Annotated in this window: 44 protein-coding genes, 1 tRNA gene and 1 pseudogene; 21 read left to right on the forward strand and 25 right to left on the reverse strand. The window is 41.1% G+C overall.

All coding sequences use genetic code 11. From position 1 onward, the window contains the following. Positions 1-127: 127 nt before the first annotated feature. Positions 128-469, forward strand: coding sequence for a hypothetical protein (locus FTV31_RS10210; protein WP_180014653.1), 342 nt, complete (start codon positions 128-130; stop codon positions 467-469). Between the two features lie 134 nt (positions 470-603). Here the strand turns inward: FTV31_RS10210 and FTV31_RS10215 are convergent, their stop codons facing one another. The 9 genes from FTV31_RS10215 to FTV31_RS10255 all read right to left on the reverse strand — a co-directional run bounded on the left by FTV31_RS10215 (position 604) and on the right by FTV31_RS10255 (position 11,292). Next, a complete protein-coding gene (locus FTV31_RS10215) occupies positions 604-1,344 on the reverse strand; it encodes a M48 family metallopeptidase (protein ID WP_180014655.1) in 741 nt (246 codons plus the stop codon). Between the two features lies 1 nt (position 1,345). Further along, positions 1,346-4,627, reverse strand: a complete 3,282-nt coding sequence (locus FTV31_RS10220) for a type I restriction endonuclease subunit R (protein WP_180014657.1) — start codon at positions 4,625-4,627, stop codon at positions 1,346-1,348. A 15-nt stretch (positions 4,628-4,642) separates the two neighbouring features. Further along, positions 4,643-5,251 (reverse strand): SLATT domain-containing protein, encoded by a 609-nt coding sequence (locus FTV31_RS10225; RefSeq protein ID WP_180014659.1) that lies wholly within the window; start codon positions 5,249-5,251, stop codon positions 4,643-4,645. Positions 5,252-5,253: 2 nt separating this feature from the next. After that, a complete protein-coding gene (locus FTV31_RS10230; RefSeq protein WP_180014661.1) occupies positions 5,254-6,561 on the reverse strand; it encodes a nucleotidyltransferase in 1,308 nt (435 codons plus the stop codon). Between the two features lie 117 nt (positions 6,562-6,678). Continuing rightward, the gene (locus tag FTV31_RS10235; protein ID WP_180014663.1) at positions 6,679-7,617 is read right to left on the reverse strand and encodes an endonuclease NucS domain-containing protein; all 939 of its coding nucleotides are present in this window, start codon (positions 7,615-7,617) and stop codon (positions 6,679-6,681) included. Beyond that, the gene (locus FTV31_RS10240; RefSeq protein WP_180014665.1) at positions 7,617-8,822 is read right to left on the reverse strand and encodes a restriction endonuclease subunit S; all 1,206 of its coding nucleotides are present in this window, start codon (positions 8,820-8,822) and stop codon (positions 7,617-7,619) included. The genes FTV31_RS10235 and FTV31_RS10240 overlap by 1 nt, the downstream gene beginning before the upstream one ends. Next, complete coding sequence (locus FTV31_RS10245; protein WP_180014667.1) at positions 8,812-10,335, reverse strand: type I restriction-modification system subunit M; 1,524 nt, start codon at positions 10,333-10,335, stop codon at positions 8,812-8,814. The genes FTV31_RS10240 and FTV31_RS10245 overlap by 11 nt, the downstream gene beginning before the upstream one ends. Continuing rightward, positions 10,335-10,955, reverse strand: coding sequence for a restriction endonuclease subunit S (locus FTV31_RS10250; RefSeq protein ID WP_180014669.1), 621 nt, complete (start codon positions 10,953-10,955; stop codon positions 10,335-10,337). The genes FTV31_RS10245 and FTV31_RS10250 overlap by 1 nt, the downstream gene beginning before the upstream one ends. A 46-nt stretch (positions 10,956-11,001) precedes the next feature. Next, entirely contained in the window at positions 11,002-11,292 is a 291-nt protein-coding gene (locus FTV31_RS10255; RefSeq protein ID WP_180014671.1) for a hypothetical protein, read from the reverse strand. A gap of 468 nt (positions 11,293-11,760) precedes the next feature. Between FTV31_RS10255 and FTV31_RS10260 the strand changes: the two are divergent. Together FTV31_RS10260 and FTV31_RS10265 are read left to right on the forward strand one after the other, a co-directional pair. Next, positions 11,761-11,997 (forward strand): annotated as a pseudogene (locus FTV31_RS10260) (hypothetical protein); the annotation flags it as partial. A gap of 373 nt (positions 11,998-12,370) precedes the next feature. Continuing rightward, positions 12,371-13,996 (forward strand): NAD+ synthase, encoded by a 1,626-nt coding sequence (locus FTV31_RS10265; RefSeq protein WP_180014673.1) that lies wholly within the window; start codon positions 12,371-12,373, stop codon positions 13,994-13,996. 205 nt (positions 13,997-14,201) lie between these two features. On the opposite strand, the gene FTV31_RS10270 is transcribed toward FTV31_RS10265, so the two are convergent. Beyond that, a tRNA-Met gene (locus tag FTV31_RS10270) sits at positions 14,202-14,278 on the reverse strand. A 431-nt stretch (positions 14,279-14,709) separates the two neighbouring features. Here FTV31_RS10270 and FTV31_RS10275 point away from each other — a divergent pair. Both FTV31_RS10275 and FTV31_RS10280 read left to right on the forward strand, forming a co-directional pair. Beyond that, positions 14,710-15,018 (forward strand): hypothetical protein, encoded by a 309-nt coding sequence (locus FTV31_RS10275; RefSeq protein WP_180014674.1) that lies wholly within the window; start codon positions 14,710-14,712, stop codon positions 15,016-15,018. A gap of 417 nt (positions 15,019-15,435) precedes the next feature. Then, positions 15,436-15,876, forward strand: a complete 441-nt coding sequence (locus FTV31_RS10280) for a universal stress protein (protein WP_180014676.1) — start codon at positions 15,436-15,438, stop codon at positions 15,874-15,876. A gap of 39 nt (positions 15,877-15,915) precedes the next feature. Here FTV31_RS10280 and FTV31_RS10285 read toward each other — a convergent pair whose 3' ends face one another. Together FTV31_RS10285 and FTV31_RS10290 are read right to left on the reverse strand one after the other, a co-directional pair. Continuing rightward, the gene (locus FTV31_RS10285; RefSeq protein ID WP_180014717.1) at positions 15,916-16,212 is read right to left on the reverse strand and encodes an MGMT family protein; all 297 of its coding nucleotides are present in this window, start codon (positions 16,210-16,212) and stop codon (positions 15,916-15,918) included. A 65-nt stretch (positions 16,213-16,277) separates the two neighbouring features. Further along, a complete protein-coding gene (locus FTV31_RS10290) occupies positions 16,278-17,777 on the reverse strand; it encodes a sodium:proton antiporter (protein WP_180014678.1) in 1,500 nt (499 codons plus the stop codon). A gap of 216 nt (positions 17,778-17,993) precedes the next feature. On the opposite strand from FTV31_RS10290, the gene FTV31_RS10295 reads away from it, so the two are divergent. Then, the gene (locus tag FTV31_RS10295; RefSeq protein ID WP_180014680.1) at positions 17,994-18,548 is read left to right on the forward strand and encodes a hypothetical protein; all 555 of its coding nucleotides are present in this window, start codon (positions 17,994-17,996) and stop codon (positions 18,546-18,548) included. 48 nt (positions 18,549-18,596) lie between these two features. Here FTV31_RS10295 and FTV31_RS10300 read toward each other — a convergent pair whose 3' ends face one another. Beyond that, complete coding sequence (locus FTV31_RS10300) at positions 18,597-19,499, reverse strand: neutral zinc metallopeptidase (protein ID WP_180014682.1); 903 nt, start codon at positions 19,497-19,499, stop codon at positions 18,597-18,599. A 48-nt stretch (positions 19,500-19,547) separates the two neighbouring features. Then, complete coding sequence (locus FTV31_RS10305; protein WP_180014685.1) at positions 19,548-20,474, reverse strand: DUF808 domain-containing protein; 927 nt, start codon at positions 20,472-20,474, stop codon at positions 19,548-19,550. Positions 20,475-20,665: 191 nt separating this feature from the next. On the opposite strand from FTV31_RS10305, the gene trpS reads away from it, so the two are divergent. After that, positions 20,666-21,679, forward strand: a complete 1,014-nt coding sequence (gene trpS / locus FTV31_RS10310; RefSeq protein ID WP_005234596.1) for a tryptophan--tRNA ligase — start codon at positions 20,666-20,668, stop codon at positions 21,677-21,679. Between the two features lie 348 nt (positions 21,680-22,027). Here trpS and FTV31_RS10315 read toward each other — a convergent pair whose 3' ends face one another. Further along, entirely contained in the window at positions 22,028-23,479 is a 1,452-nt protein-coding gene (locus tag FTV31_RS10315) for a capsule assembly Wzi family protein (RefSeq protein WP_180014687.1), read from the reverse strand. A gap of 271 nt (positions 23,480-23,750) precedes the next feature. Further along, the gene (gene lysS, locus FTV31_RS10320; protein WP_034704199.1) at positions 23,751-25,277 is read right to left on the reverse strand and encodes a lysine--tRNA ligase; all 1,527 of its coding nucleotides are present in this window, start codon (positions 25,275-25,277) and stop codon (positions 23,751-23,753) included. 386 nt (positions 25,278-25,663) lie between these two features. On the opposite strand from lysS, the gene FTV31_RS10325 reads away from it, so the two are divergent. Beyond that, entirely contained in the window at positions 25,664-26,158 is a 495-nt protein-coding gene (locus FTV31_RS10325) for a YqiA/YcfP family alpha/beta fold hydrolase (RefSeq protein ID WP_004783008.1), read from the forward strand. 39 nt (positions 26,159-26,197) lie between these two features. Here the strand turns inward: FTV31_RS10325 and FTV31_RS10330 are convergent, their stop codons facing one another. Further along, positions 26,198-26,740, reverse strand: a complete 543-nt coding sequence (locus FTV31_RS10330; RefSeq protein ID WP_180014689.1) for an adenine phosphoribosyltransferase — start codon at positions 26,738-26,740, stop codon at positions 26,198-26,200. A 478-nt stretch (positions 26,741-27,218) separates the two neighbouring features. Here FTV31_RS10330 and rubA point away from each other — a divergent pair, with 478 nt between their 5' ends. The 5 genes from rubA (at position 27,219) to FTV31_RS10355 (ending at position 31,399) form a co-directional block, all read left to right on the forward strand. Continuing rightward, complete coding sequence (gene rubA, locus FTV31_RS10335; RefSeq protein ID WP_004783011.1) at positions 27,219-27,383, forward strand: rubredoxin RubA; 165 nt, start codon at positions 27,219-27,221, stop codon at positions 27,381-27,383. Between the two features lie 88 nt (positions 27,384-27,471). After that, positions 27,472-28,650 (forward strand): rubredoxin reductase RubB, encoded by a 1,179-nt coding sequence (gene rubB, locus FTV31_RS10340; protein WP_180014690.1) that lies wholly within the window; start codon positions 27,472-27,474, stop codon positions 28,648-28,650. Between the two features lie 57 nt (positions 28,651-28,707). After that, the gene (gene estB, locus FTV31_RS10345; RefSeq protein ID WP_218948714.1) at positions 28,708-29,646 is read left to right on the forward strand and encodes an esterase EstB; all 939 of its coding nucleotides are present in this window, start codon (positions 28,708-28,710) and stop codon (positions 29,644-29,646) included. Between the two features lie 13 nt (positions 29,647-29,659). Continuing rightward, positions 29,660-30,559, forward strand: coding sequence for a LysR family transcriptional regulator OxyR (gene oxyR / locus FTV31_RS10350; RefSeq protein WP_180014692.1), 900 nt, complete (start codon positions 29,660-29,662; stop codon positions 30,557-30,559). A gap of 243 nt (positions 30,560-30,802) precedes the next feature. After that, positions 30,803-31,399, forward strand: a complete 597-nt coding sequence (locus tag FTV31_RS10355; protein WP_180014694.1) for a response regulator transcription factor — start codon at positions 30,803-30,805, stop codon at positions 31,397-31,399. A 48-nt stretch (positions 31,400-31,447) separates the two neighbouring features. Here FTV31_RS10355 and ppk1 read toward each other — a convergent pair whose 3' ends face one another. Next, complete coding sequence (gene ppk1 / locus FTV31_RS10360; RefSeq protein WP_034704182.1) at positions 31,448-33,529, reverse strand: polyphosphate kinase 1; 2,082 nt, start codon at positions 33,527-33,529, stop codon at positions 31,448-31,450. Between the two features lie 111 nt (positions 33,530-33,640). Continuing rightward, on the reverse strand, positions 33,641-34,315 hold the full coding sequence (mtgA, locus tag FTV31_RS10365) for a monofunctional biosynthetic peptidoglycan transglycosylase (RefSeq protein ID WP_175967054.1): 675 nt from the start codon (positions 34,313-34,315) through the stop codon (positions 33,641-33,643). Between the two features lie 77 nt (positions 34,316-34,392). Between mtgA and FTV31_RS10370 the strand changes: the two genes are divergently transcribed. Next, entirely contained in the window at positions 34,393-35,223 is an 831-nt protein-coding gene (locus tag FTV31_RS10370; RefSeq protein WP_180014696.1) for a rhomboid family intramembrane serine protease, read from the forward strand. A 3-nt stretch (positions 35,224-35,226) separates the two neighbouring features. On the opposite strand, the gene FTV31_RS10375 is transcribed toward FTV31_RS10370, so the two are convergent. Together FTV31_RS10375 and FTV31_RS10380 are read right to left on the reverse strand one after the other, a co-directional pair. Next, positions 35,227-37,722 carry an ABC transporter permease gene (locus FTV31_RS10375; RefSeq protein WP_180014698.1) on the reverse strand — a complete coding sequence of 832 codons (2,496 nt, stop codon included), beginning with the start codon at positions 37,720-37,722 and terminating at the stop codon, positions 35,227-35,229. A gap of 1 nt (position 37,723) precedes the next feature. Then, complete coding sequence (locus FTV31_RS10380) at positions 37,724-38,449, reverse strand: ABC transporter ATP-binding protein (protein ID WP_180014700.1); 726 nt, start codon at positions 38,447-38,449, stop codon at positions 37,724-37,726. Between the two features lie 11 nt (positions 38,450-38,460). Between FTV31_RS10380 and FTV31_RS10385 the strand changes: the two genes are divergently transcribed. After that, entirely contained in the window at positions 38,461-39,090 is a 630-nt protein-coding gene (locus FTV31_RS10385; protein WP_180014702.1) for an arylesterase, read from the forward strand. Positions 39,091-39,124: 34 nt separating this feature from the next. On the opposite strand, the gene FTV31_RS10390 is transcribed toward FTV31_RS10385, so the two are convergent. Beyond that, positions 39,125-39,739 carry a carbonic anhydrase gene (locus tag FTV31_RS10390; protein WP_004783034.1) on the reverse strand — a complete coding sequence of 205 codons (615 nt, stop codon included), beginning with the start codon at positions 39,737-39,739 and terminating at the stop codon, positions 39,125-39,127. Positions 39,740-40,048: 309 nt separating this feature from the next. Here FTV31_RS10390 and FTV31_RS10395 point away from each other — a divergent pair, with 309 nt between their 5' ends. Next, positions 40,049-41,086 (forward strand): alpha/beta fold hydrolase, encoded by a 1,038-nt coding sequence (locus FTV31_RS10395; protein ID WP_180014704.1) that lies wholly within the window; start codon positions 40,049-40,051, stop codon positions 41,084-41,086. A 14-nt stretch (positions 41,087-41,100) separates the two neighbouring features. Continuing rightward, positions 41,101-42,108 carry a hypothetical protein gene (locus FTV31_RS10400; RefSeq protein ID WP_180014706.1) on the forward strand — a complete coding sequence of 336 codons (1,008 nt, stop codon included), beginning with the start codon at positions 41,101-41,103 and terminating at the stop codon, positions 42,106-42,108. 38 nt (positions 42,109-42,146) lie between these two features. Here the strand turns inward: FTV31_RS10400 and FTV31_RS10405 are convergent, their stop codons facing one another. Then, positions 42,147-44,333 (reverse strand): TonB-dependent receptor domain-containing protein, encoded by a 2,187-nt coding sequence (locus FTV31_RS10405; RefSeq protein ID WP_180014708.1) that lies wholly within the window; start codon positions 44,331-44,333, stop codon positions 42,147-42,149. Positions 44,334-44,512: 179 nt separating this feature from the next. Next, positions 44,513-45,151: a Fe-S biogenesis protein NfuA gene (nfuA, locus tag FTV31_RS10410; RefSeq protein ID WP_004783039.1), complete on the reverse strand. Its 639-nt coding sequence runs from the start codon at positions 45,149-45,151 to the stop codon at positions 44,513-44,515. Between the two features lie 158 nt (positions 45,152-45,309). On the opposite strand from nfuA, the gene FTV31_RS10415 reads away from it, so the two are divergent. The 3 genes from FTV31_RS10415 (at position 45,310) to FTV31_RS10425 (ending at position 48,694) form a co-directional block, all read left to right on the forward strand. After that, on the forward strand, positions 45,310-45,927 hold the full coding sequence (locus FTV31_RS10415; RefSeq protein WP_004783040.1) for a rhomboid family intramembrane serine protease: 618 nt from the start codon (positions 45,310-45,312) through the stop codon (positions 45,925-45,927). Between the two features lie 113 nt (positions 45,928-46,040). After that, on the forward strand, positions 46,041-46,985 hold the full coding sequence (locus FTV31_RS10420) for an ABC transporter substrate-binding protein (protein WP_180014710.1): 945 nt from the start codon (positions 46,041-46,043) through the stop codon (positions 46,983-46,985). A gap of 167 nt (positions 46,986-47,152) precedes the next feature. Next, positions 47,153-48,694 (forward strand): hypothetical protein, encoded by a 1,542-nt coding sequence (locus tag FTV31_RS10425; protein WP_180014712.1) that lies wholly within the window; start codon positions 47,153-47,155, stop codon positions 48,692-48,694. A 419-nt stretch (positions 48,695-49,113) separates the two neighbouring features. Here the strand turns inward: FTV31_RS10425 and FTV31_RS10430 are convergent, their stop codons facing one another. Further along, positions 49,114-50,733 (reverse strand): inorganic phosphate transporter, encoded by a 1,620-nt coding sequence (locus FTV31_RS10430; RefSeq protein WP_180014714.1) that lies wholly within the window; start codon positions 50,731-50,733, stop codon positions 49,114-49,116. Positions 50,734-51,249: 516 nt separating this feature from the next. Between FTV31_RS10430 and metH the strand changes: the two genes are divergently transcribed. Further along, a complete protein-coding gene (metH, locus tag FTV31_RS10435) occupies positions 51,250-54,936 on the forward strand; it encodes a methionine synthase (protein ID WP_180014715.1) in 3,687 nt (1,228 codons plus the stop codon). Positions 54,937-55,371: the final 435 nt, after the last annotated feature.

The following is a 55,371-nucleotide window of genomic DNA, read 5'->3' on the forward strand; positions in this document are numbered from 1 at the left end:
TGAGGATCAGAAAGCTTGTTTGAATCGATGTATTTCATCCGCAGATTATGCACGAATGCTAAGAAGTCCGGAGTGCAAATATTAACCAAAAAGAAGATCGGTTTTTGATTTATGAAAGAGATCTAATGTGCTGGTTGATTGTGGATATTTAAAAAAATTTATAAACCCTCGAAAAAAGAATACATTCCTTTATTCAGAAGCAGAAAGACTGAATGATTATCGAAGTGCAAAAAAACAAGAAAATATAGCGAAAGCTTTAAGTGAAAAAATGGATTCTGTACAAGAAAGTATCGTGAAAAAAAACTTTGAGGTAGATTTTATAAATGGGCTAAAAGACGAGTATCCCAAAATAGCGAGCCAACTAGATATTATTGAGCAAGAACATATCCATAGCTTGAACAACTTAACAATACAACAAAATGTTATTAAAAGCCTCATGAGCCGTTTTAGTATCAATGAAGAAGTTTAGTAACAGGGCGAAGGATTTAACAAACGAGCCTGTAAATACCCCCCCATATGACAAAACTAAAACTAGCAAATTACTGTCTATGTCTCATTAGTAGATGCGTATTTCCTAACTATTTGATCGTTTCATTATATAAATTAACTAAATAGCCTAGCTGCCATGTTATCTAATCTTTCTTTCACCACCTCCCAATCAGGCATTATTTGAGTCAAAAGTTGGTAGAAACGATCACTATGGTTATGCTCAACTAAATGACATAACTCATGAAGAATCACATAATCAATGCAAATTGCGGGCGCTTTAACTAGATGCGGGTTCAGTGTAAGAAGACCTGATGGTGAACAGTTCCCCCACTGTGTGCGCATTGTCATGAGTCGAATATCAGGCTTAGCTTCAACCCATAAGGCTTTTTCAAGAATCTGCCTCAATCGTACTTCAAATATGACTTTTGCTCGAGATCTGTACCATTCATTTAAATGAGATTTAATACTTTCAATATCCGTATCTAAGGTGTTTACCTCCAATCGTCCCCTCAGAAGTTTTACACCTTTTGGCTTGGTATCATCATGAATCACTTTTAATTGATACTGTTTACCCAAATAAAAGTGGCTTTCACCACTTTTATATTGGCGAGGCGTGATAAATTTGCTTTGTTCACGGAACTCTCGTAATTGCTTATAGATCCAACGACTGCGTTGCTTTACCGCTTCAATGATTGTTTTATCATCTGTATTTAACGGTGTTGATACAACTACCCGACAATCAACATAGACTTTAATCAGTATTTTTTGAGAACGACTAGAACTTTCAAGCACCTCAAAATCGATAACTTCATCACCATATACAATGCTTAACTTTTTCTCTGGCAGCGTATTCATCCTAGAGCCCATTCAAACCGACCCTAGTAATTTGTACGATCATTTCCACAATTTTTTTGGCTTGATCCATACCACTCCCAATGGATTTACATTCACGGAACATCTGAGGTAATAGTTTTTTACGGATATCCGCTTCAATATTTTGTGGATTAATTGAGTTTTCAGCTACAGAGCTCATGACAGAACGATCAACCTCGAAAGCAAGCTCAATCCACTTATCTTGATTCTGTTGATCTATTATCGAGAATGCTTCAGGTAATAGCTTCTTAAAGACCCCGTAATAAGCTTGAGCATGCTTATTACCACTGAATACATCAGGAATTTCATCTAAACGACGAGCTTCTACTTGCTCTTCAAACTCCCTAAACAGCATGTGTTGCTTCAATGGGTGATCAAACTCTTTCTCTGCTTCTTCAATGACTTGACGTAACAGCTTAGAGAAAGCCTCCTGAGCATAGGGATCATCACGCAATTGCTGTTCAATCATCTTCGTTACACGAGTTTTGATGATATCCGTTTCATTACGTGTTTTCTCTTCACTCCAATCTTCAGGTTGCGCCACTTTGCCCATCTTGCCGACTTCATAGACTCCATCAGGGTCTTTTACCTCAATACCCACAACATGCTTATCAAGAAGTTTTTTGACTTGCTCAACATACTGATCATAGTCAATAGTCTCTCCAGCATCTCGTTTCACAATCTGACGCAAGCTTGTAAATAGTTTGACTGTTTCTTTGTAGTGCTGACGATCTGCATCAGAAAAGCTTTTATCTTCAAAAAAGGTTGCTGACTGCAATGCAACTTTTAAACAACTGGCAAATTCTGTAAGTGCTTCATAAAAATCATCACGAACTTTTAAGTGAATATCGACTAACTCACCCTCACGTTCTTCAATGCGTGGGACTAAAACTTGGCGCAACTGCTCTGGATCATTTTTATTTTTTACACCATCAAAAATCGCCCATAGCGCTTTATACAAACGAGGTAAACGTTTGTATTCAGAGCTCATTTGCGTATACAAGCCTGTAAGATCATTGATATCATAGCCACCTTGGGTACGAGCAGCGAGATCTTGATAATCAAGAATCGTAGCGTCCAATTCTTTTAAAATACCTCGATAGTCGATCAATAAACCAAACTTTTTCATTGGATGAAGTCGGTTTACACGCGCAATTGCTTGGATCAGATTGTGCTGTTTTAAATTTTTATCAATATAAAGAACAGCATTTTTAGGTTCATCAAAACCTGTTAAGAGCTTATCCACCACGATCAGTAATTTCAGAGAATCATCTTTTTCAAAACGCTCAATCACTTGTTTGGTATAAGCTTGCTCATCCTGAGTACCGACATTTTCCTTCCACCATTGAGTCACTTCAGGGGTAGTGGATTCATCAACATCAGTATTTCCTTCACGACTATCAGGTGGACTCATCACCACAGCAGACTCAAACAAGCCCGCTTCATCCAAGTACTTTTTATATTTAATCGCTGAAGCCTTGCTATCGCAAGCAAGCTGTCCTTTTAAACCATCATCAATATTTTTCACAAAGTGATTGGCAATATCTAACGCAATTAGGCGAATACGATCATCCGCAGTATAAATCTCACCTTTTCTCGCAAATTTACGTTTTAAGTCTGCTTTTTGCTGATCATTTAAACCTTCTGTTATCCGTTCAAACCACGTATCAATCGCTCGTTCATTGACATCTAAATCAGGAATTCGTTCTTCATAGAGCAAAGGCGTTACGGTTTTATCTTCTACCGCTCTTTGCATCGTATACGCATGAACAATAGGACCAAACTTGTTAACGGTCTTTTCATCTTTAAGCAATGGTGTACCTGTAAATGCCACGAATGCCGCATTTGGAAGTGCGAGTTTCATACGCACATGGTTTTCACCACCTTGGCTTCGATGCCCTTCATCAATCAAGACAATGAAGTCTGAACTTGTATTGACACATTCAGGAAGTTTGGTTGCAGAGTTAAATTTCTGAATCAAAGAGAACATGATTCGCTCTGTACCCTTACCAATTTGTTCAGCCAAGCGTTTGCCAGAAGTCGCCATAGCATTTAGCTTGTCTCTTTTTCCTGCCAGTTCACCACCTGATACAAAGGTTTTACTGAGTTGATCTTCTAAATCGACACGGTCAGTGACAACCAATATACGACATTGTTTTAAAGCTTCATGCAAGATCAATGCTTTACTGAGAAAGACCATGGTAAAAGATTTACCTGAACCTGTTGTATGCCAAATGACACCACCTTCACGGCCACCTTTGGTGTTCTTAGTACTAATACGCTCAATGAGTCGTTTGATACCAAAGATTTGCTGATAACGAGCAACAATTTTTCCTGCTTTCTTATCGAAAAGCGTATATAGGCGAACCATTTCGAGTAGTCGCTCAGGCTTTAATAGGCTGATCAGCAGTTGATCTTGACCTGTAACAGCTAAGTCTCCACCTGCAATTAGATTTTCATACCACTTGAGATCATCTGCATGACGATATGCGAACAAACTGTTTTTTTGTACAGCACTTAATTTCTTATTTTTAAGCGCATACATTTCTGCATCAGAAATATCTTCTTCTCGCCATGCAGCCCAAAATTTTGCAGGGGTATTACATGTGCCGTAACGACCTTCATGCCCATTTATAGAGAGTATCAGTTGGCTATATGCAAACAGATGTGGAATTTCATCAGGTCGCTGATTACGAAGTGTCTGAGAAATACCTTCATTAATTGTTGGACCTTTCTTTGCCTGACTATCAGGGCGTTTTGCTTCAATCACAACTAAAGGAATACCATTTACAAAGCAAATGATATCGGGTCTACGTGTATCTACTCCACCTGAACGTGTTACAGCAAATTCTTCTGTATATGAAAAGTCATTATTATGGATGTTATGCCAATCAATCAATGCAATCGTTGGGCTAACTTTTTTTCCATTTACAAATTCAGTTACAGGCATACCGTAGAACAAATGGTTATACATTTTTTCGTTGGCAGTCAGTAGCCCCTCATTCAAAGCTGGGCTACAGATTTCAGCAATTAAGTTGTCTACCGACTTTGCTGAAAGTGGATATTCTTGACCCGCAAATGGAAAAGTACGTTTAGAGAGCTCTTTACGTAAAATTTGACGTAATACCACTTGGTCTTGTTTACCATCACGGGCAACAAGTGCCTGTGATGGCGGTAAAAACGACCACCCCAAATTCATTAACAATGTTAATGCGGGGATCTTAGCACTGTATTCTTCTTGAAACTTAATTGATAGACCGTTCATACCTAACCAAAATTTTTAAAATAAAACTGCGAAACATGCACTAAGATTTGCTTTATAAATAAAACAAATAGCCAAAACGATTACTGCAACCAAAAATACATAAAAACTCAGAGGTACTTTATCTCGAAAAAAATTAAATTTTTTCTGCTCATCAACCCATTCAATTTGATGTTGCCAAAAGAATTTATAATGTGCGTACCAATCGCTAAACAATATCTGCTTACTTAAACCAACTGCATAATATTGGTGCTCTAATTGGCGATGCTCCTCAATTAAAAGCGATAAATCATCAGAATTACTTTTACTTTGCACTGAATAATATAAATTTTTAAGCTGATTATAGATTTTGGTCAGCTCAACCCCTGCCTTCTCATAGTCACTTTTTTTTGCATCATACATACTGATATAAAGACCAGTTACACCGAGTATTGTGAATAATGCAGAAAGAAAATTTGTGGAAAGCCCCTGAAAAGCCAAGCAACAAATACCAAAAGCAATTGAAAGAAAACTAATCCACCCTGGTGATTTTTCTACAAGATCATAAGTAGCAAAATGCTTCTTTGCTCCAAATCCAACGTTGTATCCCGTATCAGCAATACATTTAAGTAAATCATCTTTCTTCATCTTCACTCCTCAATCGGCACATAAATGCGATCACGAGCTACAACTACACCGTTTTGAACGATGTAACATTCCACTATATGTTCACCATTAAAATCAGCAGTTTCAGTTTTTTGATTCTGCCCTAGATCCACAACAATTTGTCCTCTAATACAATCCCGAATTTTTGCAGCTTCTCCACGATTCAAAACTTTCCATAAAACAGAATATTTTTGCTCTGGTAAACTAGAGGGCGTCCCATTTTTATCAATGTAGAATCTAAGACTTCTTCCGCTATTTAATTTTTTACGATTTCTTTTAAAATGTCTTAAGAAATCTATGAATGCACCATGTTTAGTAATTTCACACTCTATTTTTAACGGATAACGTATATCTATTGGGTATTTATCCTCAATAAACTCTTCAGTATGTCTATAGCGTAACTCACTTAATGTCATTGATTTAACGATAGTAGTTGCTGCTTTAGGGAAAGAATTTCCATATACTTTTCGCCAATAATCGTTAGCTGAACTCTTTCCTGCATTTTCAATAGCTTTAAGCGAATTCTCATATGCTTTTTTAGCTTTTCTTTGGAATTTACTTTTAACTTTAACATCCTGATTACTACCTAAAGCTTGATAGTGATCTTGATCGGGTTGTTCGGATAAATACTTAAAAAAGTCTCTACTTAAACAATCATATGAACTATAACTCTTGTCATCATACTCAGTTGTTGATTTCATGAAGTTATAAGCTAGCGTATCAATCAATAAGCCCCCCATTGAAACACCATGCTTATTTTTCCAAGCTCTAGCCATCTTACATAAACGACGCAAATTTCGATTTTTTGCATCATTCATGCTTTTCATTTCATCAATTTCAGCTTGAGGCTTAGTAATTTTCCAACTACCACCATTCTTAGTATCTGGATACTTATATGAGCCATCCTCTTGCTTAAATACAGGCTGTACTTCTATATGGAAATTCGTATATTGGACACATACGACTAATCGATCTACAAACACAGTAGTCCTAGGATATCGTTCAAGAATGGCATCTTTCGTATCTTTTAATAACTTTGATTGTCCGCCATTTTTATAATCATCCCATTTTGAAGATGGCATGATATACAGCATATCTAAATCAGAAATACCTTTAATCGCAGTCCATCTGCCATAGGAACCAACTTGCAATTGATTCGATGTTTTCGATTCTGTATTTCGAAATTTTTTGTTTAATGCACCTGTTATCTCTTGATAACGTGACGTGATTTGCTCTTCATTCGCAACTTTAATATTGCTTAAAAAGTCTTGAAACATTTGGGAAATTGACATTAAAGCCCTCAAAATTTAATTGTTCATAAAGTATTAAAAACATCCTTGTTTCTAACGATCCATTTAATATTTAGTGACGCCAAATAAGATTAATCAGCGTCAATTTTCACTGTAGCATTAGCTTTTATTCAGCTTAAAACTCAACTGATAACGATAAAACTCAATATTCTGAGCCACACTCAAAGCACGACGAATTCTTAAGTCATCTTCTAGTGCAATGATGACACCTTTCACTTGCTGATCTGCCTCAGCCAATTCATCTTTGACATAACCCATATAGCGTTGAATTTGCCCCACAACACGATCACTTGCACGACCACGTTTTAGCTCAACAACAAGCAACGTTTTCTTATCCTTGCTGATTGCCAAGATATCGATAGGTCCTGTATCCGATGGATACTGCTGACCAACCAATTGACCTTCTTCGGTATAGATGTCGTATGTTGTACCTAGCTCAGTTTTAGACCAATTCTCCACCAAGAAATGCTCCAAATGCTTTTCTAGAGCAAAAGCTGTTGGGTCTTCGAGCACTTCATCAGGTTCGAGATGCTCAACTGATTCTTTGCCATCAATAAGCGATTTAAGCTCTTCTGCATACTTGGTCAGATTACAAACTGTACCTACTGATCCCGATGAATTTTTCAACTCTTGAGACATCAGTTCTCTAGGGAGAGTTTGTTCAAACCATTCGACTTTTCTACGATGGCTTAACTCACCAGAAGGCACGTAGTAGTAGTCTGAAATAATTTTACCCACGAGGTAATGACCATCCCCACGAGGTGTAAGGATAATGTCACCCTGTTTAATGCCTTTGCAGATGGTATGTAACATGCCACATGCTAAACCTGCCGAAATCTTAGTTTTGTCAGGTAAGGCTTCAAGATAAACAGGGATAAAACGATGATTAAACTCACGCCAATCATCAGGTAAGTCATGGGTTAAGTCTTGGTCAATGTTCCAGTTGGCGGCAATAAAGCCGCCTTTTAAAAACTCTTGAGCAAACACAGACTTCGCACCCGCCATAATGCGGTAGTAGCTAGGTGTTATTTGCATCATTAGGCAGCCACCTTGACACGTTTTTTACCTGTCAAAAGTTGTTGCATGAGTGCTTTTTTCTCTTTCTTAAGACAAACGATTTTTCCTTGTAAAACATTCATCTCCTTCTCTACGATAGAAAGGAACTTAGCAATTTTCTTTTGCTCTTGAACACTTACTGGTATTTGAACTTCAATATCTTTCAGATCAGATCCATAAAGATGAATGATAGTTATCCCTTGAGCACGAGAAGCAATCTCATATTTTTTAATATGAGTTAAAAGATATGCCATAAATTCTGAAGAAATTTCCCCTTTAGGTCTAAGAATATTTATATCTCCCCCCAAAAGAATACTATCTTCAAGTAATGCTGTTGCATTTGCTAGATCTATGCCACTCGTAGTTGTTGAACTAGGTATTAAAATATCCCCTTTCATTGATAACGTAGCTTCAGAACTATCAGTTTTGCTTACTATCTCATCAATTACCTCTGAATATTTAGTATATAACTCACCATATAAAATACATTTGTTCTGCCCAGTTTCAGAAATACTATCTTTGGATAATCCTTTACCTTTTTTGAAGAAGAATAGTGAATCCAAGCTTAATGTTTGCCATTCCCCACTAAACTTCACCCCATTCTCATCAAACAAACGCTTCTTACCTGTTAGCAGTTGCTGCATCAATGCTTTTTTCTGCTGTTGGCTATTTTCAAGCATTTTTTCAGTAGCCGAAATCGCTTGATCCCAAGTTGAAAGAATCTGGGCGATTCTTTGTTGCTCTGCTAGAGAGGGAACAAGAATTACCTGCTCAGTAATATCTGCTTTTTGTACATGTAGTAACGTTGCCTTAAATCCGTGTGCCATATTCTCAACACGTTGAGTCACTTTTAAAAGTACCCAGAAAAGCCATTTTTTATCTACATGTGCTTTAGGTTCTACTCTGAAAATATGTTGATTTAATAGACCTTTTGGGCCATCCCAATATTTAGCTCCGAAAGAAACACCTTTGGAACCGGCCCAAGCAAATAAAATATCCCCCTGATTTACAATCCATTTTTCAAGAACTGCACCTTCATAATAATTAAAATTATTAGAACCATTCAGGTTTTGGATACGAATAATAGGAAGCCCTTTATCCGACCATTCTGAAGATTTGAAACCATTGCCATTTATAAAATCACATAGGTCCCCAACAGTTTGCTTATTCCATCCATTAGGCACCATAACCCAACTCCTCTAAATACTTCGCCATCTGAACTTCAAGCTCAGCAAGTTGAGTCTTTAACTGCTCACGCTCAGCACGTACAGCAACCAAATCAATTTCAGCTTCCTCTTCAAAAGTATCCACATAACGAGGAATATTCAGGTTGTAATCGTTGTCTTTCACTTCCTGCAAAGTCGCCAAATACGCATACTTATCTACACTTTCACGAGCACGATAGGTTTCAATAATCTTGGCAATATTCTCTTCAGTTAAATTGTTTTGATTTTTACCTGACTTAAACTCACGGCTTGCATCAATAAACAAAACCGAATCATCAGACTTTTGCTTTTTGAAAATTAAAATCGCAGCAGGAATACCCGTACCGTAGAACAACTTTTCAGGTAAACCAATCACCGCATCTAATAAGTTTTCGTTAATCAATTTTTCACGAATCTTACCTTCAGATGAGCCACGGAATAACACACCATGTGGAACCACAACACCCATACGACCAGTAACAGGTTTAAGCGTCTCAATCATGTGTGAGATAAAGGCATAATCACCTTTGGTCTTTGGCGGTAAACCACGACGGAAACGATCAAACTTATCATTTTCAGCTTGCTCATAACCCCATTTATCTAATGAGAATGGCGGGTTTGCAGTCACAATATCAAACAGCATCAAGTCACCATTCTTATCCAATAATTTTGGATTACGAATGGTATCGCCCCACTCAATTTTGTGGTTGTCTTCGCCATGCAAGAACATGTTCATTTTGGCTAAAGACCACGTTGAACCAATCGCTTCTTGCCCGTAGAGTGCGTATTCTTTGCTGTTATGATTTGATACAACTTTACGACCACACTTCATCAACAATGAACCAGAACCACATGCAGGGTCACAAATGCTGTCGCCTTTTTGTGGATCAAGTAACTCAGCAATTAAGTCAGATACTTCAGGTGGTGTATAGAATTCACCTGCTTTTTGACCACCACTTGCAGCAAAGTTTTTAATCAAAAACTCATAACCGTTACCAATCACATCAAGTGACCCTACACGGCTTGGTTTAAGATCCAAATCACGCACAGCAAATACTTCTAAAAGGTCTTTTAGAATGGTGTTTTTTTGCTTTTCTTCACCCAATTTATCGGTATTAAACGAGATATCTTGGAAAACGCTTTTGCCTACATCTTTGAGCTTTGTACCATTGGCTTCTTCAAGTGCATGTAAAGCCATATCAATACGCTCACCATTGCCGGGTTCAAAGCGACGCTCATGCAAAGTATAGAAATTTGATTCACGAGGCAGTACAAAACGCTCGTTTTTCATCATTTCTTCAATCAGTTCAGGCTCATTACCATACTCAGTTTTATAATTATCATAATGGTCTTGCCATACATCAGAGATGTACTTTAAGAATAACATCGTCAAAATATAGTCTTTGTAGGTATCGGCACTCACTGTGCCACGGAATACATCACATGCCGACCAAAGGGCTTTATTGACTGTATCTTGATTAATTTGAGTACCCATTATTTGTTTCCTTGGAGCAGTTGTTTAAACATGCCCATCATCATTTGTTCACGATTTTTAAGTAATTGTTGGGTCAAGATCTGCTCTTGCTCCCAAATACGGTTTAATTCGATTATGCGTTGCTGAATGTCCAAGCGAGGGACTTCAACTTCAAACTGGCTGACTGTGGATACGCTGAGCATCGGCATCTTCGAACCCTGACTTTCTTTGCGTAACTCATATTGCACATGAGGTTGATTCAAGTACCAGCATAAGTACTCAGGCAGTACATTTTGATTTGGCATCAGAATCAAAAATTGACTACTCACAATGAGTGGTCGTGCTTTTGATTGATCTTGATGACCTACAAAATAATGTGCTTTGAGATACTCTCCACGACAGGGCAACAAGATAGAGTCAGGCGATACGATGGCATTATCTTTACCTTGCCAATCAATTTGCGGTAAAGCATCAGCAAAAAGCGTATAGCCACATGTATCCGTTGCAATGTTACGAATATCTTTGATCTGCAATACGTGGGCATTGCCTGACTCGACTTCTTCAACCTTTTCACGAAATGTAAAACCTGTGCGAATCTCGGCAAGATCGCTCAGTTTTACGGCTTTTTTTACATTTGACATAAATATTTACTCTAAAAGAGATTAAGCCGTCCTTGGCTCAATCCATTTATGATGCTTTGCTTAAGTTTTCTTGAAGCCAATTACTGACGTCTTTAGTTCCTTTTGAATCAAGGTTGTACCAAGCAGCCTCATTTTGTAAGCGAGTCACTAATAATCCGTCATCACCATCCATGACTTTGAATAAATCTTCTGCAATTTGTGATGCTGTTTTTTCAGAGGCAATTAACCAACATGACTCCAAAGGATGGCACCAATTACCTAGAGACATAATTTTTTTATAAAGCTCGTCATAGTTACGTTGTTTACGCAGGTCATAGTTGATCTGATATACTTTCATGTGTTCTTAACTCCTAATGTTTAGTCGCGTTAATAGTTTTGAATACGATGACAGGCGGCCACCTGTCATCACTAAAATTACACAGTAGAACAGCTATGCATTCCACATAACTTAAATATTGGAGTGCTTTTAACTTAATGTCAAGAATTATTTTTATGCAGTAGATCATCTACGAAATATTGATTGCACTATCTTAGTGAGATTTAGAATACTCTTCTCATTTATATATAGCGTTACTAGCTAGGAAAAACACAAAGCGTCATACAGTGACGTTCTTAATACTGTCTGAAAGATATTCCCTTTATGACTCTCTATATTTGTGAGCCCTATATTTGTGAACCTTGATTTGTAACAAAATGCAACACGACTAAAAATTAGTTGTCCATTTTTTGAAGGAAAACAATGGACTATATTTAGAAAATAATTTCCATAACCCCTTAATATCTCTATGTCCATTTTTTATAACTTATAAGTGAAATGTCACATATTTATCAATATCAGCAGAATATTAATGTGTTGTTTAAAGGTGCTTTTTTACAGGCCGCTTATTTTTTAAGTATGGGAAAATATAATCCTTACAAATATCAATTTAATCCCAACAAATCCTTTTTAGACTATAACATTGAACAACAGGGAGATATTGCACGCGATATTTTTTTAAAAAAAATCCCCAATATTATTCTAAAAAATCAGTTAAGCAGATGATATTGAATATTTTTCACTCAAGTATTCTGTTGATTTCTATTTTAGGAAAATAAACTTATTTAAATCCACTTGAGTATTTTTGTGCATTTAGCAGAATAAAAAAGCACCATAATAAGTCATTTCTGATCATAACTTTGTGTATCTGTTTCAATTCTCCTGAAACAGCTCTAGCATCTGCCTCAAATTTCGATAAAATAAGCCAAGTATGATATTTTTAGCTCGAAAATCAAGATTTAATGATCATGCGGTCATGACTTTTTTAATTTTGGCCATTTGGCATTTTGTTCGTATCAAACTGCACTCAGCTGGATAATTAGAATTTTAAAAATCAGTGATTTAGTGTGTTCACCTATAGGAATAGGACTTAATTGGAATGAAAAGTTTTAAAATTGCGATTGCTCAATTCTCTCCACATGTGGGCAATTTAGATGCAAATACGCAGACAATGATAGATTTGGCAAATCAGGCCAAAAAAGATAATGCTGATCTTATTATTTTCCCTGAACTTTCAACTTTAGGTTATCCGGCTGAAGATTTATTAATTCGTCCAAGTCTGGCTAAACGCACAAAGCTGGCGTTTGAGAAACTGACTGAAGTAAAAGATATCGTCATGGTCTTTGGTTTTGTCAATCAAACCGAAGATGGTGAACGCTATAACTCAGCCGCCGTTATGAAAGATGGCGAAGTTTTAGGGGTTTATAATAAACAGACATTGCCAAACTATGGTGTATTTGATGAGAAACGCTATTTTGGCGAAGGACATCAGCATCTGGTCTTTGAATATCTGGGACACAAGTTTGGTGTTCTGATCTGTGAAGATGTCTGGTCATTATCTACAGTTCAACAGCTGGCTCAACTGAATATTGATACTGCACTGGTACTGAATGCTTCACCATATGAAGTCGGCAAACCGCAACACCGTATCGATACCATGGCTGCACTAGTCAAACAGTTGAATATCAATCTGGTGTACTGTAACCAGGTAGGTGGCCAAGATGATCTAATCTTTGACGGTACCAGCTTTGTACTCAATAAATCAGGCGAAGTGGCTCTGCAAGCGCCTAGTTTTGAAAAAGGCTTGTATATCGCTGAATATGATGCAGAAAAATTAGAGTTCAGCAAAGGCACGATTACTCCAGCGCTAGAAACTATGGCCGAGATTTATCAAAGTCTGGTGATGGCAACCCGTGATTATGTACAGCGTTCAGGTTTTCCAGGTGTAATTCTGGGTCTGTCTGGCGGTATTGACTCTGCCTTGACTCTCGCCATCGCAGCAGATGCGATTGGCCCTGACAAAGTCCAAGCAGTGATGATGCCTTATACCTATACTGCTCAGATCAGTGTAGAAGATGCCACTGAACAGGCAAAAACTATGGGTGTAACTTTCGGTATTGCCGAAATTAACCCGATTGTAAGTGGCTTCTTGCAAACCCTGTATCCATTCTTTGGCAATGCCCCTGTAGATGCCACTGAAGAAAACCTGCAAGCACGTGCACGCGGTACGCTATTAATGGCGCTTTCTAACAAGTTCGGCAATCTGGTTCTAGCAACCGGTAATAAATCCGAACTTGCCGTTGGTTACTGCACACTATATGGCGATATGGTGGGTGGCTTTGCTGTATTAAAAGATGTTTATAAAACTATTGTGTTTGAACTGGCGAAATATCGTAACAGCATCGCAGAAATTCCTGTGATTCCTGAGCGTGTCATTACTCGCCCACCATCAGCAGAACTTCGTCCAGATCAGGTCGATCAGGATTCATTACCGGCTTATGAAGTACTTGATGCGATTCTTTATGCTTATATTGAAGAAGATCTGAGCCAGGATGACATCATTGCCAAAGGCTTTGAAGCTGAAGTCGTGAAAAAAGTGATTCGCTTGGTGGATATTAACGAATACAAACGTCGTCAGGGTGCGATTGGTCCACGTATCAGCTCGCGTTCTTATGGTCGTGAACGCCGTTATCCGGTCGTTAATGGTTGGAAAGCAGGTATCTAAGTCGATCTAAACCAGATCAGCCATAATGCCCAAGTAAATGCTTGGGCATTTTTTTATTTTTAGAAAAAATAAATAGGGTTACAAAATTAAAAGAAGATTCAAAAATTTAAACAGACAGAAATTTAGAAGAACTTTCTCTTAATTTTTTATTGATATTTTTAAGGCACAAAAAAAGAGACCAAGCTGAGAGCTTGGTCTTTAAAAATGGTGGCTATGACGGGACTTGAACCTGTGACCCCCGCATTATGAGTGCGGTGCTCTAACCAACTGAGCTACATAGCCGTAAACTGTGTGCGCATTATCGTAATTTCAGGTTGTATCGTCAAGCATTTTAAACCACAAATGTTCAGTCTTTATGCAAATTAATCATAAACTCTTAAACTTTGTACAAATCATGATTTAATTCGAAATCCAATAACAGAATCTACAAAAATTGGTACCAACTTTTAAAGCCAAATCTGAATCGAAGTCGTATCAAATAATATTTAATTTTAAGAATAACTTGCTGAAGAAACAAAATAAAAAGTGAATCTACTATTTTTTCCTATCGCTATAATGCTTTTCCAAATGTGGCCAATAGTATCTCTGGATTAAAGCAAAACTGAAGATGATGAAATTCAAAATATACCTAAGCCTGCCCCCTATTGAGTGTTATAAGTTTAGCCAATGCAACTGTTATTCATCCAAGCAGCAGATTTTCAGGATGTGATGATGTGAAAAGTCTGGCTCAAGAAGTCATGCTCTTTAGGCTGAAAGGTGCACCACAGAAATGGATGATTCAGCAAATGAAACAGCACTACGGTACAGCGAATGATCTCCATGCTCTGATTGGTATAAAACTTACTGAAAAAGCGTTTAAATATGAAATACCCCAAGATCAGTCTGGACGTTCCGCCTTAATTAAAAACTTTGCAATTGATCACTATAATGAATGTGAGAAATCCATTACAGATCGTGCTCAATTTAAAAAAGAAAATAACGGTATTAACCCACCCTTGGAAAGGGAAGTTTTAGAACACTAAAATTATGCTGATAGAAGGTTACTATTAGAAATAGCAGTCTATCTTTATGCAGTTTGATAGATTTTTCATTATTAAAATCTCAATTTTAAACCTGTTCCTATAGTTTTATATAACAGGGATTTTTTGAATCTAAAATTACAGGTAATAACGCAGTATTAAAATCAGATGGCTTTTTTAAGTTAGTTCATTAATATTCTAAAATCATATTATTTTAATCTCAAAATATAAATATAAATCAAAAACTTAGAAAATATACCAACCATTAAAAATTATTGCTTTGTTAAACATAATACTGAGGAATTTACTTGGTTTTATTTTTATAAAATACGCGTTATGATCAAAGTATAAACAACAATTCGTATACGATTTTAACGCGTCATATTTTTATAAAACTTATTTCCGATAAGGAGAATTCTAATGCCATTTGAACATATTTTAGTACCCGTTGACGGTTCAGAAACTTCCTACGCTGCAGTCGATAAAGCTGTCGAAATTGCCAAAGCATTTAACAGTAAAGTGACAGTGGTTCAGGTGCTGGCACTTGATCCCTATATCGCTGCTGAATACATTACAGCAGCTCAAACCAATGACCTGGTTGAACGTGCCCGTACTGCAATTCTGAAGACACTTGATGAAGCAAAAGCGAAATTTGCTGCGGCAGGTATTGATGCAGAGACCCAGCTACTCGAAGGTCAGGTGATTTATAGTGAAATTGTCAAAGCAGCAGAATCCTTGAATACTGATCTGATTGTGATTGGCTCACATGGCCGTACTGGCTTCAAGAAACTGTTCCTGGGTAGTGTTGCGCAAAGCATCTTGGGACAGGCCAATGTTCCTGTAATGGTTATCCGTAAATAATAAAAAAATCCCCACTTCAATCAAGTGGGGATTTCTCTTTCAGACAAATCCATCCCATTGATACTGCTTTAAGCTGACCCGATTTCCAGCACATAGAATTCCTTCTGCGCCTAACTTTTGCTGTTGAATATTATGTCCATATTCATCCAGTTTATTGAGACTGATCTTACCTTGAGCATTCAGGACACGATGCCAGGGCAAATCGGTTTCTGTATCAAGCTGACTTAAAACCCTACCCACCAGACGCGCATGTTTGGGCAAGCCAGCCAGCTTAGCGATCTGTCCATAGGTCGCTACCTTCGCATAAGGAATCTGACTCACTATACTCAGAATCATTTGTGCCATTTCCTGGCTTGCACTTGATGTCATAGGCTTTCAATCTTGATAGAAAATTCTAACAATTAGAAATTCTCCGGATTTTCTAAGCGTTTCACTTCCTGTACTTTATCAGGATGATGCACGGTTGCTACACCATCGGCATCTTTCTTATCAATCAGCATTTCTGGCTGGAAGATGGTGATGGTTTCATTTCCATTTGCATCCTCTCCTACAATATACTGAAAACCGCGACGGTTCATCTTGTGGCACATCCGCTGATACCAACCCTTAAAACCTTGGGTTTCTTCATTCGGGTTGTAATAAAAGGCATTCATCACTGCTGGCAAACCTAGGCCACAAACCACCCCGGAAAGAAGTACCACAATAAAGGTATATCCAATCAGAATACTGCTATATTCTTCCAGTTGCGGAATATTGGCCACTGCCAGAATCAGGGCTAAGGAAATCCCGCCACGTACACCGCCCCAAGACAGAATGGTTAAACTGCCGTTATAACTTTTCTTACGCATTCTAGGGAATAATGCAAAAGACAGATGATTGGCCAGGAATCGTGCCAAATGCAGAATTATGAAAGCAACAATTCCGCCTAGAACCAGACTGGTACTCAGATCAATAATGAACAGTTCCAGACCGATCAAGGTGAACAGGAAGGAATTGATAATTCCCTCTACCGTATGCCAGAAATGGTTTACATCACCGATATCTGCATCAGCCAGAATTTCTTTCCATTTATTACCGACAATCAAACCACCAATTACACAGGCAATTGGAGCAGAAGCATGCGCCAATAAAGCAACCAGATATGAACCACAAGCCAACAGTGCAGTAGTTAATATCAGTGATTCCATTTCATGCTTACCGCGCAGAATACGTAGAATCGCCAGACCAAAACCGATCCCGATCAAGACTGCAACAACAATTTCATAAAGCAATGTTTGCAGGACGGCGAGTACGGTAAAGTTTTCACCTTGCAGTACATTCAGTAAGGTCATAAATAATGCAATACACATGGCATCATTAAACAGCGACTCACCTTCCAGCTTCACGATCAAATGATGGGGTGCGCGTACCGAACTGAGTACACCTTTAATCCCAATGGGATCCGTTGCTCCGAGCGCAGCACCCAGCAATAGCAGAACCAATATATCGACATGGTTACCAATCAGGAACTGATAACCGTACAGCACAATACCAAAGAAAACTGCACAAAAAACCAATGCCAGACTGGCCAGAATACCAATCGGCCGCCAGTGATTGCGTAAATCTGAAACCTTAAACTTCAATGCGGATGAAGTCAGAATGAAACAGATCACCCCATTAATCAGGAAGTCATAAAAATCGACATGGCGAACTGCTTTCTCAATATTATCAATATTGATGCTAAAAAATGGATTACCCTGTAGCAGACTTGCACACCATTGCAGGATAAAAACAAAAATAGCGGAAACAATCGGCACACCAATGGCTTGAGGAAAACTTAGAACACGTTTGTTGAACATGGTAGTGGCAATTGACAGAGCAAAGACCACCGTCAACAGTTGTAAAAAAAAGAAACTTCCCATTAGGTTTCCTGAGATTTGGCAATTTGCAGCCGTGAGCTGAAAGATTTACTTGAAATATAAATTTAAAAAAACAGTATATTTTAGCGGATCAAGTTTAGTCCCATTTTTTTTCAAATTAAGTTAAGTTTCTTTTCAATATTCACAACTGATGATTTAACATACAGCCTTAAAGCACTTTATTGCTCACTCCTCCTTTCTATTTAGAAATTTTCTCCCATGCATCAAACTGTCAAAACTATATTCCGTCTGTGCCTCGCTGCTGTCATTTTTCTGGTCACACTTTCCTTGATATTCACCTGTGTTGCCAAAGTTCAGGAAATTCTGAAAGCAGATCAATATTATCAGCAAGCCGTGAGCATTCCTTTAAAAAGCAGTGCCAAAGCACAATATGTACTGGTGTCTAATAATCAACGTCCAGACAATGCGCTGTTTATCCTGATTGCGGGAAATGGTTATGTAGCAAAAATCAGCTGTGAGCATTATGCGGCCCTATGTACTGATGACTATAATCAGTCACATACCCGGCAGATTCAAAATGTTAATTTAGTAAAAGTGAGAAATTATTTTTATATTGAAAATATTCAGTTCCAAGATAGTCGAACTGGTCAGATCACTAAACTCAGCTATTCCAAAAATGAATTGAAGCAATTTTATAATAATGACATCAGCAATTTAAAATATATTCTCTTTGCGATTTCGCTATTTGCCTTGGCCGCCTTATTTGTCAGTATCAAGATTTTGAAAGACTTCCGTCGTTTTCTGGAAAAATAACTATTCAATCATTAGGGAGCATTTGCTCCCCTTTTTCGATCTTTAATTTTAGATATTTTGATTAAAAGTATCGCAAGCAGACATCTGACCTGATTTTAGACCGGTATTAAACCATTTTACCCGCTGTGCACTGGTACCATGCGTAAAGCTATCCGGCACGACATGGCCTTGTGCCTTTTTCTGCAGATAGTCATCACCGATCTTGTGTGCCGCATCCATGGCTTCCTGTACATCACCCTGCTCCAGGAACTGAGTACGCTCATGGTTATGATAAGCCCATACACCTGCCAAACAATCTGCCTGTAGTTCTTGACGTACAGAAAGCTGATTGCCCTGAGCTTGAGCGGCTTGTTGACGTGCCTGCTGTACCTGTGAAGAAATACCTAAAATGGTCTGGATATGATGACCCACCTCATGCGCTACCACATAGGCTTGAGCAAAATCACCTGCCTGATCATTGCGAGATAACTCGGTTGAGTTCTGTTCCCCGCTAATTCCCATCTGAGTACGCATATCTTTAAAGAATGCCGTATCAATATAAACTTTCTGGTCTGCCGGACAGTAGAAAGGTCCCATGGCCGATTGCGCTGTACCACAACCAGAATTTACTACCCCACTAAATAGAACCAGTTTAGGCGGAGTATATTGCTGGTTCAGCTGCTGCTGAAATACTTGAGACCAGGTATCTTCTGTATCGGCAAGCACAGTTCCTACAAAATCGATCGCTTCTTGCTGCTCTGGCGTTGGATTTTCCAGACCTCGTGTTTCTGCACTAGAAACACCTTGTGTGACCTGCTTGGTGGTTTGATAGGCTTGCTGTGGATCAACACCAAAAAACTTCCAGGCCACGAAAGCAATAATCAACCCGAGAATACTGATTCCACCGGCTTTGGCACCACCGCCACGACGGTCTTCTACATTGCTACTAACACGACGTCCTTTCCAGCGCATAGTGAGATTCCTTATAGTTTAAAGTCAGCTTATTTTAACGGGCCTGATTTATGCCTGCTTTGATTTCGATCTGATTTTTTGAATAAAGCCAATCAAGATAAATACGATTAACCCTGCCACAAAACCAATCACCAGATTAATAAGTGTAGGCGTAACAGCCCCTACGATACTGCCCAGACTAGGCATATGCTCTACATACTCAACCGAATCTTCAGTGAAATGATGAAACCATGGAATGGTATGAGCAATAATCCCGCCTCCGACCAGGAACATCGCAATCGTACCTACAATCGTGAGGGTTTTCATCAATTTAGGAGCAAAAGCCAGTAATCCACGGCCTATACTTTGCTTGAAGCTGGATGCCTGTTTAGTCAGGTACAAACCTAAATCATCAATTTTAACAATCATGGCAACGAAGCCGTACACCCCGACTGTCATTAATATGGCGATCCCTGCCAGTACGATGACCTTGGTGGTAAAAGCTGCGGCTGCCACGGTGCCCAAAGAAATCACTACAATTTCCGCAGACAAAATAAAGTCAGTTCGGATCGCACCCTTAATTTTCTCTTTTTCAAATGTGGCTAAGTCAGTTTCGATTGCTGTGAATTCAGCTTCAGCATCTTCTTCAGTCTTGGCTTTCTTATGCTTTAAGCTATGCAGGACTTTTTCTACGCCTTCATAACAGAGAAACAGACCACCAATCATCAGTAAAGGATTGATTAACCAAGGCGCAACCACACTAATAAGTAAAGCCAAAGGAACAAGAATCAGCTTATTAATAAAAGAACCTTTCGCTACCCCCCACACCACAGGAAGTTCACGTTCTGCCCGTACACCGCTGACTTGCTGGGCATTTAATGCCAAGTCATCCCCCAAGACACCTGCCGTCTTTTTTGCAGCCATCTTGCTCATCACGGCAACATCGTCTAAAACAGTCGCAATATCATCCAATAATATTAATAAGCTGCTCGCCATTCTTGTTATCCTTATCATCTTTAGACATATTTTAATGAAAATATTTAAAAAATATTGTATTCACTTGTTTAATTAATAAGATTTTTTTACTGCGGCTTTTTTTCTGGCTGACATTCAAAAACAGAATGCCGTACAATGTGGCCATTCGTTAAAATATAGATGTAGTACAGACTACTTTTTTGGAATAGATAATGAGTAATCAAGATAATCGTCCAGTAATCTTGACTGGCGACCGTCCTACCGGACAGCTTCACCTTGGCCATTTTGTCGGTTCATTACGCTCTCGCGTAGGTTTACAAGATTCTCACCATCAACATTTGTTACTTGCTGATGCTCAAGCCCTGACAGATAATGCAGATAACTTTGAAAAAGTACGTCGCAATATTATTGAAGTGGCGACAGATTATCTGGCTGTCGGCATTGATCCAACTAAAACTACAATCTGTGTTCAGTCTTGCCTGCCAGCCTTAAATGAACTGACCATGCTCTATCTGAACTTTGTGACAGTTTCACGTCTAGAGCGTAACCCGACTATTAAATCAGAAATTCAGATGCGTGGTTTTGAGCGTGATATTCCTGCAGGTTTCTTATGCTATCCAGTGGCTCAAGCAGCAGATATCACAGCCTTTAAAGCCACTGTAGTTCCAGTAGGCGAAGACCAGATTCCAATGATCGAACAGACCAATGAGATTGTACGTCGCCTTAACCGTCAGATTGGCCGTGAATTACTGCCCGAATGTAAGGCGCTGCTTTCTAATGTGGGACGCTTACCAGGTTTTGACGGCAAAGCAAAAATGTCTAAATCTCTAGGCAATACCATTGTTCTAGATGCCTCTGACAAAGACATCAAAAAAGCAGTCAATGCGATGTATACTGATCCGAATCACCTGCGTATTGAAGATCCAGGCCAGGTTGAAGGCAATGTGGTATTTACTTACCTGGATGCATTCGACACCAATAAAGAAGAACTGGAAGAACTGAAAGCACATTATCGCCGTGGTGGTTTAGGTGATGGTACGGTGAAAAAACGTCTGGAAGGTATTCTCAAAGAGCTGATCGGTCCAATTCGTGAACGTCGTATGGAACTGGCCAAAGATCCGGATTACATCATGGATATTTTGAAAACGGGTACAGATAAATGCCGTGATATTACACAGGCCACTTTAGATGAAGTGAAAACAGGCTTAGGCGTTTTCCACTTCTAAGATAGACAATATTTAAAAAGAAGCCCTTCATATGAGGGGCTTTTTTTATTTAGGACCAAAATGCGCAAAAATAAGGCAAGTTTCCACACAGATTCTTCATAGTTTTAACCTTACTTAACATCTATTAACATGAATACTGATGAGTCACATGAGAATGAGTCCTACTATACTTACATACAGTAAGGAATCAAATTTAACTCTCTCCACAGTTAATATTGATTTAGTTTTGAAAGAAACTTCCTTTTTCTACGCAATGACAACCCCAATCATTGCGTTTTTTTTGTCTGTAATTTTTGAAAATATAAAAAAATCCTGCCAGATGAGCAGGATTTTGTTGTGTCTTGAATATTAATATTTGAACAAGCCTTTTTCTAATGGAATTTCAATTCCAATAGAGGCACCGCCATCCTGACCATTTACATCTGAGTCACTTATCCAGGCATTAATTTTAAGTGGCATTTCTGGACGAATATAATGCGACCAGGTGACATCTAGTGCTTTAATTTCATCATCAAAAGCAAAAGCAGCATTATTTACACTTGCACGCTCAGACTGATTGACTTCAGCAAACAATACCCGCCCAGATAAACGGTTCATCGGATCAAAACGGATATCACCACCTACTGAAACCATCTGTGCATCGCCACCTAAAGCATGTGCCAGCGGATAACCATGCTGATAAAAACCATCAGTGTAATTAGTATGGTTATAAGAAATACCTCGTACCTTGCCGTTAGTACGTGTATCTGCCCATTCTGTATACAGTTGATATGGCATATTTCTTACAGTTGCAGAATAGTCTATCCCAGCCAGATACATTTTCTTCGCAGGCAGACCACCCGCTTCATCTTCACCGATATATTGTCCATAGAAGCCCATAGGCACCTGTGTCAAAGGAAACAGGTTCAGGCGTGCATCAAAACCCGCGATCTGGTTCGATGGGTCAGGTTCACCCGTACCACCATTATCTTTATTCCCGACAAAAGCATCCCATAATGAACTTAAGCTTTCAGGACGTCCTTCCCCACCCCATTGAATCGCACGAGAAGCGCCTAGCTCCAAGTAAGATAAAGGTTGTGCTGTTACACGAAGACCAATAAGTTTGGCATCTGGAACGGCAGTATAATCATCCAATTGTCCTGCAAAAGCCTGATATTGCCACGGTCCAATCCAGGACAGCCATTTAGTTTCAAAAGCTGTTTGTTCTGCACGTTGTGCCATAAATCCATATACTGGGCGGCTAGCATCGCCACGAATCAAGCTGCCATCATGTCCCGGACCCCAATAGGTCGGAATTTGGCCAGCAATCAGCCATTGATTCCAGAGTTTTCCTGCTAGATAAGATCCTTCCAGATTCACATCCTGATCATTCTCAATTTGTCGATCTTTTTCGGCATTAACCCGGAGTTTGGCATCCCAGTTTTCGCCGCCTGCATTAAACTCTAAAGCTGCCTGAAATTGTGCCTTTTGCTGATCGCCAAAGGCTTGAGGAATATCTTTTGGATCACTTTCTGCAAATAAGCCTACTTTGAGCTGCTGATTGTCTGCTGTTAATTTCGCCAGAACTGAATCAATAACACGTTGTTGTACTTTGTTACTCACTTGCGCATTGGATAGAGCACGTTGAATTTCATCACCACTGAGCGGCCAGGTCGAGGTACTGATCTGGATCACCCCTTGTTGGTTTAACCAGTTCAAGTCAGTACGAAGATTTGCATCATTCAGAACCAGCCCTTGAGCAAAAACAGGAAGCGAAAGTGTCGTAAGAAGTACACTTAATAATGGTTTTTTTAGAAACATGGGATCAATATTCTCAAGTTTATTTTTGCCTAACCATAGATATTTCAAAAATAATATTCAATGGCGAAACTGTATCAGTATAATATGAAACCCTAGATTTAATTGACTTTTAAAATAAAAAATCGCTTCGAGAAATGAGATAGAAATACAAAAATGAAATCACAAATGTAAAAAATAGAATGAAATAATGCTGGGTTTTAATTTTATTTAAAATAAATACTGAACACATAAAAAAGGCAGTTTTAAAAACTGCCTTTTTTCGAATAAGTCATTAGTGTTTATGACGCATATGCGGGAATAAGATTACATCACGGATACTTGGTGCATTCGCAAAGATCATCACCAGACGGTCAATACCGATCCCTTCACCTGCTGTAGGAGGCAGACCATATTCCAGAGCTTCAATGAAGTCAGCATCATAGTGCATTGCTTCATCATCACCCGCATCTTTCTCAGCAACCTGTGCCTGGAAGCGTTCAGCCTGATCAATCGGGTCATTTAATTCTGAGAAGCCATTTGCCAGTTCACGACCACCGATAAAGAATTCAAAACGGTCTGTAATATGCGGATTTTGATCATTACGGCGAGCTAGTGGAGAAGTTTCCGCTGGATATTCAGTCACGAATGTAGGCTGACGTAGTTGAGTTTCTACCGTTTCTTCAAATACGATTGTTTGCAGTTTACCCAGACCAAAACCTGGTTTTACCTGTTCTTTCAGTTCTTCCTGAATGAATTTCGCCAGGAACTCACGGTCATTGACATTTTCTGGAGTGAACTGTGGATTGTGCTCAAGAATGGCGTCAAACATTGAGATCTTTTTAAATGGTCCTTTGAAGCTAAAGACTTCATCGCCATAAGGCACATCAGTGGTACCCAGAATATCAATTGCCAGTTTTTCCAGCATTTGCTCTGTCAATTCCATCAGGTCTTTGTAATCTGCATACGCCTGGTAGAATTCGATCATAGTGAATTCAGGGTTATGACGAGTAGAAACACCTTCATTACGGAAGTTACGGTTAATTTCGAATACGCGCTCGAAACCACCCACAACCAGACGTTTCAAATAAAGCTCAGGTGCAATACGCAGGAACAACGGCATATCCAGTGCATTATGATGCGTTTCAAATGGACGCGCAGATGCTCCACCAGGAATTACGTGCATCATCGGGGTTTCAACTTCCATAAAACGTTTGTCGTTCAGGAAGCTACGAATACCGGCAACAACTTTGGCACGAACTTCAAAAGTTTTACGGGTTTCTTCATTTACGATCAGATCAAGATAACGCTTACGATACTTCACTTCAGTATCAGTCAAACCATGGAACTTGTCTGGAAGTGGACGTAATGATTTTGTCAGTAATTCAAAATGTTCGATATGAACATACAGGTCACCTTTACCAGAACGACCGATATAACCTTCAACTGCAATGATATCGCCCAGATCCAGGCCTTTGATCGTTGCAAGTACTTCTGGCTCAAGTTCTTTACGTGGAACATAAAGCTGAATACGACCGGTCATATCCTGAATCACGATGAATGAACCGCGGTTCAACATCACACGACCTGCTACTTTTACATGAACGTGTTCGCCAGCTTCAATTTCTTCTTTAGATTTATCAGCAAACTGGTCTTGTAAATCTTGCGCATAATGTTCACGTTTAAATGTGTTTGGCCATGGGCTAACACCAGTTTCTTTTGCGTGGTCTTGAATCTGCTTTAACTTGGCATGACGCTGTGCAATTAAATCGTTTTCGGAAATGATTTGTTCAGAAGTCGATTGAGCGTTATTTTGCGTCATCACTGCCTCGGATAAGATTAGTTAAAAAATAGAAGTTGCATAGAATAGCAGAAATCTGCATCAAATCGTAGCGTAAAGACTTCCCTCATGTGGCTTTTCTTGAGAAAAATTTCTGGATATATGAAATTCTTAAAGGCAAATGATTTGCATTATTTTCAGTTTCGAATTTTATGATTGGTTTTTTTAGAATATTGCCAAACTTTTATTAGATGAAAGTCCAAGACCTCAATCCTCTGCACGAATTATGCCTTTTTATCCAGTATCAGCTTAGACCAATAGCTAACTGCTTCCTTGAAATAGACGTTTTACAATAATAACCATATTAGAAGGTGGTGTCTTAACGCCCTGACCACGACTTTGCCATGTCCGATGAAATGAGTAAAAATATGTCTAAAATATTGTTTTTTCATGGCTTGGATTCGTCAAAACAGTCCACGAAATTTCATGCAATTGATGCAATGCATAAATATTGTATAGATGTGGATTATCGTAATCTGAGCTACCAGTCGGTAGCCGATTTCTACCACGAAATGGTTGAAACCATTAAACCGGATATTCTGGTCGGACACAGTCTGGGCGGTTATTGGGCGCTAAAAATGTCACAAGCTCATCAGATCCCTTGTGTAATCGCGAATCCTAGCTTGCAACCAAATTTCCGCGATGATTATCCTGCGATTTGTGACAACGATTTGCAGCATGATATTCCGCAAATGGCCTATCTGGAATTAGGTGATGAAATTCTGGATATGCATGCAGCACAGGCACAGCTTGAAGACTATATGCAAATTCATGCCATTGAAGGTGGCCACCATCGTCTTGAACACCCTGAGCAGATTAATGACCTGATTCAGGAAATTGAATATCATTTTATCCGGCAATAAAAAAGCCCCAATAGTTGGGGCTTTTTTGATGATCCAGACTTAAGCAACTGCAGCTTCAGGCTGAGATTTATCATCAAGTACTGACCAGATGTCCAAGCCTAATTCACCGTGTAAATCTGGCAGATCAAGGAAGATGCTCGCACCTAGAACCTGATGCTGACATTTTTCAGCCAATTCATGAACTGCTTTCAATGTACCGCCAGTTGCCAGTACATCATCCACAATAATCACTTTTTGTCCCTGAACTTCTGCAGACATTTCCAGACGGTCCAGGCCATATTCAAGGCTATAACCTACACCTACGACTGGAGGCGGCAATTTACCTGCTTTACGAACCAGTAATAAGCCTTTGCCCGTACGCTGCGCCAACAGGCTTGCCAGCACGAAACCACGTGCTTCCACTGCCACAAAGCTGTCTACTTCAGCAAGCTTTTCTTCAGGAATGCTGGCAATCAAAGCCTCAGTTAATGGACCTAGATTATTCATGAATAATGGAGTCAAATCGAAGAAACAAATGCCTGGTTTTGGAAAATTCTGGACAGTACGAATGTGAGACCACAGAGAAGTAGACAAATTGCTCATGGGAGATCTTTAAACAAGGAAAGGAATAGGTGAATTTTAAACTAAATTAACAATGTGTAACAACAACGATTGTGCAATATTAAAGCAAAAAATAACAATAAGTTATTGATTTAAATATATAAGTTTATTTTAAAAAATATTTAATAAAGACTAGACTAAGTCTAAGTTAACTGATTTTAATCATTTTTTCTGCCCGACTTTGGTCTACAACTTAAAATCTAAGCCAGAAGCGTGTTTTATAAAACTAAATATACAACTCTTTGCCTAACCTTAAATATATTTCTAGTAATGAAATACCTAGGGACTGCCCTTTCTGCTGTTAATTTCACTGATTAAACTTTTATTCGCTTTACTTTATGAATAGAACTGCGTAAAAATTTAGCCAAATATGTTTACTATTAAAAGTCATATTCTTTAGGGTCTTGCCATTTGTGGATTTTAAGCTGACAGCTACAGTTGGTCAGTTTTGGAGAGTTATATGAAAAAATATCAATGCATCGTTTGTGGATGGATTTATGACGAGGCAGAAGGTTGGCCTCAGGACGGAATCGTTCCTGGAACCAAATGGGAAGATATTCCTGATGACTGGACTTGTCCGGATTGTGGTGTTTCTAAAGTCGATTTTGAAATGATTGAAATCTAATCATGTTCTTTTAAAGACCATATTCAATGGTCTTTTTTATGTCCTTTATACCTGAAAAAAACTAATTTAAAAAAGCATGGAGAATCGTATGCATCCTATCGTCATCATTGGTTCGGGCATGGCGGGTTATGCTGTTGCCCGTGAGTTTCGCAAACTCAACCCAGACCATGAACTTGTCATGATTTGTGCTGATGATGCGACTAATTATGCAAAACCTACGCTTTCTAATGCTTTAGCAGGAAACAAAGCGCCAGAACACATCCCTTTGGGTGATGCAGAAAAAATGTCAGCACAGCTGAAAATGCGCATCGAAAAAAATACCTGGGTCAAAGCCATTCATCCTGAACAGCATCAGCTCACTTTAGAAAAAGACGGTCAGGAAAGCACACAGGATTATTCTAAACTGGTACTGGCTGTAGGTGCCGATCCGGTACGCCTGGCCATTGCTGGTGATGCGAGCGACGATATTCATATGGTGAATAACCTGACTGACTATAAAGCTTTCCGTCATAATCTGGCAGCCCGTGAAGATAAACGCGTAGTAATTTTAGGCGCAGGCCTGATCGGCTGTGAATTTGCCAATGATTTACAACATACTAATCATCAGGTCACCGTGATTGATCTGGCACCCCAGCCTTTAGGTCGCTTATTACCCTCTCATGTCGCAGATGCTTTCCAGCAAAATCTTGAAGAGACAGGCATTCATTTTGTATTAGGAACAACAGTTGAAAAAGTCTCTAAAGTTGAAAATGGTGACTATCTGGTAACACTTGCCAATGGCCAATCAGTAGTTGCTGACGTGGTGCTCTCTGCTGTGGGCTTACAACCGAATATTTCTGTCGCAAAAGAAGCCGATATTCATACCAGTCGCGGGATTCTGACCAATACAAAACTAGAAACCAATCAACCGGACATTTATGCAGTAGGCGACTGTGCGGAAGTAAATGGAATGCTTTTGCCATATGTCATGCCAATCATGCAGCAGGCCCGCGCCCTGTCTAAAACATTGAATGGCGAACATACTGCAGTCCATTATCCAGCAATGCCTGTTGCGGTAAAAACGCCAGCTGCGCCATTGACTGTCCTTCCTGCTCCGGTTGATGTCGAAGTAACTTGGGAAAATGAAGAGTTTGATGACGGTATGCTGGCCAAAGCCTTTGATGCCAGCGGTACTTTGCGTGGATTTGTCCTGCTTGGTGCCACTGCTGCCAAACAACGCCTGGCATTGACCAAGCAGGTTCCTGACTTGATTCCAGCTACAGTTTAGATGTTTAATACAAAGGACATTTTTTAAGCGAAATGTCCTTTAATCAGGAAATACATCATGCACAGTGCCCTGCAGTTCAATCATTCCCCTTATACCGCGTTCATGCGTGAAACCAAGGTCGATCTTGGCAATGGCATTGAATTGCACGTGGAAGTCGGCGGAAATCCTGAACACCCGACCATTCTGCTGATTATGGGGCTTGGAGCACAGATGCTGTACTGGCCTGATTTCTTCTGTAAATCACTCATTGATCAGGGCTATCATCTGGTGCGTTTTGACAACCGGGATATTGGTTTATCTTCCAAAATTCACCATAAAGGGCCTCGCTTAAACACTTTAAAAATGATGAGCCGTTTTGTACTGGGTTTAGGCAATCAGGGCGCGCCTTATACGCTGTACGATATGGCAGATGATGTACATCTTCTGATTGAAAAAATGGGACTGGGTCAGGTCTATGTGCTCGGTGCCTCTATGGGCGGCATGATTGCCCAGATTCTGGCCGCACGTTATCCTGACAAAGTTAAAAAAATGGGTTTACTGTTTACCAGTAATAACCAGCCACTGTTACCTCCGCCTTTTCCAAAGCAACTCTTTAGTTTAATTGACAAACCCGCTTCCACAGATGAAGATGGCATTGTCGATCATAGCTTGAAGCTGTTTAATATTATTGGCTCGCCGGGTTATGTGAATCATCTGGAAACGATTCAGACCGCCCGTAAGTTATATAAGCGAAGTTACCATCCAGCGGGTGTACTTCAACAGTTTTTAGCAATATTATGTACGGGTTCATTGCTGCAACTGGACAAGCAAATCCAACAAGAGACCCTGGTGGTTCATGGTGCTCGTGACAGATTGCTGCCTCCTAGTCATGGTAAGGCTGTTGCAAAAGCAATTTCAGGGGCTAAATTTGAATTAATTGATGGAATGGGGCATGATATCCCTCCGCATTTTATTCCATATCTTAGCGAATTATTTGCTGATCATTTTAAATCATAAACATTAGGACACTATGGCTGCATTACCATCCCTAAGACAGCTGTCATACCTCGTAACACTGTCTGAGACGCTGCATTTTACAGAAGCTGCTCGCCGCTCATTTGTTACCCAGTCAACTTTGTCTGGCGGTATTATGGAGCTGGAGCGTTTACTCGGTGGCGTTCTTGTTGAACGCGATCGCCAGAATGTACGTTTAACGCCGCTTGGTGAACAAGTGGTTGCACGTGCCCGTGTTCTACTGGCTGATGCTCAGGACTTAATGCGTTTAAGTCGTGAAATGAGTGAACCATTAACCGGTGATCTGCATCTTGGCGTTATTCCAACCATTGCTCCTTTCATCCTGTCGCAATTTCTGGATGAAGTGCATCAGCAGCTACCGAAAATTCAGCTACATTTACATGAAGCTCAAAGTGAGAAAATTGTAGAGAAACTGGAGCATGGTAATCTGGATATGGTGGTGCTAGCGCTGCCTTTCGATACCCGTAGTCTGAAAGTTGCTGAAATTGCCAAAGAGAACCTGTATCTGGTGCATCACAAATCTGACCAGAATGCGGCTCAAGCCAAATCTCTGGAAGATCTGGATCTGTCTCGCCTGATGCTTCTGGAAGAAGGACACTGCTTGCGTGATCATGCATTGAGTGCCTGTCCGATTGGTGAGCGCAAAAATGATCATCGCCTGAAAGCGAGTTCATTACCGACGTTGATCGAAATGGTGTCTGCTGATCTTGGTTTTACCCTGTTGCCAGAAATTGCGCTGCATACCAATATGATCAAAGCCAATCCGGATCTGCGTATTAATCCAATTAATGCTGCACCAAGCCGTACTCTGGCGTTGGTCACTCGTAAGAGCACACCGCTACAAAGCGAATTCGATGTGTTATTACAAATTTTGCAAAAAATTACTGCCCCATGATGCAGCTTAATTAAGCCCTAATAAAAAAAGGAGCACTTAGATTGCTCCTTTTTTCTTGCCTGCATTTTCTGATAAAGTAAATTTTTATACATTCAGTTAATTAAAATGATCCAAAAATCAATTTTTCAAACTTTAACTATTTATAATATATAAAAATTAAATCCCTATTTCTTGGGATTGGCATTGAGAATAATTTAAGCCAAAATACATCTGTATATTAATTACTCTCAGGATAAGATTTCTTTGGCCTCATTTTTGCCCGCACCCGTATTATTGGTGCAACCTTATCCACCACCGCTCTCTTCCAATCTTGATCTTGCATTGCTACAGCTCGGTTATCAACCAGATATGCTGTCCTATACCGATCATCTGTCTGCTCGATTCCATATTGAACAGTATCTTCCCAATCTAGTGTTATATGAGATTCATGAGAAAGCACAACTTAAGAATCTTAATATAATTCAAGCACGAATCCAGATTCCTCATCTGATTGCAGTTTTAGCTGATGATTCACCTGAAATGATCGATTTATTCTTGTCATCTGGCGTGGATCGATATCTGATTGCTGCGCATCCTGTTTCGAAAATAGTGGCAAGCCTGAAAATTATCCTACGCGGTGGTTCCGATTTACATCCTGAATTAGCCCGTTATTTATTGAGTCAAGAAACAAAGATAAATCTTTTAAATCAGACTGAAGTACAGATGTTAAAGTATTTTAGCCAAGACCTGACTTTGGCCGAAATTCAAAACAGATTAAGTCTGCACGATTACCAGATTTATGCTGCTATTCGCAAAATCTATCAAAAACTCGCGAATCCATTTATCCATTCTCAAAATTAACAAAATATAAAAAAGGCTGAATTATCAGCCTTTTTAGTTTGCATAGAGTTATTTAAAGGTTTCCAGCAAGGTACGCTGTGCATTATGCGGTTGTTCACCTTCTGCAACTTGGGCACGCACCCAGGTTCCATCTCCTTGTAACAACCAGGCCTGTTGATTGTCTTTCAGGTAATTTAATAAACCTTGCTGGTAAATGCGTTTCTTTAATGCTTCGTCTTCAATCGGGAAACAAGCTTCTACACGATTAAACAGGTTGCGGTCCATCCAGTCCGCGCTTGAGCAATAAATCCGAGAATTACCATTATTGCTAAAATAAAACACGCGTGTATGTTCCAGGAAACGGCCGACGATTGAACGTACCCGGATATTCTCTGAAAGTCCCGGCAAGCCTGGACGCAGACAGCAAATCGAGCGGATAATTAGGTCTATCTGTACACCTGCTTGAGAAGCTTCATACAGTTTATTGATCAGTTGCAGCTCAGTTAAAGCATTGACCTTCACGATGATCTGGGCTTTCTTGCCCGCTTTGGCATTGGCAATTTCATTATCAATATAGTTGATGAGCTGGGCATGCAAGGTAAATGGTGCATGGAGCAGCTTTTTCAGCTTGGCCATTTTCCCCATTCCGGTCAATTCCTGGAAGATACGATGCACATCTTCACACAGATCCTTGTCCGTGGTTAACAAGCCATAATCGGTGTAAATCCGCGCATTGCCCGCATGATAATTCCCGGTTCCCAGATGCACATAACGCACCAGCTTGTTATTTTCTCGGCGTACCACCAGAATCATTTTGGCATGGGTTTTATAGCCGACGATGCCATAGACTACGACAGCACCAGCTTCTTGCAGCACATTGGCGACTGCAATATTGGATTCCTCATCAAAACGAGCACGCAGCTCAATGACTGCAGTAACTTCCTTACCGTTACGGGCCGCCTCTGCCAGCACCTGCACGATCTCGGAATCTGGACCACTACGGTACAGTGTCTGCTTGATCGCCAGTACCTGAGGGTCTCGTGCCGCTTCACGTAACAGCGTAATCACTGGTGCAAAAGATTCAAATGGATGATGTAGCAAAATATCCTGCTTCTGCATGGCACTGAAAACATTTTCAGATTTCTTCAGTACTTTAGGCAGAATTGGCGTATGTGAATCATAACGTAGATGTGGACGTTTGAAGTTGGACAGTAACCGCGCCAGATTAACCGGTCCTGCCACTTTATAGAGCTGTTCTTCATCCAGATCAAATTCTTCCAGCAGATATTCATAAATATGCTGCGGACAATTTTCAGTCACTTCCAGACGGACTGCACGACCAAAACGGCGCGAACTTAGCTCACCTTTTAAGGCTTTGGCCAGGTCTTCAACATCTTCATTTAAGGCCAGATCGGCATTCCGGGTAACACGGAACTGATAGCAGCCAGTCGCGGTCATGCCCGGGAACAGGTCAGACACATGTTCATGAATGATGGCGGATAACATCACATGATGTTCTTTACCATCAGTCAGTTCATCCGGTAAACGCACAACACGTGGCAATGAACGTGGCGCAGGAACAACCGCAAGATCAATCTGACGGCCAAAGGCATCTTTCCCTTCGAGCGTCACAATAAAATTCAGGGATTTATTCACCAGACGTGGGAATGGATGTGCCGGATCAAGGCTAATAGGCGTAAGAACTGGAGCAACCTGTTCCTGAAAATATTTTTTCACCCAGGCCGATTGTGCCGGTGTTAGCTCTCCACGGCGCAAGAAGCAGATATCTTCCTCACGCAGTTTAGGCAAAATCTCTTCATTTAAAATACGGTACTGACGCTCAATGGCGGCATGTGCAGTTTCGGCAATCTGCTCTAATACTTGTTTTGGCGTCAAACCATCTGGACTGCGGCTTTCATTGCCCAAATCCAGTTGTTCCATGACGCCAGCTACACGAATTTCAAAAAACTCATCCAGATTACGTGAAAAGATCAGTAGAAAATTCATGCGTTCCAGCAAAGGATGCAGAGGATCGACCGCCTGTTCCAGCACTCGCAAATGGAAATCCAGAATAGACAGTTCACGATTAATGTAACGATCATTATAAGTATATTCGGTTGGTGCCGAAGTCGTACTGGCTGCCGTATTCATATCAAACCTACGCTATTTTCAAGTCTTGCTTATTGCTTTTAGTATGCTTCAAATTAATGACATTTTCATAAAAAAAGCCCAAATATTTGGGCTTTATCTTGATATTTTTATTTAAGGGATTTCGGCATAGCGCATATAACGCTGAATCATACGTTTACGTGCTTTTAGTGCGGATGCATTACGATGATCTTCAAAGTATTTTGGATTGGTGAGAATCGCTGCCAGGAAGATGGCCTGATCACGGGTCAGGCTCTCTGCGGTCTTACCGAAATAATGTTTGGCTGCGGCTTCTGCCCCGTAGATATTGTCTCCAAACTCGATCGAGTTTAAATACACTTCCAGAATACGCTCTTTAGACCACATGCGTTCCATCATCCAGGTCGCGACAGCTTCCTGACCTTTACGCAGGAATGAACGCTTGTTGACGAGGAACAGGTTTTTAGCCAGCTGCTGGGAAATGGTTGACCCTCCTGCCACAACACGGCCTTCATTCTTGTTACGGCTGAGTGCAGTCTGAATACCATCCCAGTCAAAGCCATGATGGTGCATGAATTTTCCATCTTCTGCTGTCACTACCGCCCGTTTCAGATTGGTACTGATTTCATCATAAGGGCGCCACTGATGTTGAATGGGTTTGGAAGGTTCAGTCCAGTAATCAATCCGCATCATCATGGTGGTATTTACCGGATTGGTTCGCCACCAGGCTAAACTTGCAAAAATCCACAGTTGAACAAGTAGAATCACACTGACAATCACGAGAAAGGTGCGGGTCAGAAAGGCTTTCATGTCAGTGCGTTACTCCTGAAAATTCAATTTTTCGTGTTAAGCTTATTCGAAATATACAATCACAGCAAAAAAATAGCATGCCTGAATATTCTCCCCCAACAACACATCGCAAACTTGAAATGCAGCTCTGGTGGATGACCGCACTCCTGATCTGCATCAATGTCGGCCTGTTTGGCTGGCAGGTTCTGAATGGAATGGACATCACACAGCCAAGTTCTCCAGATGCCATTCGCTGGGGGGCAGATTATGCACCTTTAACGTATTTAGCGGAACCCATACGCCTGTTTAGTAGCATGTTTTTTCATTTTGGCTTAATTCACCTGATGTTGAATATGTGGGCACTGTATATTTTTGGTAGTGTCGCTGAACAAATTTTTGGCCGGGTCTATTTCATAAGTCTTTACATTTGTGCCGGTCTGATGGGCAGTTTACTCAGTGGTTATATGAGCATCCAGGACAGTTATGCCTTAATCGAAGGCGGTGTAGCCAATCCAGGCTTATTGCCGGGTGTTAGTGCGGGTGCTTCAGGTGCAGTCATGGGTCTCGGTGCCTCACTGACTGTTCTATCTTTACTGCCAATGTTGCCCCGTCAGCCTTTTATTCTGGATAAAAAGACGCTGGTGATGATCATGGGTCTTAACCTGGTGATGGGTTTTATGATCAGCGGAATTAATAATGCCGCACATATTGGCGGCATGATCATGGGGGCCGGACTAACAGCACTCTGGTATCTTGGTCAAAAAATGCAGCGTGGCCTTTTGGTCAGTCTGGTTGCTTTACTGCTCGGCGTCGCTGCCTGTGTCGTGCTGTATCAACATAACCTGGCCCTGCTTGAACCGATCCGCCCACTCTGGCAAGAAATTTTACAAATGCTACAACAGCAATTGGCGGATCAACCCGTAAGATAAATCTTATTGATTCATCTCACGCAGGCTTTGTAAAGGTGGAATCTCGGAAAGATAACTCAGACGATAACGCCCGATCAGGGTACATAATACAGTCATAAACACAGGCAGGATAATCCAGATTTCCCAATGAGGCTGGATGATCAGATCCATCTTATAGCTGGCAATGGCGCTGATCACTTCTGCAAACAGACATGAAACAATACCGGCGAATAGTCCGATAAAACCGATTTCCAGACTCATCATGGTTTTCAGCTTCTGTTTGGAACTACCCAAAGACCGGAGCAAAGCCACTTCACGTTTACGTTCATCCATGAGCAGGTTTAGACAGGCCATCAGTACCAGAAAACCGGATACACTGACCAGCACAGCCAGAATGGTAATGATCTGTACCAGCACATTCACAATTCGTTTGATTTCTTCCAGAATCAGGCTGACATCAATGAATACGGTATTGGAAAAACGCTGAACCAGATTCACCAGTTTATCTTTGTCTGTTTCCGGTACATAGAAGCTGCCCAGATAACTGCCCGCATTGGCATCCATAGTATTCGGTGCAAAGATAAAGAAGAAGTTTGGACTAAAACTCTCCCACTCTACCGTTCTGAGATTCACCACTTTGGCTTCGAGTATGCCTTCAGGCAGGCTAAAGCTGAGCTTATCTCCCAGTTTGATGCCCAGCTCTTGTGCAGTATTGGCTTCGACCGAAACCTCACCCGGCTGTTTCAATCCTGCCTCCCCCTGAACAATCACATTATCCTGAGGATAGCGATCCGACTGGGTCAGATTCAGTTCACGTCTTAAGGTATTACTCTTTTTGACCAGTTCAGCAGCAAAAGGATGATCATTTTTCGCTACCAGGCGCCCGCGAATATTGGGATAAAGCGGCGTGCTTTTCCAGCCATTCTGTTCTAACTGAGCTTTTAAGTCAGGCATATCAAAAGGCGGCAGACCATAGACAAACTGGTTGGGTGTCCCTTCCGGCAACTGTTGCTGCCATCGATCAAGTAAATCTGTACGCAGTACAGCCAGCACACTAATCAAGCTGAGTCCTAAAGCTAAGGCAGTAATCTGTAAAGCGGTCTGATACGGTGTCCGTACATAGGCAGACAGATTGAATTTCAGATTACGCAGCAGTTTTAAAATACTCCAGACCGTAAAATACAGAACAGCACAAAGCAGAATAATGGCCCCAATCACCCAAGCTGTCAGCACGATATTTTCCGTTAAAATCACACTGAAAATAATCAGACTTAAGGTTCCGGTCAGTAACATCCACAACATCGAATGGACGGATTTTTCCTGCTGACGAATGACCCGAATCGGAGGAGTATTTAAGAGTTGAAACAGACTCGGCATGACAAAGCCCAGTAACACCACTGCACTGGTCAGCATGGCAATTGGCAAGGGCCCCAGCAGCATCGCCGTAGCAGAGAACTCAAGCTGCAAGTTTGGAATAAGCTGTAGCATGAGCTGCAGCAAGCCATAACCCAATGCAACACCTATCACACTACCAATCAGCATGGCGATTAAAAGCACTAACCCTAGCAAAGCCAGATAAGCCGCTAAAATCTGATTTTTGGTCGCGCCAATACAGCGCATCAAGGCAATATGATCCTGGTTCTGCTGTACATAACGCTGCGCAGTTAAAGCAATGGCAATCCCGCATAATAAAATGGTGAGAATATTGGCCAGTTGCAAAAAAGTATCCAGATTGGCAATTGGCTTCATTAAACGGGTATTGCCTTCGCTGGCATTACGCAAGCGTAGACTGCCCTGCTGTTCCAGTTCTTGTCCCTCAACCTCAGCATCTGCTTCATCTGAAGTCCCATTTTCAGATTTTATCTTCTGCTTGAACCAGGTTTCATATTGCCGGGTATCGGCTGGATTGCCTGCCATTAATAAACGATAATCGATCCGGCTACCGACCTGAATCGCATTGGTGCGCGCCACTTCAGACTGAGCAATAATCACAGTCGGCGAAAAGCCAGAAAAACCCAGCTCCTGATTAGAATCCTGCTCGATTTTTGCAGTAACTTTAAATTTAGCATCGGCGATATTCAGTTCATCACCCAGTTTGACCTTGAGCAGATCCATGGCCCGTGAACTCAGCCAGATTTCCCCCGCTTGGATTTTGTCTGCTGCAGGTTGAACCCGTAGCTCTCCTCGTAAAGGAAAAGCCTGATCAATGGCTTTAACATTCACCATGACAAACTGATCATTGGTATAAGCCATCGTACTGAAAAATGTGACTTCGGATTGCTGTAAATCTAGCTGCCTGGCCTGGTCACGCCATTCCTGGGCTAGCGGTTCATTATCAGACAGCACCAAATCTCCAGCCAGCATTTCGGCTGCCTGTAAAGCAACGGCGTTCTGAATCTGTTCATTACTAAACTTCAGCGCCGTAGTGGCACTAATCGCTAAGGTTAGCGCGATGATTAGCAGATAAATCCCTGTCGTGTTAAAACTTTGTCTGAATAAAGGATGAAACAGATGCTGCATATCAGCCTCCACTCGCATGTTTAATCAGCTGACCATTGACCAGTTCAAAATGACGCTGGCATTGTCGGGCCAGATCAGGATCATGGGTAACCAGAACCAGCGTAGTGCCTAATTCACGATTTAACTGAAAGAGCAGCTGTTCGATTTCTTGGGCAGTTTCCCCGTCCAGATTACCTGTCGGTTCATCAGCAAAAATGATTTTAGGTTCACTGACCAGTGCACGGGCAATAGCGACACGTTGCTGTTCTCCACCCGACAGCACTTTCGGTGTTTGCTGAGCCTGACGGTCTAATCCGACTTTTTGTAGCAATGCCAGCGCCTTTTGTTCGGCATGGCTATATTTAAAATCTGGCTGTAAACGTAAAGGCAGCATGACATTTTCAAGTGCCGTAAGATGAGGCAGAAGTTGGAAAGACTGAAATACAAAGCCAATATTTTTTAGCCGGACTAAAGCACGCTGTTCTTCATTCAAGTTCGATACCAGCTCACCACAAACGGTTAACTGCCCCGAACTGGCCTGATCCAAAGTGGCCAAAATGCCCAGTAAAGTCGACTTTCCTGAACCGGAACGTCCGGTAATGGCGACCTGTTCTCCAGTCAAAATTTCCAGCGAAAGATCTTCAAAAATAGTCAGTTGTTTTTGTGAAAGTTGTATCTTTTGTGTCAATTTCTGGGCAGAAATAATCGCTTGTGGCATGATGGTCGAATCGTTGCTGCTTTGAATCATACGTGTCCTATATGAAAGATCTAAATCAGAAAAATCGTGTATTGCCTTGCCTGGTATTCTTTGGACTATGCCTGATTCCTTTTAGTCTGTCGGCAAAGACCATTATGATTGTGGGTGACAGTATAAGTGCTGGTTATGGCATGCAACCACAGCAAGGTTGGGTACATTTATTACAAAAGCGTTTGGATCAACACTATCCGAAACAGCATAAAGTGGTCAATGCAAGTGTGAGCGGTGAAACCACCAGTGGTGCCTTGGCAAGGCTGCCGAAACTGCTACAGACGCACCGTCCAGATATTGTGGTGATTGAGCTTGGCGGGAATGATGGCCTGCGTGGGCAGCCACCCCAAATGATTCAAGAAAATTTAGCAGCTCTGGTACAGCAGAGCCAGAAAGCCAAGGCGAATGTCATTGTTTTTGGAATGAAAATGCCACCAAATTATGGTCAGGCATATAGCAAGGCTTTTGAAAATAACTATAAGGTGGTCAGTCAGCAGTATAAGGTCAAATTACTACCCTTCTTTATGCAAGGTGTCGCTGGCAATAAAGGCCTGATGCAACAGGATCAGATTCACCCTAATGCCAAAGCCCAAACTATTTTATTAAATAATGCTTATCCTTATATTAAAGGCGCCCTCTAAGGCGCCTTTAACTAAATCAAATCTTGAAATTTACTTAGAAGTCGAAGAACGTCACTTCACCGGTTTCAAGTGAATATTCTGCACCAATCACCTGTAACTTACCTTTAGCAATCAGGCTTTCTAGAACTGCAGAACCATGACGTAATTGATTTACTGAAGCAAACACATTAGAGCGCACTGCATGTTTAGATAATTTATTCAGGTCATCTTTTAGTTCAGTCTGCATTAGAATTTCAACTGATGGACGTACACGGTTCACAATAGACATCAGATTTGCAGATGGTGGTGTTGCCGGATTGGTTAATGCTTCAATTGTTGAATGAATAGCGCCACAATGCGTATGACCCAAGACAATTACAATCGGACAACCAAAACTTTCTGCTGCGAATTCGACACTGCCGACTTGAGACGGTGCAACAATATTACCTGCTACCCGAATGACAAACAGATCACCCAGCCCCTGGTCAAAAACCATTTCTGCGGGTACACGTGAATCTGAACATCCTAAAACAATAGCAAATGGTTCCTGACTTTCTGCCATCTCAGCACGTTGCTGATGCGATAATAATTTTAAATGCTGCGTTTCACCATTGACAAAGCGCTGGTTACCCTTTTTAAGACGATCTATAGCTTCCTGAGCTGTGAGCATTCTTTTTTACCATCGATGTTTTTAGTGGGAATATCTTACTGCTAGATTTTTTGAATGTCACTTGCAAAAAAAATTAGCTGTAAAATTTTTAGCTCTTTGATGATTTATTGTTCTGGGAATTTTTCTGTGAAGTTCATCACGTTTTTTGGGCATTTTTTTCTGCTCAAGCTAATAATTAACAGATGTACAATATTAAGGAATGCTTTAAAATAAGTGAAAGATTACGATTTGATTCATCTATAAATTGCAAATCGATAACACGGAAGTATTTTGAGCGTTTTTGCTCAGTTTTTTCAGGGGACAGTGCTAATGAAAAAAATAATAAAATTGCGCTCAAAAATTATCTATTCCACTTTAGTCGCTCTAGGTCTCAGCATATCCAGCCTGAGCCATAGCCAATATCTGTTTACGCCGCAGAAAGCCAAGTCTGCCGAAGTTTTACAGCTTTATCTGAGCCAGCAACGCATTCAGGCGGGTCTACAATCCAAAACCTTGAAAGTCGGTGATGTGACCTGGAGTTATAGCGAAGGTGGTGCAAAAAACAAACCCTCGATTATCCTAATTCATGGTCTGGCAGGCACACGCGACAACTGGAACCGCGTCGCCCAGTTTTTGACACCGTATTATCATGTCATCATTCCGGATTTGCCCAGCAATGGCGATACCCGGATTCCAGCAGATTTTGATTTGTCTGTACCCAATGTCACCTCGCAATTACGGGCCTTTGTCGAAACCCTGAAGATTGAAAAGAATCTGCATGTGGCCGGTCATTCTTTGGGCGGCTCAATTGCGACAGTTTATGCATCCCAATACCCTTTCGATACCCAAAGCCTGTTTCTAGTGAATAGTGCCGGCATCTATAAAATGGGCAATACACCTTATACCAAAGACCCGCATGCGCTCAAAGATCTGATTGTCAGTAAACCGGGCGATCTGGAAGATGTCTCCAAACAGCTAATGCAGAATCCGCCAGCGATGCCTTATCAGCTTAGACATGCACAAGAAAAATTGCTGATTTCCCGTTCTGAGCAAACCAGCAAATCGATTGATCAGGTGGTAATGCTCAACCGGCTGTATACGCCTGATACCTTTGCCCGTCTGACCCGTACAGTGGAAGCCCCGACTTTGATTTTATGGGGAAAACAGGACCGGATTATTAATGTCGAAGTGGTAAAAGAGCTATATTCTTTATTGAAACGTGCTGAAACTCCGGTGATTTTAAATAATGTCGGTCATATGCCGATTCTGGAAGCAGAAAAACAGGTCGCCCAACATTATTTGCCTTTCCTGGCCAAGACACAGACCCTAAAAAATCCACTTGCTGATAAACTCATTCCTTTCAATTAAGTTTCAGAGAAGTTATGCAGAAACACCCGATGATTGAGCAGTTGATTGATGCTCAACTTGATTTTCTTGATCAGGTATTTTCTCAATCTGAAACCATTCAAGGCGAGTTTCATGAGTTTTATCTCTGGTTGCGCAAGCAGAACCTAAAAGATCTGTGGAGCTGTGAACTGATCAATCAGCTGCTACAAAAGCAGATTCTGGGTACTGCTGCCAGCTCTTTTCTGATTGAGCAGATTGCTGAACATATCCGGTTCGCACTGGTCCATCCGGCCAATGATACAACCAAAATCGCCAATGTCATTCCGGTACTGACCATAGATAAAATTGCACAATATGTGGCCAGCAAAAGTGGTCATCGTCAGCGCCTGATCAAAGCGGTGGTGAATAATCCTGCTTTTTCAGCCATGATTACGCAACTGATCCAGCATTCAATTCAGGATTATCTGGACAATTCTGTAATAGCCAAGAGTGTGCCGGGCGTTTCCCGTTTTATGAAAATGGGAAAATCTGTTCTGGAAAATGTCACTGATACCAGTCTGGACAACACGGTCGCCCGTTATTTGCAAAAAAATATTTTAAAACTTAGCCAGATGAGTGAGCATGTGCTAAATCAGCACTTCGATGATGAAAAGCTGTATCATTTTCAGGCCAATCTTTGGCATAAGATTAAAGACATGCCGCTTTCCGTACTCAAGAACTATATTGAAACCCAGGATCTGAACCAGACGGTGAGTTTAGGGCACGAGATCTGGGATCATATGCGCCAGACGGAATATATGCAGCAGCAACTGCATGACGGGATTTATACCTGGTATGTACGCAATCAGGAACATACCTTTGACCAGTTATTGCGTGATCTAAATATTGATGAAGCATTGATTCAACATGAACTGAATGAATTGCTGACACCGATTATTCAGCAGATGATTCATCAGGGCTATTTACGTGAACGTGCCCGTGCCTATCTGGAAAAATTCTATTATGCTGAAAATACCTTAAAAATTTTAAAGATTGAAGACTAAAAAAAGCCGCTTTAAAGCGGCTTTTTTTACTTATAAAATTAGAAACGTGTCGTTAAACCAACGAAATAAGTACGACCTTGAATTGAGTAATAATCTTCAGAACTATCGGTAGTTTCCATGGATTCATCAAATAAATTTGATATACCAGCACGCACAGTGACATTATCATTCAAAGTGTAGTTCGCATTCACACCATATAAGGTATAGGCTTTTGCCCACGCATTTGCATCTGTTGTTTCTGTTGTATATTGCTTACCAATATATTGCAGGTTCATTTGCAAAGCGAGTGCATCAGAAGCTTGTAAATCTAGTGCTGAATGAACTGACAGCTCAGGTGTACTGATTAATGCCGCACCAGTATCTAGATTTTTAGATTCAAATAAATAAGTTGCATTTGTTGACCAGCGTGCATAATCAGTCAAATTAACTGCAAAGGTGCCTTCTAGGCCACGAATACGAGCTTTTTCAGCATTATCAGGTGCGATATACCATACGCCTTTCGGATAACGCGGGTCATTAATTTGTTCAGCAGGAATATGCTTAACAGGCATGTTCACCAGTTTGTTATCAAAATCGGTATGGAAATAAGTTAAACCACCTGAATATTTTTCGTCATCATATTGGAAGCCTAATTCATAGTTTGTTGATTCTTCTGCTTCCAGATTAGGATTACCAGTATTATAGCAGTTTACAAACGGATTAGTATTTGCATCATAGCTACTTTGGAAACCGGTAGGATTAGTTACAGGATCATATGTTCCAAATTGAGAAGTACAACCTTTACCACGTGAACCTGTACTGAAACCTGGCGCAGTTTGAACAAGATCAGGAGCACGGAAAGCCGTAGAAACGCCGCCTTTGAATGTTAATGCGTCATTGAAATGATATACACCGTATACACGTGGGCTGAAGTTCGCATCATAGCGTTCATCTTTGTCCAGACGACCACCAATTGTCACATCGAAATTAGGTGTAATACTTAAAATATCTTCAAAGAATAGCGCCCAAACATCAGCCGCTACTGTTGAATCACCTGTGTAATCATTACCATCAATCGAAGGTGCACCATTTGAATCAATACCTAAAGTACGATCATTGGTTAATTCTTCAGAACGGAATTGACCACCTACAGTTAATTTATGCGGCACAACAAAATCAAACGGTAAATTCACTTTAGCATCAACAACAGTTAATTCTGTCTTTTGAACAGTTGGGCTAAATACCCCATCAACTTCTGTTGTAGTACTGCGATCATATTTATTTTTATAAACACTTAGATTTGAACTTCCCCAAGAATATATTCCATCCCAAGCCAGACCAAGACGTTGAGATTCTGTTTCATTTTTATCACCAGCTGAACCTAACCAGAATTCCCCATCAGAAACATTTGGTGCATAGGTCGGATTCGTATTGGTTTGACTACCATAACTACCAAAAAGCTCAAACTGATGATTATCTGTTGGACGGTAAACAAGACTTCCTTCAACCGTATCATTACGCATACCAGTTGTTGAACTTTCAAGATCTTTAACATTCTGGTCAGCTTCACGTTCAGTACGACCTGCTGCAATACGAGCACTCACTGTATCTGTGATTGCACCACTCGCAGTTGCTGATATTTGAAGAGTATCGCCTTCTGTACTATCTGCAGGTTTTTCTAAATTGATAGTCGCTGAGCCACCCCATTCTTGAGCTGTCTTTTTGGTAATAATATTAATTACACCGCCCATCGCATCTGAACCATATAAAGACGACATTGGGCCTTTTACAACTTCAATTCGCTCAATATTCTCTGGATTAATCCAGTTTAAATCCTGACGTTGTAAGTCTGTACGATACGCTGTACGTGATGAATTACCAATACGGCGTCCATCAACCAGAATCAAAGAGTATTCAGAAGGTAAACCACGAAGTTTAATTTTCGCACCTTCACCATTTAGACCCATACCACCTGATACACCAGGTACTTTTGCCAGAAGCTCAGAAATACTTTTTACTGGTTGCTTGGCAATTTCTTCTGCGGTGAGGACTGTAATAGAAGCAGGAGCATCTTTTACATTTACTTCAGAACCACTTGCCGTTACAACAATAGTCTGCAGTTTTGTAGCTTCAGACTGCGCGACTGGTTGTTGCTCTTCAACTGATTTATTTTGTGCTTGTACTGAAGCAGCCAATGTTGAAAGTACAGCAAAAGCTAAAGTCGATTTCATAAACGGCTTGTTCATATCCGAAGGTGCCCCACAGGTAATTTATGAATAAAAAGTGATGAATTTGTGAAGCATTGTAACGAAAAAACATCTAAATGCAATTGTTATTAATAATTATTATCATTAACTTTAGTATTGTTAAAAAAACCTCGAATATTCGAGGTCTTTTTTAAGTTAAACTTAAATAGCTTAAAGACTTATTTGAAATAAGCACCTTCAGCTTGGGTATGGTCAGTCTGGTCAACGACACGTGCCAACTCAGGAATGTGCTGTTTCAAGGTCGTTTCAACGCCTTGTTTTAAAGTCACATCAATTGCTGAACAGCCCTGGCAACCACCACCAAATTTAAGAACCGCAGTTAAGCCATGCTCAGGATCTTCAACCACTTCAACCAGTGCACAGTTACCACCATGACCTGCAAGACCCGGGTTAATTTCTGACTGAAGCACATAGGTAATACGTTCTTCTACAGAGGCATCAGGACCGACACGTGGCACTTTAGAGTTTGGTGCACGGAAAGTCAGCTGACCACCAAAACGGTCTTTATTGTAGTCAATAACTGCATCTAGCAAGTATGGAATTGACGGAGAGTCAATATAGGCCGGAAAATCTGGATATTCCTGCTTATAGTCTGTAGGTACAACCTCATCAGGTGCACTATAAGCCATGCAACATTCAGCGCGCGGTGTACCCGGATTTTCTACAAACACACGTACGCCAATACCTGGTGTATTCTGTTTGTCCAATAGATCCTTTAAATACTCTTGTGCTGTCGGTGTAATCAAAAGATTTGGAATTTCTTCTGCAACCGGAGTGTTGCTGTTCTCAGTCGACATAACAATAATTTCCTCAAGCTGAAGCTGCTATTTTAACTGAAGATGCGGGGTAATTATAAAAATTCAACCAAAATTGTCGGATTTATTATAAAAGTCGCACTTTAGATTTGTTTTAATGGCATGATCATTGTCAAATAGATAGAACCAGAATTACTTATATGCTTGATTTACCTTTTAATCATACTGTCACTATTATTCTGATCACCTGTATTGTTTCTTTTATTGCTTTTTCAAAAGAAACGGTAATGAATCGTTTGATTTTCTGGCCGCCTGCCATGCAACGTGGTCAATATGACCGTTTCATTACCCATGGTTTTATCCATGCAGATGGCACGCATTTACTGTTCAATATGATCACGCTGTTCTTTTTCGGCAGCATTATTGAAAGTTTTTATCGTCAGTATTTATATGATCTGGGCTTTATCCTGTTTTATCTGGGTGGTCTGGTTGCAGCAATTTTGCCAAGTTATCTGAAACATAAAAATGATGCGCGCTGGGCCAGCTTGGGTGCTTCCGGTGCAGTATCCGCGGTTCTGTTCGCTTATATTCTATTTGAGCCATGGAAACTGATTTTCGTGTTCTTTATTCCCGTACCTGCCATTATTTTTGCTGTTTTATATGTGGCCTATAGCATCTGGTCGGGCAAACGCGGCAACAGCAATATCAACCACAGTGCCCATCTTTGGGGTGCAGCGTATGGTGTGGTGATGACGATTATTCTGGAACCACGACTTATTCCGCATTTCCTGAATAAACTAACCCAAATCCCTTTCTAAAGTTTTGAGTGATTAAGGGATAGCAATTATCCCTTTTTTAATCATTCACATATGTAAATGATTTTCATTTCCAAAAATTATGCTAATCTTGTCGCGAATTTAGAGGAATAAACATGAAATTTAAGACTTTAGTACTTGCCACGATATTAGGACTGACAACTTCTTTTACAGTTTCTGCACAGATCACTTTTGACTATAAAAACCAAAATATTCAACTCAAAAAAGTCCCGAAAAAGATCGCAGTATATGACCTTTCAGCACTGGATATCTTGAATGCACTAGGGCTGGAAGCTCAACTGGTGCCTGCAGCAAGCTTTGCAGGCAACTTAAGCAAATATCAGCAAGACAAATTCAACAAAGCTGGTTCACTGTTCGAACCGGATCTCAATGTACTAAAAACTACAAAACCTGATCTGATTATTGTCGGTGGCCGTTCGGCTTCCAAAGCCGAGGCTGTTAAAGGCATTGCTCCGACTTTAGATCTTTCTCCAGATACTAGCCAATATATTACCAATCTGACGGAACGTGCCCATGTCTTGGCACGTGCATTTGGTAAAGAGAAAATTGCTACTGAAAAGCTCGGTAAAATCGCAACGTTACAACAACAGCTTAAAAAGCAGACTGAAGGCAAAACTGCACTGATGCTGTTTGCAGTTGGTGAAAACTTTATGCCACATGCAGAAAATGACCGCTTCGGTTTTGTCTATGAATTAGCAGGGTTTAAACCGGTATTGGACCCCTCTGAACAGTCGGATGCACCCCGTCCAGAAGCAGGCTCTCCAGAAGCATTGAAAGCAGCGGAGAAAAATGTTCAGCGTATTACAGCAGCCGTTGAGAAGAATCCGGATTACATCATCGTCCTGGATCGTGGTGCAGTGAATACCCAGAAATACACCGCTCAGGATAATATTCAGAAACACCCTGCCCTAAAAAATGCCAAAGCCTTGGCAGAGAAAAAAGTGATCTATGTGAATGCTGATGCCTGGTACATCACCGGTGCGGGTTTGGACAATACCGCTTTCATGCTGGAAGAACTGATCAAAGGCACAGCGAATTAATTTTTAACCCATTAATAAAAAGGAAGCTTCAAGCTTCCTTTTTATTTGAAACATCTCGTAATAAATTAAGACCCAAGACTGGAATTTAATGCCAACCCAGGAAGCAACTTAGCAGCGATAATGTATACATCTGTATATTAATTGCTGTAAGTTGCGAGATATTTTGCATGTCCACTTCCCTAGACGGTCTTCAATTTCCCATTTCTGCTTCACAACAAAAACCAAGCACATCGAAAATCGGCCGTAATATTATTTCTGAAGCCTTAGGCGCAGTCGATCCTGTACATGCTACCGCAGCACAGCAGGAAAAGAACTGGCGTAAGCAATATCCGCTGCACTTTAAACATCTGGTTGAAGATGGATTACGCTCTGCGGGTGCAGCACTGAGTATTGCCAAGCAAGGTCTGGAAACTGCACATGCCAGCTTTGAATTTTATCGTGATGGCCAGAAGCATCTACTGAAAGATGTCATGTCTTTACCAGCGCAGAACCTGAATACTTTCCAGCTGAAAGGCCAGTCTGAAAAAGCCCCAGAATGGTATGTGCCCTATCATGGCAAAAAACTGCAAGGACAAGCATTACTGGATCAGATCCAGTCTTGGGAAGAGCATGGTATCGTCGAACCGAGTCATGCCAATGCACTGCGTGAATGTATTGCCCATCCGGAATGGTTTGACCTATCCGATCGTACCACTGTTCTATTTGGAGCCGCTTCTGAAGCAGGTCCACTAACCTGGTTGTCGAAATGGAAAGCTAATATTGTCGCGATTGACCTGCCGAATACTCGTGTCTGGGGCAAGATTTTAGATACAGTAAGTCAAGGCAACGCCACTTTATATGCACCATCAGTTGAAGCGCTTCCTGCTGATACTTCACTGGACATTTTAAAAGAAAAACTGGGGGCTAACCTGCTCACTCAGATTCCTGAAATTGCTCAATGGCTGATTCAGTTTGAACAGGATTTAGACTTGGCGGCAATTGCCTATCTGGATGGTGAAAAGCACGTACGTGTTTCCATGGCGATGGATGCTATTATGAAATATGTCAGCAAGCAGAAAGCCAATACCAGCCTGATGTATATGTGCACCCCGACGGATGTATATGCAGTTCCAGAAGAAGTCGTTCAGGCTTCACAAAGCAAATACCAGCAGTTGTCGAAATTGGAAAGTACCTTAACCAAAGGCATTTCCCTGATTTCACGCAAGCATTTTTTCCAGAAAAATAAGCAGGATCTGTTTAAGGTTGGCGATAAGTCTTATAGTGTTTGTGACTGTCTGGTCATTGAGCAAGGTCCGAACTATGCACTGGCTAAACGCATCCAGCAATGGCGTGCAACATTGGCACGTGCTAACGGGCAGCAAGTGAGCATCAATATCGCTCCTTCAACAACGACTTATTCTGTGACCAAGAATCCACTGCTGAAAGCTGCATTTAACGGTGCCAGCCTATTTGATGTAGAAGCATTCGCTCCTGAAACCACCAATGCGATTATGGCGGCATTGTGGATTCATGACTTACGCAACTCTGAGTCTGTTGCAAATCCTGATGTACAACTTAATCATCCACTTGAATTGATGATGTCAGGCGCGAATCATGGCGGTTTATGGCGTGTGGCTTATCTGGCACGTACTGCTCTGCCTTTTGCTGCGTTATATGGTTTTGCAACGGATAAACTGCCGAAAGGATTGTTGGGTAAGTTGAAGAAGTAATTTTTTCTGAAATAAAGATGAAATCAATTTTATTGGTCAGGCGACATGGATGTCGCCGTTAGGCTGTGATATAGGGACATATCATCAGCCTAACAAAAGATTTTTGTTACCTTGCGAAGTGCACTTCTCATCTTTCAAAAGTAAGACTAAGAAATACTCATTTTTTACATTTAGTTGAAATTTGCTATTAATCCTTCTATTGAAAGTACTTTTAGCCTTCTGATTACCCTCACCCCCTTGCGCAGCAATGCTACTCATCCCATAGGGAGAGGGAGCATCATCCCTTATATTTCTAAAAGCCATGAGATAATAAAAAGTCTCTTATTTTCAGAAAGAAAATCGCTATTTCTTAAGGCTAAAACTTTTCTAGCACCCATAAAAAAACGCTGCATCAGCAGCGTTTTTTACATCGAATCTTCTTAGAAAACTTTCAGAAGAATCCAGTACAAACCACCAGATAAGCAGATCGTTGCTGGCAGCGTAAACACCCAAGCCGATAGTATAGATTTCACCATCTTAAAGTTTAGGCCAGACTTGTTCGCCACCATGGTACCTGCAACTGCAGAGTTTAGAACGTGCGTGGTAGATACCGGCATACCAAAACCATCTGCAGCAGCGATTGTAGACATAGCAACTAGCTCGGCAGACATGCCCTGACCATAAGTCATATGTTCTTTACCGATCCGTTCACCCACAGTCACGACAATTCGTTTCCAGCCGACCATCGTTCCCAGACCAAGTGCCAAGGCTGTTGCCACTTTCACCCAGGTTGGAATGTATTGCAGGAATGAATCCAGGTTGTCGCGATACTCATCAACGGTTTGTTCCTGAGCCTCGCTCATTGCCGGTAAAGCTTCTGCTTTATCCAGACGTTTAAACGCTGTGGTACTCAGGTACATGTCATTACGGAATTCTGAAACTTGTGCTTCTGGAACATCCTTGATATTGCTATAGCTACCAACTTTATCACCCAAATGATCTGTCAGGCTTGCCAATGCAGGAACAACCTCAGCATTCAATTCTTTGGTTTGAATGTATGTGGTAATGATGGCACGTGCTTTTTCGTCTGGAATATCTGCATGCTGCGGATAAATCGCATCAGCCGTTTGCGCAGACAACTGACCAAAAGACTGGATATGTGCTGCATCCAGATTTTTATTCAGTGAATATGCCAAAGGTACACAGCCGATCAAGATCAGCATAATCAGACCCATACCTTTTTGACCATCATTTGAACCATGCGCGAAGCTTACACCAGTGCAGGTAAAGATCAGAATGGCACGAATCAGCGGTGGTGGTGGTTTGTTGCCTTCAGGTGGCTTAAACAATTCAAGCTGCTTTCTGAAGATCTTTTTCACCAGCAGGAATAGCACTCCAGCAAAAGCAAAACCGATCAAAGGTGAAAACAGCAATGCTTTACCAACTTTCAGCACCTGCTCCATATCCACACCAGAAGCGCCACCACCCGAATTCAACAGATAGTTCATGATGCCCACACCCAGAATCGAACCGATCAAGGTATGTGAACTGGAAGCAGGAATACCAAGAAACCAGGTGCCCAAATTCCAGAGAATCGCAGCGATCAGCATGGCAAAAACCATAGCAAAACCGGCACCTGTGCCGACATTCATGATCAGTTCGACAGGCAATAATGCAATGATTCCGTATGCAACAGCACCACTGGCCACCATTACCCCAAGGAAATTACAAAAACCTGCCCACATGACTGCAACGGGTGCAGACAATGCATTGGTATAAATCACGGTCGCAACCGCATTGGCCGTGTCGTGGAAGCCGTTGACGAATTCAAAGCCCAGCGCAATGAATAACGCCGTGCCTAAAAGAATCATTGAATACAGACCGATCGGTGGGACATGAGCTAAATCTGAAGTCAATTGGAAGCCGATATAGATCAGCGTGGAGATAATTAGAGTCAGAAACACCGGCATAAAAAATTTCGGTGTTGGCACATGAACATTGGCCGGCTTATCAGAAGGCGACTGTTGTGCTGAACCTAAGGGAGTTTGATTAGAATTCATGCAAGCAGGAATAGAGGATTCAAGAATCCCCATATTGTTCAGTTAAATTGTGACAATTATATGACAAAGTGCTGTCATATAAACCAGTTTTTTAGACTTTCTCGTTGCCGTTTATCCTGTAACCACATGCTCTAAATTTTAAAAATATATAAATACAATCAAATATTTATTAAAAATAAAACGCTTGAATCACCCGGCTTTATTCATGTTTTGCAATATATCTGATCATTCCTACCCGGCTGTCATATTTCCGAGCCTGTCATATTTGACTAAAGATTAGCTTTGTCATATGACACTCTGATGAAAGCTGCTTACATTTTATTTTCCAGTCGCACACTTTTATCAGAAACTTTAATTTTCAGTTTTCCATCTGTTTTCAGCTTTCTATCTCGGCCTGAGTTTCTTTATCAAATTTTCATATCAAGCATATCCAGCATTCTGTATAAGCACTACAGAAAACTGCGCACTAATCTGTTAAGATTATTGCCGTTTTTGATGCTTACTGAGAAAGTTTGAATGTCCACACTTGCCACCCTAAAAGAACTTCTTGCCAAGAGAATTTTAATTATCGATGGTGCGATGGGTACCATGATCCAGCGCCATAAATTGGAAGAAGCCGATTATCGTGGTGAGCGTTTTGCTGATTGGGCATACGACCTTAAAGGCAATAACGACTTACTTGTGCTGACTCAGCCACGGATTATTCAAGGCATTCACGAAGCGTATCTTGAAGCCGGTGCCGATATTATTGAAACCAATACCTTTAACGGCACCCGTGTTTCAATGTCTGACTATCACATGGAAGATCTGGTTCCTGAGATCAACCGTGAAGCAGCACGCCTGGCTAAAGAAGCTTGTGCAAAATATTCAACGCCTGAAAAACCACGTTTTGTGGCAGGTGTAATTGGTCCGACATCACGTACTACGTCGATTTCACCAAATGTAAATGACCCTGCCTTCCGTAATATCACTTTTGACGAATTGAAAGTGAATTACATCGAATCAACCAAGGCCTTGATTGAAGGTGGTGTCGATATCATCCTGATCGAAACCGTATTCGATACTTTAAACGCCAAAGCTGCCATCTTTGCAGTGAAAGAAGTGTTTAAAGAACTGGGCACTGAATTGCCAATCATGATTTCCGGTACGATTACTGATGCATCTGGCCGTACATTAACGGGCCAAACTGCGGAAGCGTTCTGGAACTCAATGCGTCATGCAGAACCGATCTCGATTGGTTTCAACTGTGCACTGGGTGCAGATGCAATGCGTCCACACGTAAAAACTGTGTCTGATGTGGCGGGTACTTTTGTGTCTGCGCATCCAAATGCCGGCTTACCAAATGCTTTCGGTGGTTATGATGAAACGCCGGAAGAAACTGCAGCCTTCATTAAAGAATTTGCTGAAAGTGGTCTAATCAACATCACCGGTGGTTGTTGTGGTACCACTCCCGATCACATCCGCGCGATTGCTCAAGCAGTTGAGGGTATTGCTCCGCGTCAGGTCCCTGAAATTGAACCAGCATGTCGTTTAAGTGGTTTGGAACCATTTAACATTACCAAAGATTCATTGTTCGTGAACGTCGGTGAACGTACTAACGTCACTGGTTCTAAAAAATTCCTGCGTCTGATCAAAGAAGAAAACTTCGCTGAAGCACTAGATGTTGCGCGTCAACAGGTTGAAGCTGGTGCACAGATCATCGACATCAACATGGATGAAGGCATGCTCGATTCAGAAGGTGCGATGGTGCACTTCCTGAATCTGGTGGCATCTGAACCTGATATTTCACGTGTGCCAATCATGATTGACTCATCAAAATGGGAAATCATTGAAGCAGGTCTGAAATGCGTCCAAGGTAAAGCCGTTGTTAACTCAATCTCCTTAAAAGAAGGTTATGACGAGTTTGTAGAACGCGCCCGTCTCTGCCGTCAGTACGGTGCAGCCGTGATCGTCATGGCATTCGATGAAAATGGTCAGGCCGATACTGCACAGCGCAAAAAAGAAATCTGTAAGCGTTCTTATGACGTGCTGGTGAATGAAGTAGGCTTCCCATCTGAAGACATCATTTTCGACCCGAACGTGTTTGCGGTAGCAACCGGTATCGAAGAACACAACAACTATGCAGTCGATTTCATCGAAGCAACTGGCTGGATTAAACAGAACCTGCCAAATGCGATGATTTCTGGTGGTATCTCCAACGTATCTTTTTCATTCCGTGGTAATGAACCGGTACGTGAAGCGATCCATGCGGTATTCCTGTACTACGGTATCCAGCAAGGTTTAACTATGGGTATTGTGAATGCCGGCCAACTGGCTATTTACGATGACATCGACAAAGACCTGAAAGATGCAGTTGAAGATGTAATCCTGAACCGTAACCAGGGCGAAAGCGGCAATGAAGCAACTGAAAAATTGCTTGAAATTGCTGAGAAATACCGTGGTCAAGGCGGCGCGCAAAAAGCCGAAGAAAACCTTGAATGGCGTAATGAATCAGTTGAAAAGCGTCTTGAATATGCGCTAGTCAAAGGCATCACGACTTATATCGACCAAGATACTGAAGAAGCTCGCTTGCAAGCCGTTCGTCCACTCGATGTCATCGAAGGTCCATTGATGGCCGGTATGAATGTGGTCGGTGACTTGTTCGGTGCCGGTAAAATGTTCCTGCCACAGGTGGTGAAGTCTGCACGTGTGATGAAACAGGCCGTGGCCTGGTTGAACCCGTACATTGAAGCGGAAAAAACTCAAGGCGAAGCCAAAGGTAAAATCCTGATGGCGACCGTAAAAGGTGACGTGCATGACATCGGTAAGAACATCGTCGGCGTTGTTCTTGGCTGTAACGGTTATGACGTGGTCGACCTTGGTGTCATGGTGCCATGTGAAAAGATTCTGCAAACTGCGATTGATGAAAAAGTTGACATCATCGGTTTGTCTGGTCTGATCACCCCTTCTCTGGATGAAATGGTATTCGTTGCCAAAGAAATGCAGCGTAAAGGCTTTAACATTCCATTGATGATTGGTGGTGCGACGACTTCTAAAGCGCATACTGCGGTTAAGATTGCCCCGCAATACCAGAATGATGGCGTGTACTACACAGCCGATGCTTCTCGTGCGGTGGGTGTAGCAACTCAATTGCTATCTGCCGAAATGAAACCAAAACTGGCAGCAGACTATGCAGCGGATTATGAAAAAATCCGTACCCGTCTTGCCAACAAACAGCCGAAAGCAGCGAAGCTGTCTTATGCTGAATCGGTTGAAAATGGTTTTAAAATTGACTTCGACAAGAATGCGCCATTTAAACCAAACTTCATCGGTTCACAAACTTTCACCAACTATCCTTTAGAAACTCTGGTTGAATACTTTGACTGGACACCATTCTTTATCTCATGGAGTCTAGCGGGTAAATTCCCGAAAATCCTTGAAGATGAAGTCGTTGGTGAAGCAGCACGTGACCTGTATGCACAAGCGCAAGCGATGTTGAAAGACATCATCGACAATAAACGTTTCGATGCGCGTGCAACGTTCAGCATCTACCCTGCAAATCGTACTGGTTCAGATACGGTTGCCGTGACTGATGAAACTGGCAATGTAACGCATACTTTTGAGCACTTGCGTCAGCAATCTGACAAAGTGACCGGTAAAGCGAACTATTCATTGGCTGACTTTATTGCGCCTAAAGATGTAGCTCAAGATTACCTCGGTGGCTTTACGGTTTCGATCTTCGGTGCGGAAGAGTTATCTCAGGAATATAAAGCCAAAGGTGATGACTATAATGCAATTATGGTTCAAGCCTTGGGTGACCGTTTTGCGGAAGCCTTTGCAGAGCATCTGCACCAGCGGATCCGTAAAGAGTTCTGGGGCTATCAGGCAGATGAAACTCTAGACAATGATGAATTGATCAAAGAGAAGTATGTCGGCATCCGTCCTGCACCGGGCTACCCTGCTTGTCCTGAACATTCTGAAAAAGCACCATTGTTTGACTGGTTAGGTACTACTGAGAAGATGGGTACTTACCTGACTTCTAGCTTTGCGATGTGGCCACCTTCATCAGTCAGCGGTTTCTATTATGCGAACCCGCAAACTGAATACTTTAACGTAGGCAAAATCTCTGGCGATCAGCTGGAAGATTATGCGAAACGTAAAGGCTGGACACTGGATGAAGCAAAACGCTGGTTAGCGCCAAATCTGGATGATTCAGTGGTTTAAGAGCCCTCTAATTTAGAGAAGAAAAAATCCCCTCTAATGAGGGGATTTTTTTGTTTTTAATCTCCCCTAACCCCTCTTTTTCAAAGAGGGGGACTTTCACGTATCAATTTAATTACGTGACAGCTCCTCCCTTTTTAAAGGGAGGTTGGGAGGGATTAAACAATCGTGTAAATTGAATTATACTAAACTCTTAAAATTAAAGTAATTTTTACAATTATGGATCAATTTAATACCAGAGAATTAGCCTCAATTACATGGGGAGCCATACTTATAATGGCTTTAATAGATCTCTTTCATAAATCAAAAAACGATCTTCTTTTTGGTTAATATTTGCACTCCGGACTTCTTAGCATTCGTGCATAATCTGCGGATGAAATACATCGATTCAAACAAGCTTTCTGATCCTCAGTTCAAGCGATACACAGGCATCTCATG

This window comes from Acinetobacter sp. YH16031 (genome assembly GCF_013417335.1).
GTDB lineage: Bacteria > Pseudomonadota > Gammaproteobacteria > Pseudomonadales > Moraxellaceae > Acinetobacter.

What these genes read in the sequence shown, in the direction of transcription:
- FTV31_RS10215 (WP_180014655.1), bottom strand. Translation starts at nt 1,344, where the DNA reads ATGAATACGCTGCCAGAGAAAAAGTTAAGCATTGTATATGGTGATGAA.
- FTV31_RS10220 (WP_180014657.1), bottom strand. Translation starts at nt 4,627, where the DNA reads ATGAACGGTCTATCAATTAAGTTTCAAGAAGAATACAGTGCTAAGATC.
- FTV31_RS10225 (WP_180014659.1), bottom strand. Translation starts at nt 5,251, where the DNA reads ATGAAGAAAGATGATTTACTTAAATGTATTGCTGATACGGGATACAAC.
- FTV31_RS10230 (WP_180014661.1), bottom strand. Translation starts at nt 6,561, where the DNA reads ATGTCAATTTCCCAAATGTTTCAAGACTTTTTAAGCAATATTAAAGTT.
- FTV31_RS10235 (WP_180014663.1), bottom strand. Translation starts at nt 7,617, where the DNA reads ATGATGCAAATAACACCTAGCTACTACCGCATTATGGCGGGTGCGAAG.
- FTV31_RS10240 (WP_180014665.1), bottom strand. Translation starts at nt 8,822, where the DNA reads ATGGTGCCTAATGGATGGAATAAGCAAACTGTTGGGGACCTATGTGAT.
- FTV31_RS10245 (WP_180014667.1), bottom strand. Translation starts at nt 10,335, where the DNA reads ATGGGTACTCAAATTAATCAAGATACAGTCAATAAAGCCCTTTGGTCG.
- FTV31_RS10250 (WP_180014669.1), bottom strand. Translation starts at nt 10,955, where the DNA reads ATGTCAAATGTAAAAAAAGCCGTAAAACTGAGCGATCTTGCCGAGATT.
- FTV31_RS10255 (WP_180014671.1), bottom strand. Translation starts at nt 11,292, where the DNA reads ATGAAAGTATATCAGATCAACTATGACCTGCGTAAACAACGTAACTAT.
- FTV31_RS10265 (WP_180014673.1), top strand. Translation starts at nt 12,371, where the DNA reads ATGAAAAGTTTTAAAATTGCGATTGCTCAATTCTCTCCACATGTGGGC.
- FTV31_RS10280 (WP_180014676.1), top strand. Translation starts at nt 15,436, where the DNA reads ATGCCATTTGAACATATTTTAGTACCCGTTGACGGTTCAGAAACTTCC.
- FTV31_RS10285 (WP_180014717.1), bottom strand. Translation starts at nt 16,212, where the DNA reads ATGATTCTGAGTATAGTGAGTCAGATTCCTTATGCGAAGGTAGCGACC.
- FTV31_RS10290 (WP_180014678.1), bottom strand. Translation starts at nt 17,777, where the DNA reads ATGGGAAGTTTCTTTTTTTTACAACTGTTGACGGTGGTCTTTGCTCTG.
- FTV31_RS10295 (WP_180014680.1), top strand. Translation starts at nt 17,994, where the DNA reads ATGCATCAAACTGTCAAAACTATATTCCGTCTGTGCCTCGCTGCTGTC.
- FTV31_RS10300 (WP_180014682.1), bottom strand. Translation starts at nt 19,499, where the DNA reads ATGCGCTGGAAAGGACGTCGTGTTAGTAGCAATGTAGAAGACCGTCGT.
- FTV31_RS10305 (WP_180014685.1), bottom strand. Translation starts at nt 20,474, where the DNA reads ATGGCGAGCAGCTTATTAATATTATTGGATGATATTGCGACTGTTTTA.
- trpS (WP_005234596.1), top strand. Translation starts at nt 20,666, where the DNA reads ATGAGTAATCAAGATAATCGTCCAGTAATCTTGACTGGCGACCGTCCT.
- FTV31_RS10315 (WP_180014687.1), bottom strand. Translation starts at nt 23,479, where the DNA reads ATGTTTCTAAAAAAACCATTATTAAGTGTACTTCTTACGACACTTTCG.
- lysS (WP_034704199.1), bottom strand. Translation starts at nt 25,277, where the DNA reads ATGACGCAAAATAACGCTCAATCGACTTCTGAACAAATCATTTCCGAA.
- FTV31_RS10325 (WP_004783008.1), top strand. Translation starts at nt 25,664, where the DNA reads ATGTCTAAAATATTGTTTTTTCATGGCTTGGATTCGTCAAAACAGTCC.
- FTV31_RS10330 (WP_180014689.1), bottom strand. Translation starts at nt 26,740, where the DNA reads ATGAGCAATTTGTCTACTTCTCTGTGGTCTCACATTCGTACTGTCCAG.
- rubA (WP_004783011.1), top strand. Translation starts at nt 27,219, where the DNA reads ATGAAAAAATATCAATGCATCGTTTGTGGATGGATTTATGACGAGGCA.
- rubB (WP_180014690.1), top strand. Translation starts at nt 27,472, where the DNA reads ATGCATCCTATCGTCATCATTGGTTCGGGCATGGCGGGTTATGCTGTT.
- estB (WP_218948714.1), top strand. Translation starts at nt 28,708, where the DNA reads ATGCACAGTGCCCTGCAGTTCAATCATTCCCCTTATACCGCGTTCATG.
- oxyR (WP_180014692.1), top strand. Translation starts at nt 29,660, where the DNA reads ATGGCTGCATTACCATCCCTAAGACAGCTGTCATACCTCGTAACACTG.
- ppk1 (WP_034704182.1), bottom strand. Translation starts at nt 33,529, where the DNA reads ATGAATACGGCAGCCAGTACGACTTCGGCACCAACCGAATATACTTAT.
- mtgA (WP_175967054.1), bottom strand. Translation starts at nt 34,315, where the DNA reads ATGAAAGCCTTTCTGACCCGCACCTTTCTCGTGATTGTCAGTGTGATT.
- FTV31_RS10370 (WP_180014696.1), top strand. Translation starts at nt 34,393, where the DNA reads ATGCCTGAATATTCTCCCCCAACAACACATCGCAAACTTGAAATGCAG.
- FTV31_RS10375 (WP_180014698.1), bottom strand. Translation starts at nt 37,722, where the DNA reads ATGCAGCATCTGTTTCATCCTTTATTCAGACAAAGTTTTAACACGACA.
- FTV31_RS10380 (WP_180014700.1), bottom strand. Translation starts at nt 38,449, where the DNA reads ATGATTCAAAGCAGCAACGATTCGACCATCATGCCACAAGCGATTATT.
- FTV31_RS10385 (WP_180014702.1), top strand. Translation starts at nt 38,461, where the DNA reads ATGAAAGATCTAAATCAGAAAAATCGTGTATTGCCTTGCCTGGTATTC.
- FTV31_RS10390 (WP_004783034.1), bottom strand. Translation starts at nt 39,739, where the DNA reads ATGCTCACAGCTCAGGAAGCTATAGATCGTCTTAAAAAGGGTAACCAG.
- FTV31_RS10395 (WP_180014704.1), top strand. Translation starts at nt 40,049, where the DNA reads ATGAAAAAAATAATAAAATTGCGCTCAAAAATTATCTATTCCACTTTA.
- FTV31_RS10400 (WP_180014706.1), top strand. Translation starts at nt 41,101, where the DNA reads ATGCAGAAACACCCGATGATTGAGCAGTTGATTGATGCTCAACTTGAT.
- FTV31_RS10405 (WP_180014708.1), bottom strand. Translation starts at nt 44,333, where the DNA reads ATGAACAAGCCGTTTATGAAATCGACTTTAGCTTTTGCTGTACTTTCA.
- nfuA (WP_004783039.1), bottom strand. Translation starts at nt 45,151, where the DNA reads ATGTCGACTGAGAACAGCAACACTCCGGTTGCAGAAGAAATTCCAAAT.
- FTV31_RS10415 (WP_004783040.1), top strand. Translation starts at nt 45,310, where the DNA reads ATGCTTGATTTACCTTTTAATCATACTGTCACTATTATTCTGATCACC.
- FTV31_RS10420 (WP_180014710.1), top strand. Translation starts at nt 46,041, where the DNA reads ATGAAATTTAAGACTTTAGTACTTGCCACGATATTAGGACTGACAACT.
- FTV31_RS10425 (WP_180014712.1), top strand. Translation starts at nt 47,153, where the DNA reads ATGTCCACTTCCCTAGACGGTCTTCAATTTCCCATTTCTGCTTCACAA.
- FTV31_RS10430 (WP_180014714.1), bottom strand. Translation starts at nt 50,733, where the DNA reads ATGAATTCTAATCAAACTCCCTTAGGTTCAGCACAACAGTCGCCTTCT.
- metH (WP_180014715.1), top strand. Translation starts at nt 51,250, where the DNA reads ATGTCCACACTTGCCACCCTAAAAGAACTTCTTGCCAAGAGAATTTTA.